General features: G+C 64.7%; 57 protein-coding genes and 1 tRNA gene (1 of these 58 only partly in view). 19 read left to right on the plus strand and 39 right to left on the minus strand.

Annotation, left to right across the window (positions count from 1 at the left end; genetic code table 11):
• The 4 genes from V473_RS24385 to rimP all read right to left on the minus strand — a co-directional run.
• The coding region (locus V473_RS24385) for a translation initiation factor IF-2 associated domain-containing protein (RefSeq protein WP_244884375.1) at positions 1–226 on the minus strand (226 nt) is incomplete at its 3' end.
• Positions 227–307: 81 nt separating this feature from the next.
• Entirely contained in the window at positions 308–970 is a 663-nt protein-coding gene (locus V473_RS10775; RefSeq protein WP_066603700.1) for a DUF448 domain-containing protein, read from the minus strand.
• Between the two features lie 216 nt (positions 971–1186).
• Positions 1187–2761 (minus strand): transcription termination factor NusA, encoded by a 1575-nt coding sequence (gene nusA, locus V473_RS10780; protein ID WP_066603703.1) that lies wholly within the window; start codon positions 2759–2761, stop codon positions 1187–1189.
• Positions 2762–2775: 14 nt separating this feature from the next.
• Positions 2776–3300: a ribosome maturation protein RimP gene (rimP, locus tag V473_RS10785; RefSeq protein WP_066603706.1), complete on the minus strand. Its 525-nt coding sequence runs from the start codon at positions 3298–3300 to the stop codon at positions 2776–2778.
• Positions 3301–3507: 207 nt separating this feature from the next.
• Here rimP and V473_RS10790 point away from each other — a divergent pair, with 207 nt between their 5' ends.
• Entirely contained in the window at positions 3508–4644 is a 1137-nt protein-coding gene (locus V473_RS10790; RefSeq protein ID WP_066603708.1) for a PQQ-dependent sugar dehydrogenase, read from the plus strand.
• Between the two features lie 91 nt (positions 4645–4735).
• Here V473_RS10790 and V473_RS10795 read toward each other — a convergent pair whose 3' ends face one another.
• From V473_RS10795 to tpiA, 3 genes are all read right to left on the minus strand, one after another.
• Positions 4736–6367, minus strand: coding sequence for a CTP synthase (locus tag V473_RS10795; protein ID WP_066603709.1), 1632 nt, complete (start codon positions 6365–6367; stop codon positions 4736–4738).
• 89 nt (positions 6368–6456) lie between these two features.
• On the minus strand, positions 6457–6837 hold the full coding sequence (secG, locus tag V473_RS10800; RefSeq protein ID WP_066603713.1) for a preprotein translocase subunit SecG: 381 nt from the start codon (positions 6835–6837) through the stop codon (positions 6457–6459).
• A 230-nt stretch (positions 6838–7067) separates the two neighbouring features.
• A complete protein-coding gene (gene tpiA / locus V473_RS10805) occupies positions 7068–7829 on the minus strand; it encodes a triose-phosphate isomerase (protein ID WP_066603715.1) in 762 nt (253 codons plus the stop codon).
• A gap of 218 nt (positions 7830–8047) precedes the next feature.
• Between tpiA and V473_RS10810 the strand changes: the two genes are divergently transcribed.
• Both V473_RS10810 and trpE read left to right on the plus strand, forming a co-directional pair.
• Entirely contained in the window at positions 8048–9997 is a 1950-nt protein-coding gene (locus V473_RS10810) for a peptidylprolyl isomerase (protein ID WP_066603718.1), read from the plus strand.
• 1 nt (position 9998) lies between these two features.
• Positions 9999–11522, plus strand: a complete 1524-nt coding sequence (gene trpE / locus V473_RS10815; RefSeq protein ID WP_066603720.1) for an anthranilate synthase component I — start codon at positions 9999–10001, stop codon at positions 11520–11522.
• A 3-nt stretch (positions 11523–11525) separates the two neighbouring features.
• On the opposite strand, the gene V473_RS10820 is transcribed toward trpE, so the two are convergent.
• From V473_RS10820 to V473_RS10830, 3 genes are all read right to left on the minus strand, one after another.
• The gene (locus V473_RS10820; RefSeq protein WP_066603723.1) at positions 11526–12251 is read right to left on the minus strand and encodes an extensin-like domain-containing protein; all 726 of its coding nucleotides are present in this window, start codon (positions 12249–12251) and stop codon (positions 11526–11528) included.
• Positions 12252–12254: 3 nt separating this feature from the next.
• Positions 12255–13040 (minus strand): NUDIX hydrolase, encoded by a 786-nt coding sequence (locus V473_RS10825; RefSeq protein WP_066603729.1) that lies wholly within the window; start codon positions 13038–13040, stop codon positions 12255–12257.
• A 66-nt stretch (positions 13041–13106) separates the two neighbouring features.
• Positions 13107–13182: transfer RNA gene (locus V473_RS10830), tRNA-Ala, on the minus strand.
• 237 nt (positions 13183–13419) lie between these two features.
• Here V473_RS10830 and V473_RS10835 point away from each other — a divergent pair.
• Positions 13420–14364 (plus strand): DUF2171 domain-containing protein, encoded by a 945-nt coding sequence (locus tag V473_RS10835; protein WP_066603732.1) that lies wholly within the window; start codon positions 13420–13422, stop codon positions 14362–14364.
• Positions 14365–14494: 130 nt separating this feature from the next.
• Complete coding sequence (locus tag V473_RS10840; protein ID WP_066603735.1) at positions 14495–14677, plus strand: hypothetical protein; 183 nt, start codon at positions 14495–14497, stop codon at positions 14675–14677.
• On the opposite strand, the gene queA is transcribed toward V473_RS10840, so the two are convergent.
• From queA to V473_RS10865, 5 genes are all read right to left on the minus strand, one after another.
• Positions 14674–15714 (minus strand): tRNA preQ1(34) S-adenosylmethionine ribosyltransferase-isomerase QueA, encoded by a 1041-nt coding sequence (gene queA, locus V473_RS10845; protein WP_066603738.1) that lies wholly within the window; start codon positions 15712–15714, stop codon positions 14674–14676. The genes V473_RS10840 and queA overlap by 4 nt on opposite strands.
• 25 nt (positions 15715–15739) lie before the next feature.
• Positions 15740–16468 carry a peptidylprolyl isomerase gene (locus V473_RS10850; protein WP_066603741.1) on the minus strand — a complete coding sequence of 243 codons (729 nt, stop codon included), beginning with the start codon at positions 16466–16468 and terminating at the stop codon, positions 15740–15742.
• A gap of 99 nt (positions 16469–16567) precedes the next feature.
• Positions 16568–17077 (minus strand): pantetheine-phosphate adenylyltransferase, encoded by a 510-nt coding sequence (gene coaD / locus V473_RS10855; RefSeq protein WP_066603743.1) that lies wholly within the window; start codon positions 17075–17077, stop codon positions 16568–16570.
• A 3-nt stretch (positions 17078–17080) separates the two neighbouring features.
• Complete coding sequence (locus V473_RS10860) at positions 17081–17995, minus strand: polyprenyl synthetase family protein (protein WP_129925930.1); 915 nt, start codon at positions 17993–17995, stop codon at positions 17081–17083.
• Positions 17996–18015: 20 nt separating this feature from the next.
• Entirely contained in the window at positions 18016–18270 is a 255-nt protein-coding gene (locus tag V473_RS10865; protein WP_066603749.1) for an exodeoxyribonuclease VII small subunit, read from the minus strand.
• A gap of 202 nt (positions 18271–18472) precedes the next feature.
• Here V473_RS10865 and V473_RS10870 point away from each other — a divergent pair, with 202 nt between their 5' ends.
• A complete protein-coding gene (locus V473_RS10870) occupies positions 18473–18853 on the plus strand; it encodes a hypothetical protein (protein ID WP_066603753.1) in 381 nt (126 codons plus the stop codon).
• 301 nt (positions 18854–19154) lie between these two features.
• Positions 19155–21332, plus strand: a complete 2178-nt coding sequence (gene purL, locus V473_RS10875) for a phosphoribosylformylglycinamidine synthase subunit PurL (RefSeq protein ID WP_066605514.1) — start codon at positions 19155–19157, stop codon at positions 21330–21332.
• 139 nt (positions 21333–21471) lie between these two features.
• On the opposite strand, the gene V473_RS10880 is transcribed toward purL, so the two are convergent.
• The gene (locus V473_RS10880) at positions 21472–22254 is read right to left on the minus strand and encodes a methyltransferase domain-containing protein (protein WP_066603754.1); all 783 of its coding nucleotides are present in this window, start codon (positions 22252–22254) and stop codon (positions 21472–21474) included.
• Positions 22255–22314: 60 nt separating this feature from the next.
• Between V473_RS10880 and V473_RS10885 the strand changes: the two genes are divergently transcribed.
• The 3 genes from V473_RS10885 (at position 22315) to bfr (ending at position 24415) form a co-directional block, all read left to right on the plus strand.
• Positions 22315–23556 (plus strand): DUF418 domain-containing protein, encoded by a 1242-nt coding sequence (locus V473_RS10885; protein WP_066603759.1) that lies wholly within the window; start codon positions 22315–22317, stop codon positions 23554–23556.
• A gap of 60 nt (positions 23557–23616) precedes the next feature.
• Positions 23617–23787 (plus strand): (2Fe-2S)-binding protein, encoded by a 171-nt coding sequence (locus V473_RS10890; protein WP_066603762.1) that lies wholly within the window; start codon positions 23617–23619, stop codon positions 23785–23787.
• Between the two features lie 148 nt (positions 23788–23935).
• A complete protein-coding gene (gene bfr, locus V473_RS10895) occupies positions 23936–24415 on the plus strand; it encodes a bacterioferritin (RefSeq protein WP_066603763.1) in 480 nt (159 codons plus the stop codon).
• Between the two features lie 58 nt (positions 24416–24473).
• Here the strand turns inward: bfr and V473_RS10900 are convergent, their stop codons facing one another.
• On the minus strand, positions 24474–24881 hold the full coding sequence (locus V473_RS10900) for a (deoxy)nucleoside triphosphate pyrophosphohydrolase (protein WP_066603768.1): 408 nt from the start codon (positions 24879–24881) through the stop codon (positions 24474–24476).
• An 82-nt stretch (positions 24882–24963) separates the two neighbouring features.
• Between V473_RS10900 and V473_RS10905 the strand changes: the two genes are divergently transcribed.
• Both V473_RS10905 and V473_RS10910 read left to right on the plus strand, forming a co-directional pair.
• Positions 24964–25149, plus strand: coding sequence for a Flp family type IVb pilin (locus V473_RS10905; RefSeq protein WP_066603770.1), 186 nt, complete (start codon positions 24964–24966; stop codon positions 25147–25149).
• A 139-nt stretch (positions 25150–25288) separates the two neighbouring features.
• Complete coding sequence (locus tag V473_RS10910; RefSeq protein ID WP_066603774.1) at positions 25289–25450, plus strand: Flp family type IVb pilin; 162 nt, start codon at positions 25289–25291, stop codon at positions 25448–25450.
• Positions 25451–25541: 91 nt separating this feature from the next.
• Here V473_RS10910 and V473_RS10915 read toward each other — a convergent pair whose 3' ends face one another.
• The 5 genes from V473_RS10915 to V473_RS10935 form a co-directional block, all read right to left on the minus strand.
• Positions 25542–27023, minus strand: coding sequence for a M48 family metalloprotease (locus tag V473_RS10915; RefSeq protein WP_066603777.1), 1482 nt, complete (start codon positions 27021–27023; stop codon positions 25542–25544).
• Positions 27024–27129: 106 nt separating this feature from the next.
• Positions 27130–28074, minus strand: a complete 945-nt coding sequence (locus tag V473_RS10920) for an acetyl-CoA carboxylase carboxyltransferase subunit alpha (protein ID WP_066603780.1) — start codon at positions 28072–28074, stop codon at positions 27130–27132.
• Between the two features lie 10 nt (positions 28075–28084).
• Positions 28085–29032 (minus strand): tyrosine recombinase, encoded by a 948-nt coding sequence (locus V473_RS10925; protein WP_408021495.1) that lies wholly within the window; start codon positions 29030–29032, stop codon positions 28085–28087.
• A gap of 2 nt (positions 29033–29034) precedes the next feature.
• Positions 29035–30870, minus strand: a complete 1836-nt coding sequence (locus V473_RS10930) for a hypothetical protein (protein ID WP_066603782.1) — start codon at positions 30868–30870, stop codon at positions 29035–29037.
• A 5-nt stretch (positions 30871–30875) separates the two neighbouring features.
• Entirely contained in the window at positions 30876–31064 is a 189-nt protein-coding gene (locus V473_RS10935) for a cbb3-type cytochrome oxidase assembly protein (RefSeq protein ID WP_066603784.1), read from the minus strand.
• 96 nt (positions 31065–31160) lie between these two features.
• On the opposite strand from V473_RS10935, the gene V473_RS10940 reads away from it, so the two are divergent.
• Together V473_RS10940 and aroB are read left to right on the plus strand one after the other, a co-directional pair.
• Complete coding sequence (locus tag V473_RS10940) at positions 31161–31709, plus strand: shikimate kinase (RefSeq protein WP_066603787.1); 549 nt, start codon at positions 31161–31163, stop codon at positions 31707–31709.
• Complete coding sequence (aroB, locus tag V473_RS10945) at positions 31700–32809, plus strand: 3-dehydroquinate synthase (RefSeq protein WP_066603789.1); 1110 nt, start codon at positions 31700–31702, stop codon at positions 32807–32809. The genes V473_RS10940 and aroB overlap by 10 nt, the downstream gene beginning before the upstream one ends.
• Before the next feature lie 245 nt (positions 32810–33054).
• Here aroB and rpmE read toward each other — a convergent pair whose 3' ends face one another.
• The 10 genes from rpmE to pyrH form a co-directional block, all read right to left on the minus strand.
• Entirely contained in the window at positions 33055–33279 is a 225-nt protein-coding gene (gene rpmE, locus V473_RS10950) for a 50S ribosomal protein L31 (RefSeq protein ID WP_007709952.1), read from the minus strand.
• A 132-nt stretch (positions 33280–33411) separates the two neighbouring features.
• Entirely contained in the window at positions 33412–33852 is a 441-nt protein-coding gene (gene fabZ / locus V473_RS10955; protein ID WP_452654652.1) for a 3-hydroxyacyl-ACP dehydratase FabZ, read from the minus strand.
• Between the two features lie 41 nt (positions 33853–33893).
• On the minus strand, positions 33894–34544 hold the full coding sequence (locus V473_RS10960; protein ID WP_066603795.1) for an OmpH family outer membrane protein: 651 nt from the start codon (positions 34542–34544) through the stop codon (positions 33894–33896).
• A complete protein-coding gene (gene bamA, locus V473_RS10965) occupies positions 34544–37210 on the minus strand; it encodes an outer membrane protein assembly factor BamA (protein ID WP_066603798.1) in 2667 nt (888 codons plus the stop codon). Before bamA ends, V473_RS10960 begins: the two co-directional genes overlap by 1 nt.
• 88 nt (positions 37211–37298) lie before the next feature.
• Entirely contained in the window at positions 37299–38432 is a 1134-nt protein-coding gene (gene rseP / locus V473_RS10970; RefSeq protein WP_066603800.1) for an RIP metalloprotease RseP, read from the minus strand.
• A complete protein-coding gene (locus V473_RS10975) occupies positions 38429–39586 on the minus strand; it encodes a 1-deoxy-D-xylulose-5-phosphate reductoisomerase (RefSeq protein ID WP_066603807.1) in 1158 nt (385 codons plus the stop codon). Before V473_RS10975 ends, rseP begins: the two co-directional genes overlap by 4 nt.
• Entirely contained in the window at positions 39583–40362 is a 780-nt protein-coding gene (locus V473_RS10980) for a phosphatidate cytidylyltransferase (RefSeq protein ID WP_066603810.1), read from the minus strand. The genes V473_RS10975 and V473_RS10980 overlap by 4 nt, the downstream gene beginning before the upstream one ends.
• 6 nt (positions 40363–40368) lie before the next feature.
• Positions 40369–41109 (minus strand): isoprenyl transferase, encoded by a 741-nt coding sequence (locus V473_RS10985; protein WP_066603812.1) that lies wholly within the window; start codon positions 41107–41109, stop codon positions 40369–40371.
• A 43-nt stretch (positions 41110–41152) separates the two neighbouring features.
• Positions 41153–41710, minus strand: a complete 558-nt coding sequence (gene frr / locus V473_RS10990; RefSeq protein ID WP_066603815.1) for a ribosome recycling factor — start codon at positions 41708–41710, stop codon at positions 41153–41155.
• A gap of 2 nt (positions 41711–41712) precedes the next feature.
• Complete coding sequence (gene pyrH / locus V473_RS10995; protein WP_066605519.1) at positions 41713–42438, minus strand: UMP kinase; 726 nt, start codon at positions 42436–42438, stop codon at positions 41713–41715.
• Positions 42439–42711: 273 nt separating this feature from the next.
• On the opposite strand from pyrH, the gene katG reads away from it, so the two are divergent.
• Positions 42712–44925 carry a catalase/peroxidase HPI gene (gene katG / locus V473_RS11000; RefSeq protein ID WP_066603818.1) on the plus strand — a complete coding sequence of 738 codons (2214 nt, stop codon included), beginning with the start codon at positions 42712–42714 and terminating at the stop codon, positions 44923–44925.
• 237 nt (positions 44926–45162) lie between these two features.
• Positions 45163–45525 (plus strand): c-type cytochrome, encoded by a 363-nt coding sequence (locus V473_RS11005; RefSeq protein ID WP_066603821.1) that lies wholly within the window; start codon positions 45163–45165, stop codon positions 45523–45525.
• A 70-nt stretch (positions 45526–45595) separates the two neighbouring features.
• Here the strand turns inward: V473_RS11005 and tsf are convergent, their stop codons facing one another.
• Both tsf and rpsB read right to left on the minus strand, forming a co-directional pair.
• Complete coding sequence (gene tsf, locus V473_RS11010; protein ID WP_066603826.1) at positions 45596–46528, minus strand: translation elongation factor Ts; 933 nt, start codon at positions 46526–46528, stop codon at positions 45596–45598.
• A 98-nt stretch (positions 46529–46626) separates the two neighbouring features.
• Complete coding sequence (gene rpsB / locus V473_RS11015) at positions 46627–47385, minus strand: 30S ribosomal protein S2 (RefSeq protein ID WP_066603831.1); 759 nt, start codon at positions 47383–47385, stop codon at positions 46627–46629.
• A 257-nt stretch (positions 47386–47642) separates the two neighbouring features.
• Here rpsB and V473_RS11020 point away from each other — a divergent pair, with 257 nt between their 5' ends.
• Positions 47643–47864, plus strand: a complete 222-nt coding sequence (locus tag V473_RS11020) for a hypothetical protein (protein WP_066605520.1) — start codon at positions 47643–47645, stop codon at positions 47862–47864.
• Between the two features lie 93 nt (positions 47865–47957).
• Here V473_RS11020 and V473_RS11025 read toward each other — a convergent pair whose 3' ends face one another.
• Positions 47958–48695, minus strand: coding sequence for a CDP-alcohol phosphatidyltransferase family protein (locus tag V473_RS11025; protein ID WP_066605522.1), 738 nt, complete (start codon positions 48693–48695; stop codon positions 47958–47960).
• A gap of 53 nt (positions 48696–48748) precedes the next feature.
• The gene (locus tag V473_RS11030; RefSeq protein ID WP_066603833.1) at positions 48749–49483 is read right to left on the minus strand and encodes a phosphatidylserine decarboxylase; all 735 of its coding nucleotides are present in this window, start codon (positions 49481–49483) and stop codon (positions 48749–48751) included.
• A 160-nt stretch (positions 49484–49643) separates the two neighbouring features.
• On the opposite strand from V473_RS11030, the gene V473_RS11035 reads away from it, so the two are divergent.
• Both V473_RS11035 and V473_RS11040 read left to right on the plus strand, forming a co-directional pair.
• A complete protein-coding gene (locus V473_RS11035; RefSeq protein ID WP_066603835.1) occupies positions 49644–50864 on the plus strand; it encodes an NADP-dependent isocitrate dehydrogenase in 1221 nt (406 codons plus the stop codon).
• A gap of 227 nt (positions 50865–51091) precedes the next feature.
• Positions 51092–52705 carry a bifunctional GNAT family N-acetyltransferase/carbon-nitrogen hydrolase family protein gene (locus V473_RS11040; RefSeq protein ID WP_066605523.1) on the plus strand — a complete coding sequence of 538 codons (1614 nt, stop codon included), beginning with the start codon at positions 51092–51094 and terminating at the stop codon, positions 52703–52705.
• A 12-nt stretch (positions 52706–52717) separates the two neighbouring features.
• Here V473_RS11040 and V473_RS11045 read toward each other — a convergent pair whose 3' ends face one another.
• The 3 genes in view from V473_RS11045 to glmS are tightly spaced (at most 45 nt apart) and all read right to left on the minus strand, a layout consistent with a single transcriptional unit that may run on beyond the window.
• Positions 52718–53068, minus strand: coding sequence for a toxin-antitoxin system HicB family antitoxin (locus tag V473_RS11045; RefSeq protein ID WP_066603839.1), 351 nt, complete (start codon positions 53066–53068; stop codon positions 52718–52720).
• Positions 53061–53309, minus strand: a complete 249-nt coding sequence (locus V473_RS11050; protein ID WP_066603843.1) for a hypothetical protein — start codon at positions 53307–53309, stop codon at positions 53061–53063. Before V473_RS11050 ends, V473_RS11045 begins: the two co-directional genes overlap by 8 nt.
• Before the next feature lie 45 nt (positions 53310–53354).
• On the minus strand, positions 53355–54974 hold the 3' portion of the coding sequence (gene glmS, locus V473_RS11055; protein ID WP_066603849.1) for a glutamine--fructose-6-phosphate transaminase (isomerizing). 204 nt of this gene lie beyond the right edge of the window; only the last 1620 of its 1824 coding nucleotides appear in the window; its start codon lies beyond the right edge, outside the window; its stop codon occupies positions 53355–53357.

The raw sequence follows: 54974 nt of genomic DNA on the forward strand, positions 1-54974 counted from the left end.
CGGGGCGCGGCGCGGCCGGCGCCGGGTCGGCCTGGGGCGCAGCCGCAGGGGCTGCACCGGTCGTCTCACCCGGCTTGCCCAGGACGCGGCGCCGCTTCACTTCAACCACGACCGTATTTTTGCGGCCATGGCTGAACTGCTGCTGCACCTGGCCGGATTCCACGGTCCGCTTGATGCCCAGTGGCTTGCGGCCCAGAATCGGCTTGTCTTCCTTGCTGTCACTCATACGACTGAACTTAACCCTTCACTTCCGCTCCGACCGGAAAGGCCCGTCGGCGCCCTTAACAAATTCACATCCGAATTTAACCTAAGCGACCACGCCTGGCACATCGGCGGAGTCAGGCTCCCCATGCACAGGCGCCCCGTTAGCGCAACCCAGATAGCTTTCCAAGCGGCCGATGGCGCCGCGCAGACGCGATGCCGCACGCGAGTCGGTCACCGCGATATGGACGACATTGTCGCGCCCCATTGCCATAGATAGGGCGTCCCGGTCCACAGGCAAGACGATGCCCGCCAAATCCGTGCCTTCGGCTTCCTGTCCGACGCGCAGCGCCTGGTCCAGTTTGCGATTGCCATCGGCCGCCGCATCGGCGGCGTGGAGAAGCAACCGCACCTGGCCCTTGCGGCAGGCGACGTCAATCTTTTCCGAACCCGTCAGCAGCATCGACGCGCGCGCTTCCAGCCCCAGCCGGTCGAGCAGCGTCTTGCGCAGCCCGGATTCGATCATGGCCGGCAGGTCGTCGGGAATCTGGAGATCGCTATCCTTGAACGCGCGGGCCAGCGCGCCTTTGAGCTTGCCCTTGGCCAGCGCGGTTTCCAGTTCGGCGCGCGATACGCCGATCCAGGCGCCCCGACCCGGCGCCTTGGCGCGGATGTCGGGCAGCACCTGACCCTCCGGCCCCACCGCCAGACGAACCAGCGTTTCGGGGTCGGCGCGGTCGCCGGTCAATATGCATTTGCGTTCGGTCATGCGCGCCCCTCCGCCAAAACGGATGAAAGGGCAAGTCCGACGCTGTCGAGAAGCGCTATTCTCTCATCGGGGAGTGTCCGCAACATGGGCGTCCTCCCTTGCTAGAGAAGCGGAACGGACAGCCGCCGGCCCTTCCGGCCGCTCAATGAGCGACCGGGTGGCGTCGGCGATGATCGCGTGGCCGGCCGGGCGGGTGTCGATAAAAGACATGAAGGCTCAGGCTTCCTCGTCTTCGAACCAATGGGCGCGGGCGGCCATGATGATCTCATTGCCCTGCTCGTCCGACAGGCCATAGGCCGCCAATATGCCGCCCTTGTCCTCGGCGCCGCTATCCGATTTGCGGCGACGCTGGTCGACGCGCTTCTTCTGCACCAGTTCGTCGGTGGCCAGGTCGGCCAGGTCGTCGAGCGTCTTGACGCCCGCCTTGCCCAGCGTGACCAGCATGGCTTCGGTCAGATGCGGCATCTCGGCCAGCGCGTCCTCGACGCCCAGATTGGTGCGTTCCTCGCGGGCAGCGGCCTCGCGGCGCTCCAGCGCTTCAAGCGCGCGGTTCTGCAACTCGGCGGCCAGCTCGTCGTCAAAGCCTTCGATCGCCGCCAGTTCGTCGATCTCGACATAGGCGACCTCTTCCAGCTCGCCAAAGCCTTCGGCGACCAGCAACTGCGACAGCGTCTCGTCCACGTCCAGTTCGTTCTGGAACAGTTCGGAGCGGCTGACGAATTCCTTCTGGCGCTTCTCGCTGGCGTCGGCTTCGGTCATGATGTCGATCGCCTTGCCGGTCAGCTGGCTGGCGAGGCGGACATTCTGGCCGCGACGGCCGATGGCGAGCGACAACTGATCGTCGGGGACGACGACTTCGATACGCTCTTCTTCTTCATCGATGACGACGCGGCTGACCTGGGCCGGCTGCAACGCATTGACGACGAAGGTCGCGGTATCTTCCGACCAGGGGATGATGTCGATCTTTTCGCCCTGCATTTCCTGCACGACGGCCTGCACGCGGCTGCCCTTCATGCCGACGCAGGCGCCGACCGGGTCGATGCTCGAATCGCGGCTGATGACGCCGATCTTGGCGCGGCTGCCCGGATCGCGGGCGGCGGCCATGATGGTGATGACGCCGTCGTAGATTTCCGGCACTTCCTGCGCGAACAGCTTCTTCATGAATTCAGGATGCGCGCGGCTCAGGAAAATCTGCGGCCCGCGATTTTCGCGGCGCACGTTCAGCACGACCGAACGGATGCGATCGCCGACGCGAACGACTTCGCGCGGAATCTGCTGGTCACGGCGGATCACGCCTTCGGCGCGGCCCAGATTGACGACGACATGGCCGAATTCGACCGACTTGACGACGCCGGTGATGATCTCACCCACGCGGTCCTTGAACTCTTCATGCTGGCGCTCACGCTCGGCGTCGCGGACCTTCTGGAAGATAACCTGCTTGGCCGACTGGGCGTCGATGCGGCCCAGGTCGATCGCGGGCAGCGGATCGACGATGAAGTCGCCGATCACGGCATCCTTTTTCAGCTTTTGCCCGGCCTTCAAATCGACCTGCTTGAAATAATCCTCGACCAGTTCGACCACCTCGACGACGCGCCACAGGCGCAGGTCGCCGGTTTCCGGGTCCAGCTTGGCACGGATGTCGTTTTCGGCGCCATAGCGCGCGCGGGCGGCGCGCTGGATCGCGTCTTCCATCGCTTCGATGACGATCGCCTTGTCGATCATCTTTTCGGATGCGACGCTGTTGGCGATCGCGATCAGTTCGGCCCGATTGGCGGAAATGGCGTTGGCCATGGCTTTATGAACCCTTATTCTTCGGTTTCAAAATCATCCGCCCCATCGGAGGAAAGCGGCATTGTAGCAGAAAGGAGCGCGTCGGTCAGCAGCAGCTTCGCGTCGCTAACCAGCGCGAAAGGAATGACGACGTCGCCACTCTTCGCGTCGGTAAACAGGATATTGTCGCCTTCGACCCCGTTCAGGACACCACGGAAACTCTTGCGCCCATCGACGATTTCCGTCGCGGTGATCTTGGCTTCATGGCCGGCCCATTCGATAAAGTCGTGCAACCGGGTCAACGGCCGGTCGATGCCCGGCGAGCTGACTTCCAGCCGATAAGCTTCCTCGATCGGATCGGCCTCGTCCATCACGTCGGAAATACGGCGCGAAATGGCAGCACAATCCTCGATGACCAATTGCTTGGTCTTGGGGTCTTCGGCCATGATCTGCAACGTATGCTCGTCGCCCGACCCGAACAGCTTGATCCGCACGAGATCGAAGCCCAGGGCCTTCACCTCCGGTTCGATCAGCGCAGTCAATAGGGCGATGTCCGCCATGCAATCTCCAGAAACTCTATGCGCGCTTCCCCATGTCGCAGACCTAGAAGCGCCGCAAGCGTTTCGCTTGCGACCCTGACATGTGTAACGATGTAAGGAAGCAAGAGCGATATAGGCGTAGCAGGGGAAATCTGCAACATTATTCGTTGTCGCTCATTCTAGCAGCCAAGATACACGCTTCGACCGCCCGAACCGCCGGAGACACTGATGCGCCACCCGATCGCCTTCGCCCTGCCCCTCATCCTGATCGCCTGTTCGGGCGAAGGAGCCAGCAGCCAGACGACCGCCACGGCGGACAAGCCCTTCAGGACCTCCGTCATCGCCGATTTCGATTCGCCCTGGGCCATGACCTTCCTGCCCGACGGCCGCGCCCTGGTGACGGAGAAGAAGGGCGAGATGATCCTGTTCGATCCCAAGAACGGCACCAAAATCCCGATCGCTGGCATCCCTAAAGTGGACAGCGCAGGCCAAGGCGCATTGATGGACGTAGCGCCCTCACCGACCTTCGCCAAAGACAAGGCTGTTTATTTCAGCTTCTCCGAAGAGCGCGACGGGGTGAAGGGCGTGGCGCTGGCGAAGGGCATTTTCGCGCAAGCCAGCGACGGCGCGACGAAGCTGGACGGCGTAACCGTCCTCTTCCGTGCCAGCCCCTATGTCGATGGCAACGGCCACTATTCCGGCCGCATCGCTTTCTCGCCGGACGGAAAATATCTTTTCTTCACCAATGGCGAGCGGCAGAAATTCGATCCCGCGCAAGACCCCAAGGCAACGCTGGGCAAAGTCCTGCGCCTGAACCTCGACGGCACGCCCGCGGCGAATAATCCCCTCGCGGCCCAGGGCTTCAACCCGGCCATCTGGTCCTACGGCCATCGCAACCTGCTGGGCCTCGCCTTCGACAAGGACGGCCGCTTGTGGGAACAGGAAATGGGGCCGAAGGGCGGCGACGAAGTGAACCTCATAAAGCCCGGCCTCAACTATGGCTATCCCAAGGCGTCGAACGGCAGCCATTATGACGGCCGCGACATTCCCGACCATGCGCCGGGCGACGGGTATGAAGCCCCGAAAGTCAGTTGGAACCCCGTTATCTCGCCCGGCGGCCTGCTCTATTATTCGGGCGACCTCTTCCCGCAATGGCAGGGATCGCTGTTCATCGGCGGCCTGTCGAGCCAGAGCCTGGTCCGGGTGAAGCTGGACGGCGACAAGGCGCAAAAGGCCGACCAGTGGGATATGGGCGCCCGCATCCGCGAGGTGGAGCAAGGGCCTGATGGCGCGCTCTGGCTGCTGGAGGATGGCGGCGACGGATCGCAGGGCCGGATGCTGAAACTGACGCCGGCGGCATTTTGATTTGGACCATTTGATAGTCCATCCCGTCACTTGATGGGGGTGAACAGGATGAAGATTTCCGTATCCGACGCCACTCCGGCCCCGCCTTTGTTTACACCAACCGGCTCTGCTTGACCGCCGCTTCGATGAAGCTGGCGAAGAGGGGATGCGGGTCGAACGGCTTGGACTTCAATTCCGGGTGGAACTGCACGCCCACGAACCAGGGATGGTCGGGCCGCTCGACGATTTCGGGCAGCGTGCCGTCGGGCGACATGCCGGAAAAGATCAGGCCGCCCTTTTCCAACGGTTCGCGATAGCCGGCATTGACCTCATAGCGATGGCGGTGCCGCTCGCTAATGTCGTTGGCGCCGTATATGCCCGCCACAACGCTATTGCCGGTCAGCTTAGCCGGATAGGCGCCCAGCCGCATCGTGCCGCCCAGGTCGGTGTCGGCGGTGCGCTTCTGCAGGCCTTCGGTGCTCATCCATTCGGTGATGAGGCCGACGACCGGCTCGGATGTATCGCCAAATTCGGTAGTGGAGGCCGCCGCAATGCCCGCGGTGTTCCGCGCGCCCTCTATGCAGGCCATCTGCATCCCCAGGCAAATGCCGAAGAAGGGCACATTGCGTTCGCGCGCGAATTTGACGCTGGCGATCTTGCCTTCCGACCCGCGCACGCCAAAGCCGCCCGGCACCAGGATGCCGTGCATCGGCTCCAGGCTCGCGACGATGTCGTCGCCCTTCTCGAACAGTTCAGCGTCGATCCACTTGACCTTCACCTTCACCCGGTTGGCCAGGCCGCCATGGTTGAGCGCTTCATAGAGCGACTTATAGGCGTCTAGCAGGCCGACATATTTGCCAACCACGCCGATCGTCACTTCGCCTTCGGGGTTCTGCTGGCGATCCATGATGTCGTCCCAGCGGGCCATCTGGGGCGTGGGCGCATCCTTGATGCCAAAGGCGCGCAGCACTTCCGCGTCCAGCCCTTCGGCATGATATTGATGCGGCACGGCGTAGATGCTGCTGGCGTCGAGCGCGGGAATGACCGCTTCGGGACGCACGTTGCAGAACAGCGCAATCTTCTGGCGCTCGCTGTCAGGCAGCGGATGCTCGCAACGGCACAGAAGGATGTCGGGCTGGATGCCCAGCGAGGTCAGGTCGCGCACGCTGCGCTGGGTCGGCTTGGTCTTCAACTCGCCCGCGGCCGCAATGTACGGCACCAGCGTCACATGAACGAAGATCGACTGGCCGCGATCCAAGTCGTTATGGAGCTGGCGAATCGCTTCCATGAAGGGCAGCGATTCGATGTCGCCCACCGTGCCGCCAATCTCGCACAGCACGAAATCGATATCGTCGGTGTCGGCCAGCGCGAACGCCTTGATCTCGTCGGTGACGTGCGGAATGACCTGCACCGTCGCGCCCAGATAATCGCCGCGCCGCTCGCGCTGGATGATCGTCTGGTACACGCGGCCCTGCGTCACATTGTCGCTCTGGCGCGCGGAAACGCCGGTAAAGCGCTCATAATGGCCAAGGTCCAGGTCGGTTTCCGCCCCGTCGTCGGTCACATAGACTTCGCCATGCTGATACGGGCTCATCGTGCCCGGATCGACGTTGAGATAGGGGTCGAATTTTCGGATTCGCACACGGAAACCTCGCGCCTGCAGCAGCGCTGCAAGCGAAGCGGCCATCAGGCCCTTGCCAAGCGAGGAGACCACGCCGCCGGTGATGAAAATATACCGCGTCATGGGAGGAGAGGCTTAGCCTTTCGGAACAACAAAGGGCAAGCGCGCGAATCCACGCACGCTAAAAAAAGATCGAAAGATCGGTGAAAGGTTTAGTTGGCGAGCGGAACCGCGCCATTGGCCGCCGGAGTCGAGGACGCCGCATTGCTGGCGACGCCCGCCAGCGGATCGGCGTTACCGGCGGGGGCCGGGGCGTTCTGCGTCGCCGGAGCCTGCTTGACCAGCGATGTGTCGATGTCGCTGGGCGCATGACGCACCGATGCGATCACCGCCATGACGATCGACAGGGTAACGAAGATCGTCGCCAGCACCGTGGTCGACCGGGTCAGGAAATCCGCCGCGCCGCGCGCCGACATCAGGCCCGCCGGGCTGCCGCCTACGCCAAGGCCCCCGCCTTCCGACTTCTGCATCAGGATGACGGCGACCAACAGGGCCGCGATGATGGCCTGCACGACGAGAAGGAAGGTGAACATGCGACGGGGTGTCCGGTACTATAGGATGCGTTGGCGCGCACATAGCGACGAAGCGTCGTGGGGGCAACCTATGAGGGGTGCGACCTTCGTCCTCTTCCACGAAACCCTTTCACCGATCGCCCTGAGCGAAGTCGAAGGGCACGACTGAGCGGAGCGAAGTCACTTCGCTCCGCTCAGTAAAAGGCTTCGACTTCACACAGACCGAATGGAAAAAATCGCTGGGCCTTCGCTCAAGCCGCCACGGCCAAATTGCCGTCCGCCGCCGCCACGATCGGGGCGAATTTCGCCGCGGTCAGGCTAGCGCCTCCCACCAGCCCGCCGTCTACATCGGCGATTCCCAGCAGTTCGGCGGCATTCTCGCCGTTCATCGACCCGCCGTAAAGTATGCGCATCGCACCCGCTTCGCCGCCGATGCGGCTGGCCAAAGCGGCGCGCAGCGCGGCGTGCATGGTGGCGACCGCCTCCATCGTCGGGATGCGCCCGGTGCCGATCGCCCAAATGGGTTCATAAGCGACCGCCAGCCAGTCGGCCGAGGCGCCGTCCGGCAAGGATGCCAGCAATTGCGCCGAAACCACCGCTTCCGCATCGCCCGCATCGCGCACGTCCAGGCTTTCGCCCACGCACAATATGACGTTCAATCCGGCTGCCCTGGCCGCCATCGCCTTGGCCGCGACATCCGCGTCGCTTTCACCCTGGTCCTGCCGCCGCTCGCTATGGCCCACGATGGTCCAGCTGGCGCCGGCTTCGGCCAGCATCGCCGCCGACAGGCAGCCGGTATGCGCGCCGTTGCCTTGCATGTGGCAATCCTGCGCGCCGATGAAGGCCCCGCCCTTCTGCCCGTCGGCCGCCGCGATCAACGTCGCGGGCAGGCACAGGCCCACTTCCACATCGCCATGATCGGCCGCCAGCGCGCCGATCGCCGCTACCTCGCCCAATTGCGCCATCAGGCCGTTCATCTTCCAGTTGCCGACAACCAGCTTGCGCCTGTCCATCAATCTTGGTCCCTTGTGATTATTGCCGCACGATGCGCCCGGCCGATCCCCGACGGTCTTTCAGGCCAAAGGCCTTTCAGACCGCGCCTCCTTGGATCGTCCCGGCACAGGTATAAGGCGATGAACGGCGCTCGCGCATTTGTCCAGTCCAAGCCTTGCCGCCGCGCGCATCCGCGCCTAAAGCGGGCCGCCATAACGCCCGTAGTTCTGGAACCCCCATGCTTTCTGTCTTTCGCAGCTTCATCCGATCCAAATTCGGCGCGCTTTTCGCCATCCTTTTCCTGGGGGTGATCGCTGCGGCCTTCATCCTGGGGGACGTCACCAGCGGCAATTACGGCAGCCCGCTGGGGGGCGGCGCGACTGCGGCCAAGGCGGACGGCTACAAGCTCACGGAAACGGAATTGCAGGATCGGGTGCAGCGCGTGTTCGAAAATGCGCGCCGCACCAATCCCGGCCTCCAGATCGGCGATTTCTTCGAGCAGGGCGGCGCGCGCCAAGTGTTCGACCAGTTGGTGGCGTCCCTGACGCTCAAGGCGTTCGCCGACGATCAGGGCGTGCATATCTCCAAGCGGCTGGTCGACGCGCAGATCGCGCAAATCCCCGCCTTTCAGGACGCCGCCGGCAATTTCAGCAACGACAATTTCCGCGCCCTTCTGGTGCGCGAACGGCTGACCGAACAGGCGCTGCGGGATGACATCAGCCGCGAAATCCTCCAACGCCACCTGCTCGCCCCGGTGGGCCTGGGCGTGAAGCTGACCGACAGCATGGTCCTGCCCTACGCCTCGCTGCTGCTCGAAGCGCGCCAGGGCACGGTCGCGGCGATCCCGGCGGTCGCCTTCCTCGACGACAAGAATCCGACCGACGCGCAACTGGCCGACTATTACAAGAAGAACGCCAGCCGCTTCACCATCCCCGAACAGCGTCGCATCCGCTACGCCGTGGTCGATGCCGAGCGTTTCGCCCAGGCGGCCCAGCCGACCGAGGCTGAGATCAGCGCCAGCTACAACCAGAACAAGGCCGCCTACGCCGCCAGGCAAAGCCGCAGCGTCGAGCAGCTCGTGCTGCCGACGCAGGCGGGCGCCAAGGCGATCGCCGATCAGGTGAAGGGCGGCAAGACGCTCGCCGCCGCAGCCCAGGGCGCTGGCCTCGCCGTATCGACCCTGGCCGACCAGAGCCGCGAAGCGCTGACCGCCACGGCGGGCAAGGGCGTCGCCGACGCCGTGTTCGCGGGCAAGCAGGGCGACCTGATCGGCCCGGTGCGCGGATCGCTCGGCTGGCTGCTGCTGCGCGTCACCGCGACGAAGGAAACTCCCGCCCGGCCGCTGGACGCGGTGCGCGGCGAGATCGTCACGGCGCTGCGCGCGCAGAAGGAAAAGCAGCTCTTGTCCGACTTCACCGGCAAGATTGAGGATGCGATCGCCAATGGCGACAGCTTCGAGGAAGTGGCGAAGGATAATGGCCTGAAGCTGGAAACCAGCCCGCCCCTGCTGGCTACCGGCAAGCAGGTGAAGGACCGGGCCTATGCCGCCCCGGCCGACATCCAGCCGCTGCTCGCCCCCGTCTTCGCGATGAGCGCGGACGACGATGCGCAGTTGATCCCGATCACCGCGGACAAGCGTTATGCGCTCGCCGCGCCGGGCGAGATCACCACCGCCGCGCCACCGCCGCTGGCCGAAGTCAAGCAACTGGTGCTGGCGCAATATAAGCTGAATGCCGGCAATCTGAAGGCAAAGGCGCTGGCCGAGCAGATCCAGGCGAAGGTCGCCAAGGGCGCGAAACTGGCCGACGCCATCGCCCAGGCCGGCGTCAAGCTGCCCGCGCCGCAGGTGCTGGGTGGCCGCCGCGCCGACATCATGCGCGGCGAGCAGCGTCCCCCGGCCGAAGTCGCCATCCTCTTTGCGATGGCGGCGAACACGGTCAAGACGCTGCCGATCGGCCAGGATCGCGGCTATTTCGTCGTCCAGCTAAACAAGATCGAGCGCGGCGACGCCAAGAACCAGCCTGCCTTGCTGAACCAGGTCCGCACCCAGCTCGCCGATGTGGTCGGCCAGGAATATGGGCAGCAATTCGAACGCGCGATCGAAAAGGAACTGGGCGTCACCCGCAACGCCAAGGCGGTGGAGCAGGTCCGCAGCGCACTCGCCGCCACCAATAGCGGCGAGCAGTAAGATGGCGGCGATCGGCGGGACGGCAGACGGCGTAGAGACTGCGCGCGCGGCGCTTTTGCGCGGCGAATCGGCGCTGGTGTGGCGGCGGCAGATCGCCGACACCGACACGCCCATCTCCGCCGCGCTCAAACTGTTCGAGCCCGATCGCGGCGATTATCTACTGGAATCGGTGGAGGGCGGCGCGGTGCGAGGCCGCCACAGCCTGATCGGCCTCGCCCCCGACCTCGTCTTCCGCGCCAACGGTCAGAATGCCGAAATCAACCGCCAATGGGCGACCGATCGCGACGCCTTCGTCCCCGAAAGCGCCGGCGCGCTCGATGCCTTGCGCGCGTTGGTGGCCGAATGTCGCGCCGCGATGGATCCCGCCCTGCCCGCCGCGCTCGCCTGCCTTGTCGGCTATTTCGGTTATGAGACGGTCGGGCTGGTCGAAAAACTGCCCCGCCCCGCCGCCAATCCCATCGGCGTGCCCGATATGCTGTTCGTGCGCCCGACCGTGATCCTCGTCTTCGACCGGCTCGCCGACGCCCTCTATCTGGTCGCCCCGGTGTGGAAGGGCAGCTTTACCGACGCGGATCGGGCTATCGAGGAAGCGCTGGAGCGGATCGACGCCACCGCCGCCCGCCTCGCCGCGCCCCTACCCGCGCTCCCCGCCCCGGCAAATATCGCCGATGTCACGGCCACCCCGGTATTGGAGCCGGGCCACTATGCGCAGATGGTCGACAAGGCGAAGGACTATATCGTCGCGGGCGACATCTTCCAGGTGGTGATCGCCCAGCGTTTCACCAGCCCCTTCACCTTGCCCCCGATCGCCCTTTATCGCGCGCTGCGGCGGATCAACCCATCGCCCTTCCTCTATTATCTCGACCTGCCCGGCTTCGCGCTGATCGGCTCTTCACCCGAAATCCTGGTCCGCGCCCGCGACGGCGAAGTCACGATCCGCCCGATCGCCGGCACCCGCCCCCGCGGCAAGAACGCCGTGGAGGACGCCGCCAATCGCGAAAGCCTGCTCGCCGATCCCAAGGAACGGGCCGAGCATCTGATGCTGCTGGACCTGGGCCGCAACGATGTCGGCCGTGTGGCGACCGCGGGCAGCGTCACCGTGACCGACAGCTATAGCGTCGAATTTTACAGCCACGTCATGCACATCGTCTCGAACGTCGTGGGCCGTCTGTCCCCTGAGAAAGACGCGATCGACGCCCTGTTCGCTGGCTTCCCGGCCGGCACCGTATCGGGCGCGCCCAAGGTCCGCGCCTGCGAAATCATCGCCGAACTGGAGCCGGAAACGCGCGGCGCTTACGCCGGCGGGGTCGGCTATTTCGGCCCGGACGGCAATATGGACAGTTGCATCGTGCTGCGCACCGCGGTCCTCAAGGACGGCGTCATGCATGTCCAGGCGGGCGCCGGCATTGTCGCCGATTCGACCGCCGAATACGAACAGCGCGAATGCGAAGCCAAGAGCGGTGCCTTGCTGGCCGCCGCGCGCGAGGCGGTGACGCTGGCGCGGGAAGCCGGCTTCGGCCAGTAAAGGTCAGCGGCACGCCCGTCCGCCCATCGCACCCCGTTCCGCCTGGTCCAGATGGAAATGGTCGCGATGCGCGGCGTTATAGTCGGGCGACAGCACGGTCGAGAACAGCCCGCACGCCCCGTCCCGCACCGCGCGCAGAAATTCCGCGTCCTTCTCCGTTCCCTTCCAATCGTTCAGTACGCTGACCTGCCTCCCGTCCTTCAGCACGAAGGCGGCGACGTCGATCGCGTCGGCGGTGGCATGTTCGCTATAATCGCCTCGGCTGCGGCCATAGATGCGCCGACAGCTATAGCTGCCGAAATGGCGGATGCTGCGCACCGGCGCGCCATAGATGCGCTGCGCGGCTGGTTGCACCACCTGCCATTCCCACAGTTTGAGCGCGGCCGCCACCGGGCAGGAGGGCGCTACCGCGGCCGGCGCCAGGGCGATCGCATCACCGTCAGGTCGAAACCGCACCGCATCGGCATAGCGACACTGGTCCGCCCCGCCCGGCTCCATTGCGACATAATCCACCCCGGCCCGGTCGAGCAGCGCCCGGCATTGCGCACGGTCGCCGGTCAGCGCCGCCAGCTTGCGGCCGGTGAACAAGCCGATCGGCTGCCCCAGGTCCAGACCGGTCCAGGGCAGATCCTGCGGCCTTTGCCGCAACCAGGCGTAGCCGAGGAAGATCAGGGTCAAAAAGCCGCCCAGCAGGACAAGACGGCGCAGGGTCAGGTGAAGTCGGCGCATGTCCTAAACACGCCGGACTTGCCGCATCGGCTCCGATGTGATCGGATAACCCAGATGGGTCGGGATGCAGAGATGGGTTTCGCCGTCGCGCTGCTCCCGCCATGGCCGCACCTTCTCCACAGGATAGGCCAGCGCATGGGCGACCAGGGCGTCAAGATTCGCGTGCAGCGCCAGCCGCTCCAGATTGCGGCGAGTGGGAAAGATCACCTGTGCCTCACCCGCATCCGCCTTCGCCAGCGTATCCGCCGCGCTGCTCCAGAACAGGCGCACATTCTCGGTCGTATCGACGCTCGCCACCTGCCCTTCGGGCGCGCGCGCCAGATAGAATCGCGTGTCGAACACCCGCCGCGCCCGCTCGAACGGCGCGGGGTGCCAGCGCGCAAAGGGCGTCAGCGCGTCGAGCGCTATGCCCAGCCCCAACCGCGCCAGCATCGCGCCCATCGTCCGCCCGTCATGCAACCCGTCGCGCAGCCGCAGGACGACAGCCGCGTCCACCGCGCCCGTCAAGCCGATCCCCAGCCCGCTTTCCTCAATCGTCTCGCGAATGGCGGCGATCCGCCCGGCCGCCTCGTCCGGGTCCAGCCCATGGTCGATTACGTGCGCCAGCGCATGATCGCCCTCGTCCACCGCGCCGCCAGGAAAGACCAACGCGCCTGCGGCAAAGGCCATGGTCGACGCGCGCTCCACCATCAGCAATTCCGGGGGGCCATCATGCCGGTCGCGCACGATGACAACCGTGGCGGCGGGGCGGCCCATATCCGTTTCACGGGCATCTGTTTCAATTGTCATGGAAACCGCTCTACGCATGTCATGCGCCAGCGGTAAAGTCCTTGCGGTTCAACCCTGGAAAGGGGTTGGTGGAGCCTAGCGGGATCGAACCGCTGACCTCGTCATTGCGAACGACGCGCTCTCCCAGCTGAGCTAAGGCCCCCGAAGGAGCGCTGCCTATAAGCGAGCGATTTAGCCCATGCAACCGTCTTTTGCACAAAAATGCTTATGTGCGGCTGCTCTGGATCAAGCCGTTCGGAAAGGGAGCGATTTGCGCGCGACAGAGCGCCCGACAGGCAGGACATTACCCCTGCGTAACGCCCGGAACGATGCCCCTTTCCACTCATTGACCTCCCGTGGACGCCGCGCAGGTGTCGCTCACAACAGAAGGAGAAGGACAATGGGTTACCAAGGCGGACGCCGCTATGGTGGCGATGATCGATATGGCAGCAACTGGGATCGCGGCGGCGACCGCTATCGCCGGTCAGGCGATTATGGACCCGACGATCGCGGCTATCGCTACGGGACGCGCGGCCAGTTCGGCGGTCCCGACCATCGCCGCCCGCCCAGCGATTATCATTTCGAAGATCGCGGTTTCTTCGACCGCGCCGGGGATGAGGTCCGCAGCTGGTTCGGCGATGAGGAAGCCGAGCGTCGGCGCGAATATGACGAATATTATAACCGCCCCTATGGCGACCCGCGCGACCAGTCGAGCCGCATGGGCTATGCATCGGCCTCCCGCAGTGATTATCTGCCGAACCGCGGCTTCACCCCCTATAGCGGCGAACGCAGCGGCTATGGCAGTGAAGACCATGGCGATCGCGTCTATGGCTATGGCCCGCAGCAGGATTATGGCGCGCATCATGACAGCAATTACCAGGCCTGGCGCCAGCAGCGCGTGGATGAACTGGACCGCGACTATGCCGAATATCAGCGCGAACATCGCGACCGCTTCAACAGCGAATTCGGCACTTGGCGCAACCGCCGCGGCGAACAGCGCCAGGCGATACAGCAGGTGCGCGAACATCATGAGGTGGTCGGCAGCGACGGCGAGCATGTCGGCACCGTCGACAAGCTGCGCGGCGACCGCATCATCCTGACCAAGAGCGACAGCGATGCCGGCGGCGTTCACCATTCTATCCCGTCAAGCTGGATCAAGTCGGTCGACGCGACCAAGGTGACGTTGGAAAAGACCGCCGAGCAAGCGCAGGACGCTTGGCGCACCGAACGCGAGCAGAACGCCTTGTTCGGCGGTCGCGACCGCGATCAGGGGGGCTGGACCGGCGAAGGCGCCGCAAGCAACACCTCCGGCAGCAGCAGCTATAGCGGCATCCGCTATCGCTAATCCCGCTGGTTGAAAACGTAAAAGGCCCGGTTACCGCGCCGGGCCTTTTTCATGGGCGCAATTGACCCGGCGCCACGGAACTTCGGTCGCCCCTGCGCGCTGAGGAAAGACAATAGTGTAAGGAGTCCCCATGAAGAATCTCATCGGCACCACCATCGGCGCCGCGATCGACCGCAAGGATGGCGACAGCGGCGTCAAGGGCGCGATATTGGGCTATGCCGCATCGGGCGCTGCGAAAACTCTCGGCAAGCTCGGCCTGTTGGCCGCGATCGGTTATGGCGCCGTCAATCTCGTCCGCAGGCGCAACGCCTAAACGCTGCGCTGCGGCAACAGCAGCGAGCTATCCCCATAGGAATAGAAGCGGTAGCCCGTCTCGATCGCATGACCGTAGACGGCCCGCATCCGATCCGTCCCCATCAATGCACTGACCAGCATGAACAGTGTCGATTTGGGCAGATGGAAGTTGGTCATCAGTCCGTCAATCGCCTTGAAGCGGTAGCCGGGCGTGATGAAAATGCGCGTTTCGTCGGCGAAGGGTCGGATCAGCCCATCTTTGTCGACGGCGCTTTCCAGCAACCGCAGCGATGTTGTGCCGACCGCGATCAGCCGCCCGCCCGCCGCTCGCGCCGCATTCAGCCGGTCAACCGTCGCCGCGTCGATCCGCCCCCATTCGGCGTGCATCCGATGGTCGTCGGTATCGTCCGCCTTTACCGGCAGGAACGTGCCGGCCCCGACATGCAGCGTCAGCGTCTCGGTCGTGATGCCCGCCTGGTCCAGCGCCGCCATCAAGTCGGGCGTAAAGTGCAGCGCCGCGGTGGGCGCGGCGACCGCCCCATCCTTCCGCGCGAACATGGTCTGGTAATCGCTCCGGTCGCGTTCGTCGGTCGGACGCTTGCTGGCGATATAGGGTGGCAGCGGCATCCGCCCCGCCCGCTCCAGCAAAATCTCGACCGGCTCGTCGCCCTCGAAGTCGAGCGTCACGCCGCCATCCTCGTCGCGCGGCCCGGCGATCGCCGTCACGCCCGCCCCGAAATCGATCCGGTCGCCCGCCCGCACCCGCTTTGCGTTGCGCAGAAAGGCCTGCCATTGCCGCAATCCCTGCCTTTTGTGCAGCGTCGCGCCGATCCGCGCCTCGCCGCGCATCCCTTCCAGCTGGGCGGGAATAACTTTGGTGTCGTTGAACACCAGCACGTCGCCCGCGCGCAGCAGGCCGGGCAGGTCGCGCACGACATGGTCTTCCATCGCGCCATTGCCCGGCGCCAGCAACAGGCGCGCGCTATCGCGCGGCGACGCGGGCCGCAGCGCGATATTTTCGGGCGGCAGGTCGAAATCGAACAGCTCTACGCGCATGGCTTCATTCGGCGCGAACGCCGCCTTACTGGCCAGGCGTAGCGGGCAGGATCGATGGCGCGGCGGGCGCTGGCGCCACCGGGGCGGTCACCGGCGGCTTGCCGTCGCTCTCGATCGACGCTTGCAGGATCACGGTGGGGTTGGCCGGCGGCTCGCCCTGCGCGATCGCATCGACATATTGGATGCCCTCGATCACGCGGCCGAAGACGGTATATTTCTTGTCCAGTTGCATCCGCGGCAGCAGTACGATGAAGAATTGGCTGTTGGCGCTATCCTCGCTCTGGGCGCGCGCCATCGACACGGTGCCGCGCAGATGCGGCATCGGGTTGAACTCGGCCTTCAGGTCCGGCAGCGTCGATCCGCCCGTGCCGTCGCCCTTGGGATCGCCCCCCTGCGCCATGAAGCCGGGGATGACGCGATGGAATTTCAGACCGTTATAAAAGCCCTGGCGCGTCAATTCCTTGATCCGTTCGACATGGGTCGGCGCGATGTCGGGGCGCAATTGAATGCGCACGCGGCCGCCGCTCGACAAGTCCAGATCCCAGATATTCTGGGGATCGGCCGGCACGGTGGCGGGCGGCAGCTGGGGCTTTAGGTTCGTATCCAGCGACTTGGCGTTTTCCTGCGCGCGCGCGGCTGCTTCCGCCTTCTTCACATCCTCGCCGCCACCACCGCCGCCCTGGGCATAGGCCAGGCCGGACGCGGTAAGGGCGACGCCGATCGCAACGGTCTTGAGCGCGCAGGTGAAACGCATGGGGTAGGACTTCCTTGATCTCTTAGGCCGACGGGGCAAGCCGCCCTGATAGCGCGCTGATCGCGATTGGCAACTGAACGCAGGCTGAAAGAGGATAACTCAGCTGCCCTTGCGCCCGATCTTCTCGACCCGCGCGGCCACCTCGTCGCGCACGGTCGGGCTGACGAATTTATGGATCGGCCCGCCATAAAGCGCGATTTCCTTGACCAGTCGCGACGCGATCGGCTGCAACGACACGTCCGCCATCAGGAAGACGGTTTCGATCCGGCCGTTAATCTGCTGGTTCATGCCCGCCATCTGATATTCATATTCGAAGTCGGCAACGGCCCGCAGGCCGCGAATGATGACGCTGGCGTTCTGCGATTCGGCAAAATCCATCAGCAGCGAATTGAACCCGGTCACGACGATCTCCGTGTCGATGCCCGCGCATTCGCGCCGCACCATCTCCAGCCGTTCCGCATCTGAGAACATGGGCGATTTGGCGATGTTGGTGGTGACGCCGATCACCAGCTTGTCGACCAGCTTCGCGCCGCGCCGGATGATGTCCATATGGCCGAGCGTGATCGGGTCGAACGTGCCCGGATAGACGCCGATACGCTGCTTGCTCATGATTTAGCGGTCCCTCTCCACGATATAGTCGGCAATGGCGCGCAGCAGGTCGGCCTCCGCGCCAGACCCGCGCAGATGCGCCTTGGCCTGTTCGACCAGCATATGCGCCTGTTCGCGCGCGCGCTCCACGCCCAGCAGCGACACGAACGTCTCCTTGCCCGCCGCCGCATCCTTGCCCAGCGCCTTGCCCGCCAGCGCCGCGTCGCCCTCGACGTCCAGCAGGTCGTCGGCGATCTGGAAGGCCAGGCCGATGTCGCGGGCGTAGCCGTGCAGCCCGGTGCGCGCCTCATGTGGCAACCGCGCCATGATCGCGGCGGCCTCCACGCAGAAAGCGATCAGCGCCCCGGTCTTGAGATTTTGGAGCCGCGTGACGGTCGCCAGGTCGAAGCGGGTTTTTTCCGCCTCCAGGTCCATCATCTGTCCGCCCGCCATGCCGGCCGGGCCGCTCGATAAGGCCAAGGCCCGCACCAGGTCGATCCGCACGAACGGATCGGGATGCGTCTGCTCGTCGGCCAATATCTCGAACGCCAGGTCGTGCAGGCAATCGCCCGCCAGTATCGCGGTTGCTTCGTCATACGCCTTGTGCACCGTCGGCTTGCCGCGGCGCATATCGTCATTGTCCATCGCCGGCAGGTCGTCGTGGATCAGCGAATAGACATGGATGCACTCGATCGCGAGGCCGACGCGCAGGGCCGAATCGCGCGAGATGTTGAACAGATCGCACGCCGCCTGCACCAGCAGCGGGCGCAATCGCTTGCCACCGCCGATCGCCGCATGGCGCATCGCGTCATAGAGGCGCGCGCGGGCGTCGTCGGGCACCGCGAGCAGCCGGTCGAAAGCGGCATCGATGTCCTGCGCGACGCTGGCCGCGCGGCTGGCGACCAGCGATGCTGCGGAGGCGCTCCGTCCCTCGTTCATGCCGCCCCCATTCATGAAGGTCAGTCCGCGCCGAAGGGTTGCGCGCCGGTCACCGCGCCATTGGTGTCGACCGTCAGCTTGGCGATCCGCGCTTCGGCCGCTTGCAATCGCTCGGCGCAGCGCTTGCGCAGTTCCTCGCCCTGGGCATAAAGCGAGATCGACTCGTCCAGCGGCACGTCGCCGCTTTCCAGCCGACGGACGATCGTTTCGAGCGCGCGCAGCGCATCCTCGAAAGACAAGGTTGCGGTATCGGGGGTGGAATTATCCTCAGCCATGCCCCTGCATTGGCGGCCGCCACCGCCCCGGTCAAGCCCGCGTCGGCCATTTAAAGGCGGTCAGGGGCGCGACCCGCCCGCAATTCGCCATTCATCCTCATATCGTCATCCTATCGTCATGACGTCATTTCACGGCGCATGGCGGGAACATCGCAGTTTTGCGTTGACGCACCATGTTGCACATGCACATAAAAGGATCGCTATGAAATATTATCTCCCCCTTATCGCCGTCGCCAGCGTGGCTTTGCTGTCGGCCTGTAACAAGAATGACGAACCCGAAGTCGTGGGCGGCCCTGCCGATCCCATGGCGGCCGAACTCGCTAACGCCGCGCCGGTCGAGCTGCCGCCCTCGGTCAAGGCCAACAAGCAGTTCCGCTGCAAGGACAACAGCCTGATCTTCGTCGATTTCATGACCGACGACAAAACGGCGAACCTGCGCACCGAAAAGGGTGGATCGCCGACCAAGCTGGTCGCAGCGGAAGCAGGCCGGCCCTACACGGCCGATGGCTTCGAAGTCAGCGGCCAGGGCGACGCCGTGACCATCACCGTGCCTGGCAAGGGCGCCCAGGCCTGCCACGTCTAAAACCGGGCACGCCTTTTTCCGTCTTCACCAAGGCCGGACCTCCCCTAAGGTCCGGCCTTTTTCTTTTGGAGTGAGTGGCGGGTTTGCGACCATTGCGTTCGCAATCCGACCTTCCCTCCCCCTTTCGCGCCCCAATCATTGCAAGCCGTCACCCTCTCGCTTCTCTGCGCCTCGGCGCGAAAAATCACATCAGCCGAAACGCGCCACCTCCCATCCCCCGCTCCCGCCCGATCGACGCATCGCCACCAATCCACGCACGCCGCCATTGTGATTCCTCCACGCCCCCGCTATGGGCGCGCACATGTCCAGCACCGCCCCCCAGATCACCCCGGAAGTCGTCGCCGAGCATGGCCTCAGCCCGGAAGAATATGACCGCGTCCTGAGCGCCCTCGGCCGCGAGCCTAACCTGACGGAACTGGGCATATTCTCGGTCATGTGGTCGGAACATTGCTCGTATAAATCCTCCAAGATCCATCTGATGAAGCTGCCGACCACCGGCCCGCAGGTGATTTGCGGCCCCGGCGAAAATGCCGGCGTGGTCGACATCGGTGACGGACAGGCGGCGATCTTCAAGATGGAGAGCCACAACCATCCCAGCTATATCGAACCCTATCAGGGCGCGGCGACGGGCGTCGGCGGCATCCTGCGCGACGTCTTCACCATGGGCGCGCGTCCGGTCGCGAACATGAACGCGCTGCGCTTCGGCCGGCCCGACCATCCCAAGATGCGCCACCTTATCAGCGGCGTAGTGCGCGGCATCGGCGGCTATGGCAATTGCGTCGGCGTGCCGACCGTGGGCGGAGAGGTGAATTTCCACCCCGCCTATGACGGCAATATCCTGGTCAATGCGATGACCGTAGGCGTCGCGGATACCGACAAGATTTTCTACAGCGCCGCGTCCGGCATCGGCAACCCGATCGTCTATGTCGGCTCGAAGACCGGCCGGGACGGTATCCATGGCGCGACGATGGCGAGCGCCGATTTCGGCGACGACGCCGACGCCAAGCGCCCCACCGTGCAGGTCGGCGACCCTTTCACCGAAAAGCTGCTGATCGAAGCCTGTCTGGAACTTATGGCGTCCGACGCGATCGTCGCCATTCAGGATATGGGCGCAGCCGGCCTCACCTCCTCCAGCGTCGAAATGGCGTCGAAGGGCGGCGTGGGCATCCAGCTCAACATGGACGATGTGCCGCAGCGCGAAACCGGCATGACCACCTATGAAATGATGCTCTCCGAAAGCCAAGAGCGCATGTTGATGGTCTTGAAGCCCGGCCGCGAGGCTTTCGCCGAAGCGATCTTCCGGAAGTGGGAACTGGACTTCGCCGTCATCGGTCATGTCACCGACACCGGCCGCATGGTGCTGATCCACAAGGGCGAGACAGTGTGCGACATCCCGCTCGCCCCGCTGGCCGACGATGCGCCGCTCTACGACCGTCCCTCCATGCCGAAGGACGACTATAAGATCTGGTCGAAGGTCGAACCGCTGGGCGAGATCGCCGAAAGCGCCGACATCGGCGCGGACCTTGTGAAGCTGATGGGCAGCCCCGACATCGCCAGCCGCCGCTGGATCTGGGAACAATATGATCACATGGTCGGCGCCGACACCGTCCAGCGCCCCGGTGGCGACGCCGCGGTCGTGCGCGTCCACGGATCGAACAAGGGCATCGCGATCAGCACCGACTGCACGCCGCGCTATTGCTATGCCGACCCCTATGAAGGCGGCAAGCAGGCGATCGCCGAATGTTATCGCAACCTGTCCGCCGTCGGCGCGATGCCGCTCGCGGTCACCAACTGCCTCAACTTCGCCAACCCGCAACGCCCCGAAATCATGGCGCAGCTGACCGGCTGCCTGGAGGGCATGGGCGACGCCTGCCGCGCGCTCGACTTCCCGATCGTGAGCGGCAACGTCTCGCTCTATAATGAGAGCAAGGCGACCGGCGGCGGGAGCGCGATCCTGCCGACCCCGGCGATCGGCGGCATCGGCCTGCTGGCCGACGTCGATATGATGGCGACCGTGGCTTTCAAAAATGCAGGCGACGCGATCTGGCTGATCGGCGAAGAAGGCGCGCATCTGGGCCAGACCATCTGGCTGCGCGAGATCGCCGGTCGCGAAGCAGGCGACGCGCCCAAGGTCGATCTGGCCGCCGAACGCGCCCGCGCCGACACCGTGCGCGCGCTGGTCGCCAGCGGCACGGTCAATGCCGTGCATGACATCAGCGACGGCGGCCTGCTGGTCACCATCGCGGAAATGGCGCTGGCCGGCAAAATGGGCGCGACGCTCGACATCGCCCTCACCACCGCATCCGCTTTTGGCGAAGATCAGGGCCGCTATGTCGTCACGGCCCCCGCAAGCGTCGAGATTGCAGGCGCGTCAAAGATCGGCACGACCGGCGGCGCCAGCATCGCCGGCGTGTCACTCGACGCGCTACGCACCGCCCATGAAGGCTTCTTCCCAGCCCTGATGGACAGCGAACTCTAATCGCCCAAACTCGCAAAGCCCCGTCGTCCTCGCGCAGGCGGGGCTTCACTTCTCCTCCTGCGACTGGATCGCATGAAGGCGCCATGGATTGCCGCCGTCGCGGGAATGACGAGTGAGGGTAAGCCCTGTCCCCGCAGCGCTATGCCCCAGCCCGCGTCACCCGCGCGAACAGCACCTGATAGCCATCACCACCGCCCCTCTCTTCAAACGCTGCCATGACCCGGCGCAGGTCGCGCGGGGTCAGCGGCTTGCGCCCTTCGCTCGGCACCACCGCGCCGATCCCCTTGAGGTGCGCGATCAGCCCGCGCGCGCCGCCGCACGCCAGCGTATAATGTTCGTCAAAGGCGAAGGCGTCGTCATGCCCCACGAGCAGCCCGCGCAGATCATCGAGCGACGGATAGCCCGGCACCCCCGCCACCAGCCCGCACGCATCATGCGCCGCGCGCCAGCGGGCGAAGCTCCCCCGCCCCATGGTCGAAAAGATCAGGCTCCCGCCCGGCCGCAACAACCGCGCCAGCCGCGCGATCGCGCCGCCCAGATCGTCAAACCACTGAAAGGCCAGGCTGGACAGGATCAGGTCGAACCATGGCCCCTCGAACGGCGGCGCTTCCCCGTCCATCGTCATGAACCGCCCCGCGACCAACCCGTGCGACGCCGCCTGCTCCAACATGCCCGGCGATATGTCGGTCGCCACCAGTTCCGCGCCGGGCCAGCGCGCCTGAATGGCGCGCGTCAGGAATCCGGTGCCGCACCCGATCTCCAGGATGCGCCCCACCCCATCGGGCTTCTGCCGCTGAGCGAGGTCGGCGACCAGGCTCGCGGCCAGCCGCTGCGGCCCGGCATAGGCGTCATAATGCGCCGCCGCCGCGCCGAAGGCGTCGCTTATTCGTTGTTTGCGCCATTGCCTGGAGCGGTCGTTCATGGCTAGGCGCATGGCAGAGCTTCGACTGGCTGACCAGTCCTTTCAAGGAACCGCCGCTTCATGACCCCCTTCGCCCGCAACCCCGCCATGGACGTGCTGCGCGGTTGCGCCGTGCTGGGTATCTTGTGGATGAACATCACCGCCTTCGCCCTGCCGCAAAACGCTTATTTCAATCCGGCGGTGGCGGGACCGCCCTCCGCTGCGGACATCGCCGCCTGGGCGATCAGCCTGATCCTGGTGGACGGCAAGATGCGCGGTCTGTTCGCCCTGCTGTTCGGCGCGTCGATGCTGCTGCTGATCGACCGGGAGGAGATGGCGGGGCGCGACGGCCGCCGGGCGCAGATCATCCGCGCGGGCTGGCTGTTCGTCCTGGGCTGCGCGCATTTCTTTCTGCTGTGGTGGGGCGACATCCTGCGCGTCTACGCGCTGGTCAGCCTGCTCGCGCTGCTGTTCGTGGGCCTCGAACCCTTCGCCCTTGTCAAGCGCGCCCTGCTCTTCTTCCTGCTCCAGTTCCTGCTGGTCGCCAGCTTCATCGCCAGCCTCTACGCCTGGAGCCATGCCGCCGCAGCCCCCGACGCAGGCGCATCCCTGCGCGATGGCTATGCCGCCTTCATGGCCGCCCTGGCCAATCCCGCCAGCCCCGGCACATTGGCGGAAATCGCCACCTATCGCGGCGGCTTTGCCGGCATCCTCCAGCATAAACTGGCCGGACTGCCGGGCGACTGGCTCTGGGGTTTCCTCTTCACCGCCTTCGAAACCATGGGCTTCATGCTGCTAGGGATGGCGATGCTCAAGGGTGGCTTCCTCACCGGTCGCTGGGACGCGGAGCAATATCGCCGCACCGCACGCCATTGTTTCCTGATCGGCCTGCCGCCCATGGCCGCGCTGACGCTCTGGGTGGCCTGGAGCGGCTTTGCCCCCCTGCCTGCCTATGGCGTCGCGCTCGCCTGGTCGCTGCCCTTCCGTATTCCGCTGACGGTTGGCTGGGCCGCGCTCATCCTCTGGCTGCTCGCCCGCCATCGCAGCCATTGGCTGGTCGATCGCCTGGCCGCCGCCGGACGGCTGACGCTCAGCAACTATCTCGCCACCAGCCTCGTCATGACCGCGCTCTTCTACGGTTGGGGCCTTGGCCTCTTCGCACGGGTGCCGCCGGCGGCGCTCCCCCTGTTCGTGCTGGGCGGCTGGACACTGATGCTCGCCTGGTCGAAACCCTATGCGGCGCGATTCGCCCTGGGTCCGGCCGAATGGCTCTGGCGCAGCCTGATCCGCGGCCAACCGCAAAAGATTCGCAAAAGCGACTGATTACTATTGCGACCCATTATCAGACACGCTATCCCTGTTTCCAACAGGAGAGTGTCTTCGATGGTCGTCTGCGTGTGTAATGCTATTCGTGAAAAGGACTTGCGGGAAGCCGCGCGCAACGGGGCGGACACGCCCTGCAGCGCCTATGCCCAATATGGTCGCCGCCCCAAATGCGGCCAGTGCGTCTCCTTCGCCCGCACCATCATCGCCGCGGAACGCGCCTCGGCCTGACAGGATTGCGAATCAGCCTCAGTCGGCAATCGCGATCTCCACGCAATAGCGCACGAAAAAAGCCGGGATTCCCAAGGGTTTTCAGCTTAACAGCGCGTCTCCGAAACGATATATGGGCCGGCGTCCCCCATTGCCGGAGTAAAGCGCCATGAAAGGCGACGCCAAGGTCATCGAATATCTGAACGAGGTGCTCAAGAATGAGCTGACCGCGATCAACCAATATTTTCTCCACTATCGTATGCTCAACCATTGGGGCATCGAGAAGCTGGCCAAGTTTGAATATGAGGAATCCATCGATGAGATGAAGCACGCCGATAAGGTGGCGGAGCGCATCCTCTTCCTTGACGGCCTGCCCAATTTTCAGCTGCTCGGCCGCCTCAAGATCGGCGAAACGGTCGAGGAAATCCTCAAGGCCGACCTTGAACTGGAATATGAGGCGCTGCCGGTGCTGCGCGACGCCATCGCCTATTGCGAATCGATCCGCGACTTCGTCAGCCGCGACCTGTTCCAATATATTCTCGAAAGCGAGGAAGAGCATGTCGACACGCTGGAAACCCAGTTCGAAATGATCGAACGCATGGGTATCCAGAATTATGTCCAGCTCCAGAGCAAGGCGAAAGAGGACTGATCGTCCCGATCCCTATCGGATTTGAAAGGGGCGTCCTGCACGGTGCGCCCCTTTTGCGTCATAGCAGCGCTTCGAGCAGCCCGATCAACGGCAAGTCCGCAGGCGGCATGTCCAGCGCATACATCTGCGCCGGCTTCAACCATTGCAGCGCCGTCGCATGGCGCGCCTCCGGCATCCCCTTCCACTTGCGGCAGACATAGAGCAGCAGCAGCAGATGCTTCTCGCCCAGCGCCTCGCTGGCGAAAGTCGCAGGGGCCAGACAGCTGCTATGCGTCTCTATCCCCAACTCTTCTTCCAACTCGCGCACCAGCGCCGCTTCGGGCGTTTCGCCCGGCTCCACCTTGCCGCCCGGAAATTCCCACAGGTCCGCCATCGCCTTGCCGGGCGGGCGCTGCTGCAACAGCACCCGGCCATCGGCATCGACCAACGCTACGGCCACCACCAGCAAGGGAGAAAAAGAAGGCATATCGGTCCTGTCGGGAGGGCTTTGTTAACCGTGGTTCCTTTACACGTGGATTGGGGACTGTCTGTAGCGAAACGGGGATATTATGCGCGCGCTTGTCGAAATCATTGCCCGATTGAGGCTGATCCGATGCGAACGCGCCGCCACGGCCGTCGAATATGGCCTTATCATCGCCATGGTCGTTCTGGCCATGATTGCGGCCCTCAACAACGTCGCGACCAAGACCACGGGCATGTGGAACAATGTCGCGACGGAAGTAACGAAGCATTAACCATCAATATTTGACAGCCGCGACATCGCATTAAGAGTTTTTCAACCGGCTTTGTCTAATTCAATCCTTGCTGACCACAAATATCCATACGGGGCGGCCGGGTAGTTAAACGCTGAAATCTATTTCAAGGAGACGTCACATGCAGTTCATGCGTAAGATGCTGAAGAACGAAAAGGGTGCCACCGCGATTGAATACGGCCTGATCGCCGCTCTGATCGCCGTCGCCGCCATCGGCGCGATGACCAGCCTGGGCACCAAGCTGGGTTCGACCTTCAACAACGTGTCGGGCAATCTGAAGTAAGCCCAGACGCTTGTCGAAACAGGGGGCGGCGGAAGCAATTCCGCCGCCCCTTTTCGTATGTGCGTAAGAATGCGTCTTTCGACAAAGACTCTTACCAAGTGACGATCTTCACCCGCTGCCCAGCCCGCAATGTGGCATTCGCGGCCAGTGCGTTCATGGTCAGGAACCGATCGAGCTGATAATCCGAATAGGCCATGCGCTTGGCCATGGATTGCACGGTGTCGCCCGCCTTGACGGTGATGACATCGACGCGGCGCGGCTTGATCCCCGCTGCTTCCTGCGCGCTCAGCCGCTGGACCGACTGCACCATCGCGGTGAAAGGCCCAAGCCCCTGCCCCGCGGGCGTCAGCAGCAGGAAATGATAGGCCTTCCCGCCGCCAAAATCATAAGCAAACACGGTCGCATCGACCTGACTCTGCTGGCTGGTCGCGCGCACGGTGCGCCAGGCGGCCGGGATGCCGTTGATGGTGGTGCGCCGAACCTCGCCCGCGGGCACGCCACCGCCCTCGCCGCCGCCCAGCTTGGCGAACACGCCGTCGATATAGGCGGCCAGATTGCCGGAATAGGCCGCCGCGCCAAATTGCGCCTGTCCGCCCGATCCGGTGATCGACACCGCATCCGCGCCATTTTCCATGCCGAACCCGCTCGGCGCGGCGAAACTCAGCCGCAGGTCGGGATGGCGGAAGCGATTGCCATCGATCACCCCCTGTTTGGGATCGTCGCCATACAGTACGCCGTCCACCGCATTGAGGAAGGCGTCGCGGTTGCGCACCTTGCTGGTCGCGCGAGTCGCGGCGGCGGCATTGGCCGCCCGTTGCACGCGCGACGCGGGATCGGGGTGGGTGCTCGCCCATTCCGGCATCGACCGCGCGCTGCCCGCCACCCGCGCGTCCAGGCTGCTCTGCGCCGCCAGCGACGCCAGCATCCCCGACAGCGCGCGCGGATCATAGCCGCCGCTCGCCAGGTAACGGATGCCCAGATCGTCGGCCTCATATTCCTGGCTGCGTGAAAATTTGAGCGTCAGTAACTGGCTGCCAGTGCCGATCCCCTTCTGGATCAGCCCAGCAAAGCCCGAATCGCCCAAAAACGCTCCCGCCAATGCGCCCAGCAACGCGCCGCCGATCGCATTACGCGTCGCCGCCTTCTGCCTGCGCTGCCCATGCTGGGCCGCGACATGGCCGACTTCATGGCCCAGCACGCCGGCCAGTTCGGCCTCGTCGTTCATCAGCGCCATCAACTGCCGGGTCACATAGACATAGCCGCCGGGGATCGCGAAGGCGTTGTTCACCGGCGAATTGAGCAAAGTGACGGTGAAGTCGCCCTGCGCGTTGGACAGGCCGGACTGCACCGCGATGCGACGCCCGACGCCCTCCACATATCTGGCCTGTGGCCCCACATAGGCGCCGCCAAATTCCTTCAGCAATTCGGGGTGCTGCTTCGCGCCGCTCGCCTTTTCCTGCGCGCTGATCGACGACACGGTGCGAATCGCGCGCTGCTGCCCGATCACAGCCGGTGCGCTTGCCGCGATCGCCAGCACGGCCGCCGCGCCGCCCAGCTTCATCTTCCAGTTCATAAACCCTCACCCATTGCCGTTACCCCCACGTAACGAACAATCATGGCGAGGCGTTCCCGGAAAAGCGAGCGACACAACCGTCCAATCGCCCGTCATGGCGAAAGCCTTACGCCCCGATGGCGAGGAACTTGTCCGCCCGGTCGGTGCGCAGCGCGTCCGCGCCCAGCCCGTCGAGCGACGCCAGTTCCGCGTCGATCGCCGCGCCCAGATTGGCGATCGCCGTCACCGGATCGCGATGCGCGCCGCCCACCGGCTCCGGCACGATCCGGTCGATCACGCCCAGGCCTTTCAAATGCTGCGCCGTCACCTGCATCGCCGTCGCCGCGTCGCTCGCCTTGTCGGCGGTGCGCCACAGGATCGACGCGCAGCCTTCGGGCGAAATCACCGAATAGATGGCATGTTCGAACATCAGCACGCGGTTCGCCGCCGCCAGCGCGATCGCGCCGCCGGAGCCACCCTCGCCCACCACGGCGGCGATCATCGGCACGCCCAGTTTCAGGCAGGCTTCGGTCGACCGGGCGATGGCCTCGGCCTGCCCGCGCTCTTCCGCCTGCACGCCAGGAAATGCCCCCGACGTATCGACCAGCGACACGACCGGCAGGCCGAACCGGTCGGCCAGTTCCATCAGGCGGATCGCCTTGCGATAGCCCTCCGGCTTGGCCATGCCGAAATTGTGGCGCACACGGCTGGCGGTATCGTCGCCCTTTTCATGGCCGATCACCATGACCTTGCGCTCGCCCAGCATCGCGAAGCCGCCTATGATCGCCTGATCGTCGGCAAAGGCGCGGTCGCCCGCCAGCGGCATGAAATTGTCGAACATGCCCGCGACATAGTCCTTGAAGTGCGGGCGTTCGGCGTGTCGCGCCACCTGCGTCTTCTGCCACGGCGTCAACTTGGCATAAGTGTCCGACAACAGTTTGGCGGCGCGGCTTTCCAGCGTCGCGATCTCGCCGTCGATGTTGATGTCCCCCACGCTGGCGGTGGCGCGCAGCTCGACGATGCGCGCTTCCAGCTCCGCGATCGGCTTTTCGAATTCCAGAAAGCTTACCATGGCCGGAGCGTTAAGGCGCTGGCGCGTCGCCGTCAACGCGGGGATGCGGGAAGTTCGCGCTCATGCCCGCCAGCGGGTGGCGGCTGTTGACCAGTTCGACCAGCCGCCGGCTGTCGACATGGGTATAGATTTGCGTGGTGCCGATATCGGCATGGCCCAGCATCATCTGCAACGCGCGCAAATCGGCCCCGCCTTCCAGCAAATGGGTGGCGAACGCATGGCGCAGCACATGCGGGCTGACCCGTTCCGGCGCGATGCCGCTGGCCGCCGCCAGCGCCTTGACCAACTGATAGAGGCGAATACGGCTCAAATGGCTCTTCCCCGACGGGAACAGCCACGCGCTATCTGCCGGCACATGCGGGAGCCAGGCGGTGACGGCGGCCCGCGCCCGGTCGGAAATCGGCACCAGCCGCTCGCGCGCGCCCTTGCCCTTCAGGATCAGGAAGGGCCGATCCGCCGCCAGCGCCCGGCGCGGCAGCGACATCAGTTCCGTCGCGCGCAGCCCCGACCCGTAAAGCAGTTCGATCAAGGCCGCGAGCCGCAGGTCCGCCGCCGCAGGATGCGCGACGTCCAGCCGCTCGGCGATATGGGCGAAGAAACGATCGACCTCCGCCACCGACAATATCTTGGGCAGCGCCCGGCGCGTCGTCGGCCGCGGCAGCGCGGCGGACGGATTGTCGCCACGCAGCCCCTCCTCCTCCAGAAAGGCGTAGAAAGCCCGCAGCGCCGACGCCTTGCGCGCCACCGATGAAGCGGCGAGGTCGGCCCAGGCCGCCGCCAGCGTCCCCAGCCCATCCTTGTCCGCCCCGGCCAGCCCGCCCAGCAGATCGCCCGCGCCCGTCAAATCGGCGCGATAGGCGAGCAAAGTATTGCGCGACGCGCCCCGCTCCGCCGCCATCATCTCCAGGAAGCGATCGATCAGGATGGCGTCATCCTGTCCCACGTCATCCTGTCCCATATTCAGGTGCGACTGATCGCCTCGGCCGCGATCATCCGCGCTTCGGGGTCCAGCCCGACGCGATGCAACGCCGCCACGACATGATAGAGATGCCCGGCCGGCAGGCGGCTCCAGTCATTACCCTGCATACCGACCGCCGCCAGCAACGCCACGGTGCCCTTCTCGCCCCGCTGCGCCGCCGCGCCGATCGCGCGCGCCCAACGGCTGTTCGCGCCCAGCGCAAAGCCGTTATCCTGCGCCAGCGACGCGGCATCCTCACCCGACAGACGCGACAGGCCGGCCAGCGCCGCGATCAGCATCCGGCCCTTCTCCACGCCGACGTCGCCGACATAGCCCGACACCCGGCTGCTGTTGATATCCACCACCGGGCTCGGCGCGCCGACCGCCAGCAAGGCCCAGAATTGCGACGCGCCCGCGCCGTCCAACTGCCCGATCGCCCGCGCCCAGCGCGCGGCGTTGCGGTCGTATCCGGCCGCGAGCATCGCCGCGACCAGATTGGCCGCATCCTGCGCATCGGCCTGCGCCACCGGCAGCGCCGCTGCGGCCCGCGCCGTCGCGATCAGGCCCAGATAATCGGGCTTCGCGCCGTCCTGCCACCATGTCCGCATCGCGCCGATCCGGTCGCCCACGGTCGATCCGGCATAAGCGGTGCGCAGCGATTCGATCCGGTCGGCGGCATCCGCGGGCGGATCGCCGTCAGTGCCCATCTGGCCATAGAAGCCGACCAGCGCCGCGCTGGACAGCACGCCCAGCCGCGCGGCGATGTCCACGCCCGGCCGCCGCTTGACCGCGCTCAACGCCGGCGCGCGCGCTTCCCACGCGCGGACATGCGATCCGACCGTGCCATATAATGCGTCAGGTATCTCGACGTTCAGCGCCGTCGCCAGCCCGAATCGCCACGCCGTCAGCCGATCAACCCCGTCCCATTCGATCTTCACCGACCGGCGCGCATTGAATCCGGTGCCGACCACCTTCTCGGCCAGTCGATAATCGATGCCGCGCACGACCCCGCGCCGCTGCGCCTGGTTCAGCGCGCCGCTCGACGTCCCCTGGTCGCCCGACAGCGCCGGGCAGATCGCCCGCGTCATGTCCCAACCCGGTTCCTTGCTGAACCGCAGGGCGCCTGCCGACAGCGGGCACAGGCCCGCCGGATCGGCCGTCGCCAGATAGGTCTGCATCGCGATCGCATAGAGGCGCGGCGAATAACGGTCAGGATCGACGCTCTGCACCATCAGCCGGGCATTGTCCGCCTCGCCCATGCGCAGCAGCAGCCAGGCACGCTCCGCCGTCCAGTCCGCCCCGTCAATGTCGCGCGGCGTATCGACCGCGCTGAGCAACGCCCGGCGCAGCAGGATGGAGGCCCAGCGCGACACGATCGGCGCATGCGTCTGCTTCATCAGCGTGGCCAGATATTTGCCCGATTCGCCGCCGAATGCGTCCGGCTCGAACCCGCGCGTCTGCGGCGTCAGTGGCCCGATCCGGTCCAGCGACCGGCGCGCCGTGTCGGGCAGGTCATATTTCGCCTTCTGCGCCGCCAGTTCTTCGGGCGTCATTTCGGCCTCGGCGGCGTTCTGCGCCGCGTCCACCAACGACAGGTCGGGCGGGGTCGCCGGGTTGAGCGGCTGCACCATGGGGGCCGCGGGGGGGGCCGCGGGCGCGCCCGACACCGCCGGCGCACCGGGCGTGGGCCGCACCGGCGGCGGCGCGGGGGCTTCGGGCGCATCGCCGAAACCGGGCGGCAGCAGCGATTCGGGCGCCTGCTGCGCGACGACAGGCAGCGTCAGGGCCAGCGCGAAGCTGCCCAACGCCCATTTCGCATTACCGCGCGGCCAGCGCATCCGCCTTACTGGCCCAGCTTCTCGGCGGGGATGACCTTCTCGACGCGCTGCTGCGGCTGTTCGCCCCCGCGCGACCAGAAAAAAGCCAGCAGGGCGATGACCAGCACGACCAGCGCGATGGGGATGATCGGCAGGCTGGAGCCACGACGACGATTGCCGCCCTCAAAACTGCTGAAGTTGCGATTATTCTTCATAGGTCCTTGGCTATAGCTGGCCGGGCGTTGAAGGCCGGGCGACAAAGAAAGATGCGATTTGCCTCTGTGACGGCTGGCTGTATAGCCCCGCAAGCCATGCAGCGAAACAGCAAAATCCCGCAGAGCCAGGCCCGGCGCGGTCCCATCGTCCTGGTGGGCATGATGGGCGTGGGCAAATCCACGGTCGGCCGCCGCCTTGCCGCGCGTCTGGGCCTCCACTTCGTCGATGCGGACGAGGAGATTGAGAAGGCCGCCGGCATGACCGTGGCGGAGATTTTCGAACGCTATGGCGAATCCTATTTCCGCGACGGCGAACGCCGCGTCATCGCCCGGCTAATGGACGGCGCGCCCAAGGTGATCGCGACGGGCGGCGGCGCCTTCATGCAGGATGAGACGCGCCGCCTGATCCTGGAAGCCGCCACCGCCATCTGGCTGGACGCCGACATCGACATATTGGTCGATCGCGTCGCCCGCCGCGAAAGCCGCCCGCTGCTCAAGAATCGCGACCCGCGGGTCGTGCTGACGGAGCTGGCCGCGGTCCGCAACCCCGTCTACGCGCTCGCGCCCATTCATGTGAAAAGCATCGCCGCCCCGCATGAAGTCGCCGTCGAACGCATAATGGAGCAATTGACCGCATGGCATTAGTCCGCGTCGCGCTGGGTGCGCGCAGCTATGATATCCTGATCGAACAGGGCGCGCTCGACCGCGCCGGCGATACGCTCGCCCCCTATGCGCGCAAGGGCCGGCTGGTTGTCGTCACCGACGCCAATGTCGCGGCCGCGCAACTGCCGCGCCTCGACGCCAGCCTGCACGCCGCAAACATCGCGGTCGAACCGATCATTTTGCCGCCGGGCGAACAGACCAAGAGCTGGCGCCATCTGGAGCAACTGCTCGACGCGCTGCTGGCCCTGGAGATCGAACGCGGCGACCATATCGTGGCGCTGGGCGGCGGCGTGATCGGCGACCTGGTCGGCTTCGCCGCCTCGATCCTCAAGCGCGGCTGCCACTTCATCCAGGTGCCCACTACCCTGCTGGCCCAGGTCGATTCGTCGGTCGGCGGCAAAACGGCGATCAATGCGAAGGCCGGCAAGAATCTGATCGGCAGCTTCTACCAGCCAGCCCTGGTCCTCATCGATCCCTCGACGCTCGACAGCCTGCCCCCCCGTGAAACCCGCGCGGGCTATGCCGAAGTCGTCAAATATGGCCTGATCGACGATCCTGAGTTCTTCGACTGGTGCGCCGCCAACGCCCAGGCGCTGCTGGCCGGCGACCCCGACGCCCGCACCATCGCGATTCAGCGCAGCGTGCAGGCCAAGGCCGCGATCGTCGCCGATGACGAGCGCGAAACATCGGGCCGCCGCGCCCTGCTCAATCTCGGCCACACCTTCGGCCATGCGCTGGAGGCCGACACCGGCTTTTCTGACACGCTGCTCCATGGCGAGGGCGTCGCCGCCGGCATGGCGCTCGCCTTCCGCTACTCCGCGCGCCTTGGCCTTTGTGCGCAGGCGGATGCCGACCGCGTCACCGCGCATCTCAAAGCCGTCGGCCTCCCCCATGACCTCGCTACCGCCCATGTGCGCGCGGGCGGCGCGGCACTGGTCGGCCATATGCTGCATGACAAGAAAATGGCCGCCGGCACCCTCCCCTTCCTCCTCGCCCGCGGCATCGGCCAGACCTTCCTGTCGAAGGATGTGGCGCTGGACGATGTGGCCGCGTTCCTGGACGCGGATCGCACGGCGGCCTGAGACAAGATTTCAGCCACGGCCCCGCCAGCAACATCGCTGACATTTCCCTGCATCATTCTACGCCCAGAAGCCTCCTCGTCAGCGGCGCCCTACACAGATCCCCCTTCTGTCGCCGCTGATCCTCCCCTGAACCTCGGCCTCCAGCTTTTTGCTGGAGGCCCTTTTTTCCCGCCCCCCCCCCGGAAAATACAGGCACAAAAAAGGGCGCCTCGCGGGCGCCCTTTCGTTCAACCATCGAAGGCCGATTATTTCTTCAGCGTCAGACCGCCGAAACGCTTGTTGAAGCGCGCCACCTGGCCGCCGGTGTCGAGCTGGCGGTTGCCGCCGGTCCAGGCCGGATGCGACTTGGGATCGATGTCGAGCGCCATCGTGTCGCCTTCCTTGCCCCAGGTGGAGCGCGTCTGGAAGGTGGTGCCGTCGGTCATCTGGACGGTGATCAGATGGTAGTCGGGGTGGGTATCGGCCTTCATGGCATATGCTCCGTAATGTGCCGGTTCCGACCGGCTGTGGATGCGTGTAAAATAGCGAAGGCGCGCCGTTAGCGGGTTCGGCGCGCCTTGGCAAGAACAAAGCCCCGGCGCGAACCGGGGCGCTGGGCATAATCAATCCTTGGGCGGATCGCTGATCATCGCAACGAAATTGGCTTCCGCCGCCAGCTTGCCCTCGATCATCGCCTTGCCGCTGAACTTGCAGATCGCGCCGCGATTCTGCGTCACTTCCACATGCAGGTCGAGCAGGCAGCCCGGCTCCACCGGCGTGCGGAACTTCGCGCCGTCGATGCTCATGAAATAGACGAGCTTGCCCGAATCGGCCAGGTTCATCGATTCCACCGCCAGCACGCCCGCCGCCTGCGCCATCGCTTCCACGATCAGCACGCCGGGCATGATCGGCCGGGTGGGGAAATGCCCCTGGAAAAACGGCTCGTTCACCGACACCGCCTTGATCGCGTGGATCGACTGGCTGGGCACCAGCGTCACCACCCGATCGATCAGCAGCATCGGATACCGATGCGGCAGCGCGGCCATGACCCGACGGACATCCATCGGGCCACGCGCGGTCGTTTCAACCTCTCCCGTCATTTTTATCAGCGCGACTTGGGCGCCTGCGCCGGGGTCGCCGGAGCGGGAGCCGCCTGGCCCTGACGGCCACCGGGCTGCCAGCCGGCGGGCGGGGTGATCGACGCGCTGGGGACCAGGGCGTTCAGTTCGGTGGTGACGGCAGGAGTGATGTCCGCGCCCGCGCCGAAGCTTTCGGTCGCGGCCTTCTTGAACACGATTTCCGACTTGGTCTTGGCGGTCGCGGCCTTCAGCGCGTCGTCCAGCTTGGCGACGATCTGTTCCTCGACATAGGCGCGGGCCAGGCTGATCGGCTGGCTCATGCGCTGCAATTCGGCCTGACCGGCCTGCTGGGCCTGCTGATATTGCTGATACTGGGTTTCGATCGCCGGGGTCGGCTTGTTCGCGGCGGCCTTCAGCGCGGCCTGCAGGGCATCACCCTTGGTCTTCAGGTCCGTTTCGATCGCGGTGCGGCGCGTGTTCAGCGCGTCGATCTGCGGCTTGTAGGTGGTCTGCATCTGGCTGATCGCGGTGGTGAAGGCCGTGCTCTTGGCGACGGCTTCCTCCAGGTCGACCACGGCCAGGCCCTGCTTGGTCTGGGCGACGGCCGGAACGGCGGTCATGGCGATGGCGGTCATGGGCGCGAAAACGAGCGCTGCGGCCTTGAAAATCGTCTGCATCAGAATTGAGTCCCTACGTTGAAGGTGATGAGCTTGTTGTCGTCCCCTGGTTCTTTCAACAGGGCCTTGGCGATGTCGATGCGGAACGGGCCGAAGGGCGAGTTCCAGTTGACGCCAAAGCCCACCGACAGACGCGGCTTGAGCGTGTCGCCGAGATATTCTTCCACGAAATTGCCGCCGGAGAAGCTGTAGTTGGTCGGGCAAGTCGGCGCATAGGGCGTGCCCCCGGCCTTGACCGTGGTCGTTCCCGCTGCGCCGGTTCCGGGTGCGCAATAGCCGGCAAAGTCGATCGTGCCGGGATTCTTCAATCCGGCGACGGCGCCTGCATCCATGAAGATCGAAGGCCGCAGACCCATTTCGCGCGCGCCCGACCCCAACGGAATTTCGATTTCGGCGCGGGCGAGATAATAGATCTTGCCGCCCAATGCGTCGTCGGAAACATTGTTGTTGCCGTTGCTCTTGACGTAGCCGGTGGTAGTCCCGGCTTCGTTGGTTTCGGCCGTCAGATAATAGCGCTTCACGCGTGGGCCAACGCCGCGAATGTCGAAGCCGCGGAACTGCGGTTCGCCCAGGAAGAAGCGGTCGGTCAGGCGGATCTTGTCGACCAACTGCCCCGTCGAATCGCGTCGTTCCCCTTCCAGGCTGTGGATGTAACCACCCTCGCCCGACAGCGAGAAGATGAAGCCGCTACCCAAGGGCACATATTTGGACGCGGACAAACGGGTGCGGACATATTTCACGCTGCCGCCCAGACCCGCGAAATCCTGGCTCAGCGTGACATTCTGGCCGCGCGTCGGACGGATGCGGTTATCGCGCGTGTCGTAGATCAGCGAATAGCCGAGCGAAGATGTCGTGCGCTTGCCGATCGCGTCGCACAGATAGCGGCCCGCCAGCAGCGGATCGCACTCGGTCGTGCCATCGCCGTCCGTATCGGAATAATAAGTATCCTTGTCGAGCGTCACATCGTCGAAATTGAGGCTGTAGCGCAGCGCCAGCGACATATATTCGGTAATCGGCACGCCCGCGCGCAACTGGAAGCCGGTGGTGGTCTGTTCGTAGGTCGTGTCGCGATCGTTATTGGTCAGATAGCGGAAGCTGTTCAGGTCGCGACGATAGATGTCGCCGCCCAGCGCGATATTCTTGTCCATGAAATAGGGTTCGGTGAACCCGACCTCCACCGACTTGCTATAGGCCGAATAATTGACCGAGGTACGCAGTTCCTGGCCCTTGCCGCGGAAGTTGCGCTGCGTGATCGATGCCGACACGATGAAGCGTTCCAGCGAAGAAAAACCGGCCGACAGCGACAATTCGCCGGTCGATTTTTCCTGCACATTGGTTTCCAGGATGATGCGGTCGGGCGCGGAACCGGGCTTCTGCTCGACGTCCAGCTTCTCCTGGAAGAAGCCAAGCGAATTGATCCGGTCCTTCGACCGCTTCACCAGGAAGCTGTTGAAGGCGTCGCCTTCGGCCAGGCGGAACTCGCGGCGCACGACCTTGTCCTGGGTCAGCGTATTGCCGTTGATGTCGACCCGCTCGACATAGACACGCGGCGCGTTGGCGATGCGGAAGTTGATCCCCATCGTCAGCGATTCCTTCTCGCGATTGAAGTCGGGCGACACGTCGGCGAAGGCATAGCCGAACAGGCCAGCCGTCTCGCTGAGCGTATCGACCGTGTCCTCGACCTGCTTGGCGTTGTACCAGTCGCCCTTCTTCATCGGCAGGCGCTTGGTCAGCAAATCGCCCGACAGGTCGCGAATGTCGGATTCGACCTTCACGTCGCCGAATTTGTAGCGGTCGCCTTCTTCCACGACATAGGTGATGATGAAGTCCTGCTTGTCCGGCGTCAGTTCCGCCACGGCGGAAATCACGCGGAAATCGGCATAGCCTTCGGTCAGGTAGAATTGACGCAGCTTCTGTTGATCATAGGCCAGGCGATCAGGATCATAGCTGGTGCCCGACGAAAACAGGCGGAACCAGCGCGACTGCTTGGTCACCATCTGGCTGCGCAGTTCGCCGTCCTTGAACTTGTCGTTGCCGATGATATTGATCTGGCGGACCTTGGACTTGGGCCCTTCCGAAATCTCGAACACGATGTCGACGCGATTCTGGTCCAGCTGCACCATCTTCGGCTCGATCGTCGCGGCGAAGCGGCCCTGGCGGCGATACAGCTCTACGATGCGGGCCACGTCGGCGCGCACCTTGGACCGGGTGTAAATCTGGCGCGGGGCCAGTTTGATTTCAGGCCGGATCTTGTCTTCCTTCAGGCGCTTATTACCTTCCAGGACGATACGGTTGATGACCGGGTTCTCCTTCACCTCGACGGTGAGCGACCCATTGTCGTTGCGAATCTGGACATCGGAGAACAATTCCGTCTCGTACAGGTCGCGCAGGCCCTGATCCAGGCTCTCCTGGCTATAGGGCTGGCCGATGCGCAGCTTCGTGTAGGACAGGACCGTGTCCGGCTCCAGCCGCTGCGTGCCGGTGACTGTGATCGCGCGGATCGTGCCCTGGGGCGCGGCCACGACCGGGGCCGGGGTGGATGCCGGGGCCGCCAGCGGGGCTGCGGGCGCCTGCTGCGCCATCGCCGGGACCGCGGGCAGGCCCGCGATCATGGTCGTCGCCAAAAGGGCGGCCACGACCGGGCGCTGCCTCAAGCTGCTCTTCATCGCTGTCACCCGCTTCACCTCAAAATTCCGATACAATGTTTCCGCCGACACAGACGACGCCAAACCGGGCTTCCCTGCCCGATGCGCGTCAACCGATCAAGCCGGACAGGCTCTTCCACAGCCCGAAAGACGACAAATCGTTGAAAGTCACCAGCAGCATCATCGCCATCAGCACCGCCAGGCCGGACCGATAGGCCCATTCCTGCGCCTGCGCGCTGACCGGCCGCCGCTGCACCGCCTCGATCCCGTAAAAGAGCAGATGCCCGCCATCCAGCATGGGAATTGGCAAGAGGTTGATGAACCCCAAGTTAATCGAGATGAGCGCGGCGAAGAAGATGAAGCTTTCGATGCCCAGCGTCGCCGCCTGTCCCGAAACCTGCGCGATCTTGAGCGGCCCGCCCAACTCCTTGACCGAACGGCCGCCAGTGAATATCTGGCCCATCGTCTCGACCATCGTGCGCACGATTTGCCCGGTGCGCTCGACCGCGACGACCGGCGCGCGCAGCAGGCTTACCGGCTCGACCACCGGATCGCCGGGGGCCAGGCCCAGCCGACCGATCTGGAACGTGTTGCCGAACCCGTCATCCTCGGTGACGCTGCCGATCTTGCCGTCGCGGGCGAAGGTCTTGCCGTCGCGCTCGATCACCATCGCCACCGCTTCGCCGGGGCGGATCTGCGCATAGAGGCGGATATCGTCGAAGGTCGCCATGTCACGGCCGCCCAGCGACACGATGCGGTCGCCCGCCTTGATGCCCGCCGCCGCCGCCGCGCTACCCGGCTGCACCATGCCCGCCACCGCCGGCGTCCGGCTTTCGCCATGGACGAAGGCGAAGGTCGCCAGAATTAGGATTGCGAACAGGAAATTGATCGCCGGCCCGGCCGCGACGATCGCCGCCCGCTGCCACAGCGGCTTGGCGGGAAAGCTTTCCGCCCGGTCCTTGGCCGACATTTCCAGCCAGGCCGGATCGGTCATGCTCGCCGCGTTCATGTCGCCCTTGAAGCGGACATAGCCGCCCAGCGGCAACGCCGCGACGCGCCAGCGCGTGCCGCGCTTGTCGACCCAGGCGAACAGCTCCGGCCCAAAGCCGATCGAGAACGCCTCCGCCTTCACCCCGCACCAGCGCCCGACCAGATAATGGCCCAGCTCATGGACGAAGACGAGCGGTCCGATGACCGCCACAAAGGCGAGTGCGGTCAGCAGGAAACCGGGATTGTGGATCAAGCCGTCAATCTTTCCATCACTTGGCCCGCCTCCATGCGCGCCCGGCCGTCAGCCGCCAGCACATCATCGATAACGGAGGGCGTCGCCGCGCTATAACGGTTCAGCACATCCTCTACAATCATGGCGATATCAAGGAAGCCGATCTGCCCGGCCAGGAAAGCGGCGACCGCCACTTCATTGGCCGCGTTCAAAATCGCGGGTATCGCCCCGCCCGCTTCGGCCGCCTGCCGCGCCAGGCGTAGCGCCGGAAAGCGTTCCATATCAGGCGCTTCGAAATCGAGCCTACCGATATGTGCGAGGTCCAGCGGCTGGCATGGCGTCGCGATCCGCTGCGGCCAGGCCAGCGCATGGGCGATTGGAATCCGCATGTCGGGCGACCCCAACTGCGCCAGCGTCGACCGGTCGCGATATTCGACCATCGAGTGAATCACCGATTGCGGGTGAACCAATATCTCGATCCGGTCGAGGCCGACAGGAAACAGATGCGCCGCCTCGATCAGTTCCAGCCCCTTGTTCATCATCGTCGCGCTATCGACGCTGATCTTCGCGCCCATCGACCAATTGGGATGCGCCACCGCCTGCGCCGGGGTGATGTCGGCCATCTCCGCCCGGCTGCGGGTACGGAACGGCCCGCCGCTCGCGGTCAGGGTGATCCTTGCGACATCGTCCAAGCTACTGCCGGCAAGGCACTGGAAAATCGCATTATGCTCGCTGTCCACCGGCAGCAATGTGGCGCCGGATGCGGCCGCGGCCTCCATCATCAGCGCGCCCGCCGACACCAGCGACTCCTTGTTGGCCAGCGCCACCGTGCGCCCGGCCTTCAGCGCCGCCATGGTCGGCCGCAAGCCCGCACAGCCCACGATCGCCGCCATGGTCCAGTCCGCGTCCATCGCCGCCGCCTCGACCAGCGCCTCCTCGCCCGCCGCTGCCGCAATGCCCGACCCGGCCAGCGCCGCCTTGAGCGCCCCATGCAGCCGCGCCTGCCCGATCACGGCGACCTGCGCGCCCGTCTCGCGCGCCAGGGCCGCCAAACTGTCCACATCGCTGTTCGCGGTCAGCGCGACGACCTTATAATCGTCGGGCGCGCGCCGGATCAGGTCCAGCGTCGACAAGCCGACCGACCCGGTCGCGCCGAATATCGAAACCCGCTTCATCCGCCCTGCACCAGCAGGATATAGAGCAAGGCCGCCAGCGGCGCGGCGGTCGCCACCCCGTCCAGCCGGTCCATCACCCCGCCATGGCCGGGCAACAACGTGCCGCTATCCTTCACCCCCGCTTTGCGCTTCATCCCGCTTTCCAGCAGGTCGCCCAGTTGCGCCGCCACCGCCAGCACGCCGCTCGCCGCCGCCAACTGGATCGGCAGGTCGGCGAAGCGATGCAGCAGGAACCCCAGCACCAGCGCCGCCAGCACGCCGCCCGCCAGCCCCGCCCAGGTCTTGGACGGGCTGACCCGTGGCGCGAGCTTCGGCCCGCCGATCGACCGGCCGGCGAAATAGGCGCCGATGTCCGTCGCCCACACCAGCCCCAGCGTCCAGAAGGCCAGCAACAGCCCATAGGCATAGGGCGCCTGCCCGCGCAGGAACAGCAAAGCCACGATCGGCAGGCAGACATAGGGGATGCCCAGCGCCAGCTTCAGGCTGCGGCTGGTGAACAGGATGAAGAAGAATGCCGCCGCGCCTGCGACCAGCACCGGCCAATCGATCCCGGCGGCATAGGGGCATAGCAAGGCCAGCGGGATCGACACGGCGAACATCGCCGCCTTGCGCTGCTCCGGGGTCGCCCCGGTCAGGTCGCCCCATTCGCCCTGCATCAGCACGCCCGCCACCACCAGCAGCGTCCAGAAGATCAGGCCGCCCGACAGCAACGCGCCCAGCGCCACCGCGATCAGCGCGACGCCCACGATGCTGCGGGTCCGCAATTCGCTACTCATGTCAGATCACAATCCGCCGAACCGGCGGTCCCTCAATCGGAAAGCGTCCAGCGCCTGGGCCAATGCCCGGCCGTCGAAATCGGGCCACAGCATGTCGGTGAAATACAGCTCGGCGTAGGCCGCCTGCCACAGCATGAAATTGCTCAGCCGCTGCTCGCCCGATGTGCGGATCATCAGGTCCAGCGGCGGCAGGTCGGCGGTATAGAGCGCGCGATCGATATCCGCCGCGCCAATCGCATCGGCCGCAATCTCGCCCGCCGCCGCCCGCGCCGCCAGCGCCTGCACCGCCTGCACCATCTCGTCCTGCGCGCCATAGTTGAGCGCGATCGCGACGATCGGCCCGCTATTGCCCGCCGTCCGCGCCATCGCGCTTTCGATCAGCGTCACCAGCGAAGGCTCCAGCGCGCGATAATTGCCGATCACCCGCAACCGCACGCCATGCCCATGCATTTCGTCGATATCGGACTGGATGAAATGGCGCAGCAGGCCCATCAGGTCCGCTACCTCGCTCGCCGGCCGTTTCCAGTTTTCGGAGGAAAAGGCATAGAGCGTCAGGCATTCCAGCCCCAGTTCCTGCGCCGCCCGCGCTACCTTGCGCACCGCTTCCACGCCCGCGCGATGCCCGGCCACGCGCGGCAGCAGCCGTTTCTTGGCCCAGCGGCCATTGCCGTCCATGATAATCGCGACATGGCGCACGCCATGGACAGGCGCGACGCTGGTCAGATCGGGCTTGGCTTGTGTGGCCATCAGGAAGACATGCGTGCTTTGGCCGCGAAAGGAAAGCCCCGGCTTACTGGCCGAGGATTTCCTTTTCCTTCGACGTCGCCAGAGCATCGATATCCGCGATCGTGGAATCGGTCATCTTCTGGACTTCGGTTTCCAGGCGCTTGCGCTCGTCCTCGCTGATTTCGCCCTTCTTCTCGTCGGTCTTCAGGCTGTCCATGCCGTCGCGGCGGACGTTGCGCACCGCAATGCGCGCGCCTTCGGCATATTTGCTGGCCAGCTTGGCCAGTTCCTTGCGACGCTCTTCCGTCAGGTCTGGAATCGGCAGGCGCAGCGTCTGGCCATCCACGATGGGGTTCAGGCCCAGGCCAGCCGACCGGATCGCCTTATCGCACGGCCCGACATTGGTCTTGTCCCATACCTGCACCGACAACATCCGCGGTTCGGGCGCGGAGACGGTCGCGACCTGATTGAGCGGCATGTTCGCGCCATAGACGGTGACCATCACCGGATCGAGCAACTGGACGTTGGCGCGGCCGGTGCGCAGACCGGTCAGGTCGCCGCGCAGCGCTTCGATCGCGCCGGCCATGCGGCGCTCAAGGTCGGATTTGTCATATTGGGCCATGATTAGCTCTCCTGATTCTGGACGATCGTCGCGACACCCTGCCCGGCCAGCACCGTGGCCAGATTACCGGTTTCGCGGATGTTGAACACGACGATGGGAATGTCATTTTCGCGGCACAGGGCGATGGCGCTCGCGTCCATCACCTTGAGATTGTCGTTCAATACCTGATCGAAGCTGATGCTGTCGTAACGGATCGCATCGGCGACCTTCTTGGGATCGGCATTATACACGCCATCGACGCTGGTGCCCTTGAACAGCGCGTCGCAATTCATTTCGGCCGCGCGCAGCGCTGCGGTCGTGTCGGTGGTGAAATAGGGGCTGCCGGTGCCGGCCGCGAAGATCACGATCCGGCCTTTCTCCATATGCCGCTCCGCCTTGCGCCTTATATAGGGTTCGCATACCGACGCCATCGGAATCGCCGACTGGACTCGCGTGTCGTAACCCAGCTTCTCCAGACCATTCTGCACGGCCAGCGCGTTCATGACGGTGGCCAACATGCCCATATAATCGGCGCTCGCCCGGTCGAATCCCGCCGCAGCCCCCGCCAGGCCACGGAAGATATTGCCGCCGCCCACGACGACGCAAATCTCGAAACCGGCATCCTTGGCCGCCGCGATCTCGCCCGCGACACGGGCCACGGTTTCCGGCTCGATGCCGAACTGCCCCTGCCCCATCAGCACTTCGCCGGACAATTTCAACAGGATACGCTTGTAGGCGGGCCGGGTCATGAGCGGTCTGATATCCTTTTGCGATTGGCGGAAAGCGGCGCGGACCTTAGTCGCGCGCAACCGCAATGCCAAGCGGCGTTTGCGCCGATCCGCCGCCCTGCGCGCAAAAGGCGCAATCGCCAGGACATGATGGGGACATGCTCATTGCGTGGCCGTTCCGATTGATCGCAGCACTCAATCATTGTGACCTGATCAATCAATTGTCCGTCTTTCCCACCAGCCCCTATCCGCCTGCAACGGCACTCACGCCTGCATGAACAGGGAAACGATGACATGCGTCGAACATCCACATCCATATTGGCGCTGCTGTGCGCCGCCACTTTGACGCCCGCGCTGGCGCAGGAACCCGCGCTTCCCACCGAACCAGCCGCGACCACGTCACCGCGCTGGTGGCCCAATGTGCTAGACCTGACCGCCCTGCGCCAGCATGAGGCGCAATCCAACCCTTATGGCGCGGACTATGACTATGCCAAGGAATTCGCCTCGCTCGATCTCGACGCTGTAAAGGCCGACATCCGCAGGGTGCTGACCACGTCGCAACCCTGGTGGCCGGCCGACTATGGCCATTATGGCCCCTTCTTCATCCGCATGGCCTGGCACAGCGCGGGCACCTATCGCGTGGGCGACGGGCGTGGCGGGTCCGATGGCGGCGAACAGCGGTTCGAACCGCTCAACAGCTGGCCCGACAATGTCAGCCTGGACAAGGCGCGCCGCCTCGTCTGGCCGATAAAGCAGAAATATGGACGCAAACTCAGCTGGGGCGACCTCATGGTCTTGTCCGGCAATGTCGCGCTGGAGGATATGGGCTTCAAGACCGTTGGCTTTGCGGGCGGTCGCGTCGATGCCTGGCAACCGGACGTCGTGTTCTGGGGACCGGAAAAGAAGATGATGGGCACCGACCGCTCCAACCCGGACGGCTCGCTCAAACGGTCGCTGGCCGCCACCACCATGGGCCTCATCTATGTCAATCCCGAAGGACCGGGCGGCAATCATGATCCCATCGGCGCCGCGGCCGACATCCGCCGCGCCTTCGGCCAGATGGCGATGGATGACGAAGAAACCCTCGCCCTGATCGCGGGTGGCCACACCTTTGGCAAGGCCCATGGCGCGCGCAAGCCCGAAGACTGTCTCGGCAAGGAACCCGCGGCGCTCGGCGTCGAAAATCAGGGGCTGGGCTGGCACAATAAATGCGGCAAGGGCCATGCGGAAGACACGCTGACATCCGGCCTGGAAGGCGCCTGGTCGGCCACGCCGACACTGTTCACCACCCAATATATCGATAATCTGCTGAACTTCGACTGGGTCAAGACCAAAAGCCCGGCCGGCGCGACCCAGTGGATTCCAACCGATCCCAACGCCGCCGCCCTGGTGCCCGACGCGCATCTCAAGGACAAGCGCCACGCGCCGATCATGTTCACCACGGACATCGCGCTCAAGGAAGACCCCGGCTTCCGCAAGGTGCTGGAAAGCTGGCAGAAGAATCCCGACCTGTTCGGCAAGGCTTTCGCCCGCGCCTGGTTCAAGCTGACCCATCGCGATCTGGGGCCGCAGGCGCGCTATCTGGGTAAGGACGTCCCCACCGAAACCTATAGCTGGCAGGACCCGCTGCCCAAATCCACAATCGCGCCGATCGGCGATGCGGACCAGGCAAAGCTCAAGGCGATGGTGCTGGCGTCGGGCCTGACGACGCCTGAATTGGTGCGGACCGCCTGGGCCTCGGCCGCGACCTTCCGCAGCACCGACATGCGCGGTGGCGCGAACGGCGCCCGTCTCCGCCTCGATCCGCAACGCAATTGGGCGGTCAACAACCCGGCGGAACTGGCCAAGGTGCTCACCAAACTAACGGCGGTGCAAAAGGACTTCGCCAAGTCGGGCCGGCAGGTGTCGATGGCCGACCTCATCATCCTGTCGGGCAATGCCGCGATCGAACAAGCGGCAGCCCGCGCGGGCCATCAGGTGCGCGTGCCCTTCACCCCCGGCCGGGTCGATGCGGCGCAGGCCCAGACCGATGTCGCCTCCTTCGCCTATCTCGAACCCAAGGCGGACGGCTTCCGCAACTTCTACACGCCAAAGGCGGAAGTGGGACCGGCCGAAGCGCTGGTGGACAAGGCGGATGCCCTCAATCTGACCGTGCCGGAAATGACCGTGCTGGTGGGCGGGATGCGCGCGCTGGGCGCCAATGCGGGCGCCTCGAACGCGGGTATCTTCACCAGCCGCCCCGGCACGCTCAGCAACGACTTCTTCGTCAACTTGCTGTCGATGGACACGGTGTGGGAGAAGTCGGCGGCGAACCTGGCCCTGTATGAGGGCAAGGATCGCGCAACGGGCGCGGCCCGCTGGACGGCGACCCCTGTCGACCTGGTCTTCGGGTCGAACTCCGAACTGCGCGCCGTGGCCGAAGTCTACGCCTCCAGCGACGCCCAGCAGAAGTTCGTCGACGATTTTGTCGCCGCCTGGGTCAAGGTGATGAACGCAGACCACTTCTAGAGTATGACGCCTTTAGTCCGTTCGTTCTGAGTAGCCATTGAGCGAAGTCGACATGGCGTATCGAAGGATCGCGCGCTGCGCATAATGCCTCGATACGGGTCTTCGGCAAGCTCAACCCCTAATCAGCACGAACCGGATGGATCACCTCATTATCATCACGCTCTAAGCCTCTGGCGGGGCGGCGGCCGGGCCTGTGGTCCGACCGCCGCCCGCACCTTCTATCACGGATTCCCGACCATGATGCTTCGCTATCCCGGCGCCCTCGCCCTTTGCATCGTCCTGCTTGGCGTCACGCAGCCGACTTTCGCCCAGCCGCCTGCCGATTTCGCTATCTGCGCCGCCTGCCATGCGACGCAGCCGGACAAATCCAGCTTCGGTCCCAATCTGCGCGGCGTCATGGGACGCAAGGCGGCCTCGCTGCCCGGCTACGCCTATAGCGACGCGCTGAAAGCGTCGGGCGTCACCTGGAACGCCCGGACGCTCGACACATGGCTCACCGGCCCGCAGGCGATGGTCAAGGGCACTCGAATGCCCTTCGCCGGGCTGCCCGATCCCGCCCGGCGGCAACGGCTGATCGCCTATCTCGCCACCCTGCGATAATCCGGCCCATCAACAAAAAAAGGGCGCCCCGCAGGACGCCCCTTCCTTTGACCTATGGTCTGTCTCGCGATCAGACGCCGGCGGCCGCCGCGACTTCCGCTGCGAAATCGCTGACTTCCTTCTCGATGCCTTCGCCGAGCTGGAAGCGCACGTAGCTCTTGAGCGCGATCGACTTGCCGGCTTCCTTGGCGGCTGCGGCGATCACGTCCTGCACCGGGGTCTTGCCGTCCATCACGAACGCCTGCGTCAGCAGCGCGCTGTCCTTGCGGAACTTCTCGACCGGGCCGTTGATGATCTTGGCGGCGATCTCTTCGGACTTGCCGGCGATCTTGTCGGCATTTTTTTCACGCGCGATCGCGGCTTCGCGTTCGATGATCGCCGGATCGATGTCGTCGGCCGACAGGGCCAGCGGGAACGCGGCGGCGATGTGCATGGCCAACTGCTTGCCCAGCGGCTCCAGCACATCGGCAGGCGCATCGCCTTCCAGCGCGACCAGCACGCCGATCTTGCCCAGGCCCGGCGCCGCGGCGTTGTGGACATAGGAGACGACGACGCCCTGGCTCACTTCGACCTGCGCGACGCGGCGGACATTCTGGTTCTCGCCGATGGTGGCGATGTTGGCGACCAGCTTTTCAGCGACGGTGCCGCCCGACGGATAGGCCGCGGCGGCCAGCGCTTCGGCATCGGTCGCGCCGTTTTTCAGCGCGATCGCCGACACGGTGCGCACGAAATCCTGGAACTGGTCGTTCTTGGCGACGAAGTCGGTTTCGCTGTTCACTTCGACGGCGACGCCCTTGGTGCCCGAAACGGCGACGCCGACCAGGCCTTCGGCGGCAGTGCGGCTCGACTTCTTCTGCGCGGCGGCCAGGCCCTTGGCGCGCAGCCAGTCGGTCGCCGCTTCGATGTCGCCACCGGCTTCGGTCAGCGCCTTCTTGCAATCCATCATGCCCGCGCCCGAACGGTCGCGCAGTTCCTTGACGGCGGCAGCGGTAATCTCGGCCATGTATCGGCTCCTAAAGTTCGATGTTTCAAATATGCGGGAGGGCGCGTCTCCACAAAGAGCGCGCCCTACCCTGTCATTCTTGCAGTCGTGCGACGCGCTTAGGCTTCAGCGACGACTTCTTCGGCCATCGGCTCGTCCATGGCGCCCATGTCCACGCCCGAAGCCTGCTGCGCGCCACGGTTGCCCTTGGTGGCGGCGGCGGCGATGGCGTCGCAATAGAGGCGGATGGCGCGGCTGGCGTCATCGTTGGCGGGCACCGGGAAGGCGATGCCGTCGGGCGAGACGTTCGAATCGAGGATCGCAACGACCGGGATACCCAGCGTGTTGGCTTCCTTGATCGCCAGTTCTTCCTTGTTCGCGTCGATCACGAACATGACATCGGGAATGCCGTTCATGTCGCGGATGCCGCCCAGCGACATTTCCAGCTTCTCGCGCTCGCGAGTCATCTGGAGCACTTCCTTCTTGGTGAAGCCGTGGGTATCGCCCGACAGCTTTTCCTCAAGGGTCTTGAGACGCTTGATCGAACCCGAAATCGTCTTCCAGTTGGTGAGCATCCCGCCCAGCCAGCGATGGTTGACGAAATGCTGGCCCGACTTGCGCGCGGCGTCTGCGATCGGATCCTGCGCCTGGCGCTTGGTGCCCACGAACAGCACCTTGCCGCCGGCGGCGACGGTGCCCGATACGAAGTCGAGCGCGCGACCGAACAGCGGAACGGTCTGCGACAGGTCAAGGATGTGGATGCCGTTGCGCTCGCCGAAGATATACGGCTTCATGCGCGGGTTCCAGCGATGGGTCTGGTGGCCGAAATGGGCGCCAGCCTCGATCAATTGGTGCATGGTGACGACAGGGGCCGCCATAATAGTTTCTCCTTCCGGTTTGACCTCTGGGAATCAGGAACACGGGGAACAGCCTGAAAGGCGTCTCCGGCACCGGATATGTCGATTCCCATGTGGAATGGTCGCGCCTTTAGACGCGGAAAAAAGCAATTGCAAGGGTTGACGACGCCCCGCAAATGGAACATAAGGAGAACATACGGAACAAATAGGGTTAACGCCCGTTAGAACCGTCATAATGGGACATGCCGTGCAAATGGCAAGATGGAAAGTGATGGATGATGTTCACTCTAATTGCAGCGACCCTGTTCTCCGCCGCCTTCCTTCTGGCCATGGGCACCATCATGTGGATGTTCGCCCATTATCATGACAAGATGGTGGCCGCGCTCCAGTTCGAGCCAATCCCTCATAATCCGCCGGTCTATCATCTGCGCATCCGCCGCCCCCGCGCCGCGCAGCCGACACGCCGAACCGCGCTGCCGCTTGGCGCCATGGCCGCCTGAATAGCCGGACGCATTTCCAGGCACATCCCAAATGCGTTCGGATGAGCCTGTCGAAACCTCTTTCTGCTGCAAGACGCGGTGCTTCGCCACATTTCATGCTGTCGGCGGGACGGCCTTGGCGCTCTCCCGCTGCCGCTTCACCTTGGCATAGGATATGATCCCGAACGGGATCAGCGCGACATAGACGCCGCAGACCAGCAGCAAGGTTAGCCAGGGATCGGTCACCAGCAGCGCCGCCAGCAATCCGGCAAAGGCGATGACCTCCAGCCGGATGCGTTTGCGCAGCCGCAGCGCCGACCAGCTATAGGTCGCGATGTTGGAGATCATCAGGAAGGCGATGAACGCCGCCCAGGGTGCGACCAGATACCAGGCGCGGAAAATTTCCTGCCCCGTCACCAGCCACAGATAAAGCGGCACGAAGGCCAGCCCCGCTCCCGCCGGCGCCGGCACCCCGGTCAGGAAGCCCGCCGACTTGTGCGGCTGCTCGTCCGCATCGATCGCGGCATTGAACCGCGCCAGCCGCAACGCGCAGGACAGCGCATGGGCCAAAGCGAAGATCCAGCCGAATTTCGGCATGGCATAGAGCGACCAGAGATAGAGGATCAGCGCCGGCGCAACGCCGAACGCGATCGAATCGGACAGCGAATCCAGTTCCGCGCCAAACCGGCTCTCGCCGCGCAACATGCGCGCGATCCGCCCATCCAACCCGTCGAGCACGCCTGCAAACAGGATGGACAGCACCGCCCGCTCCCACTCGCCCGAAATCCCGTAGCGCACCCCTGTCAGGCCGAAGCACAGCGCCATCGCCGTGACCGCATTGGGCGCCAGCATCCGCAAGGTGATGCCCCGGCGCAACCCGCGCGGCACGGCGCGCCGCTGGCGGCTCATTGCTGGATGCCTGCAATAACGCGCGCGTCGCCCATCTGACCCAGGATCGTCTCGCCCGCGACCGTGCGCTGGCCCAGGATCACGCGCGGCGCCGCGCCGGCGGGCAGATACACATCGACCCGGCTGCCAAAGCGGATAAGGCCGATGCGCTGCCCCGCCGCGACCATGTCGCCGGGCTTCACGAACGGCACGATCCGCCGCGCGACCAGTCCCGCAATCTGGGTGAAGCCGATGCGCACGCCGTCATGCCGTTCGACCAATATATGCTGGCGCTCATTATCTTCGCTCGCCTTGTCGAGGTCCGCGTTCAGGAACTTGCCCGAAATATAGACGACAGACTTGATCGTCCCGCCAATGGGCGTGCGATTGATATGGACGTCGAACACGCTCATGAAGATCGACACGCGGATCATCGGCTGGTCGCCCAGCCCGTTAGGCCCCGCCATTTCGCGCGGCGGCGGCACCCGCTGGATCAACGTCACAAGGCCATCGGCAGGCGCGATGATCGCTCCTTCGTCCTGCGGCACGGCGCGGACGGGATCGCGGAAGAAGGCGAAGACCCAGATCGTCACGATCAGCATCAGCCAGCCGACAATCTCCCATCCCAGCAGGAACAGGACGCCGGTGATCGCGACCGCGATCAGGCCGAATTTCATGCCCTCCGGGTGGACCGAAGGAAAGCGCCATTTGACATTGCCGCCCGCGGCAATCGTAATCTCATCATTGTCCATGGCCACCGTCTTTAGGGAGAGAGCGTCCCCCTGACAACGACCGATCCCGGCCAAGGCTCCCCATGGGGCAGATTCATGGCCGCCAATGGTTGAACATTGCCGCCGCTTTGCCTAGGGCGTCCCCATATTCCACCCAGCAGCAAGAAGGCGAACAGGCGCTATGGCCAAGATCAAGGTGAAAAACCCCGTCGTTGAAATTGACGGCGACGAAATGACCCGGATCATCTGGGAATGGATTCGCGAGCGCCTGATCCTCCCCTATCTCGACATCGACCTGAAATATTACGACCTGTCCGTCCAGAAGCGTGACGAAACCAACGACCAGATCACGATCGATTCCGCCAACGCGATCAAGCAATATGGCGTCGGCGTGAAGTGCGCCACCATCACCCCCGACGAGCAGCGGGTCGAGGAATTCAACCTCAAATCGATGTGGAAGTCGCCCAACGGCACCATCCGCAACATCCTGGGCGGCGTCGTATTCCGCGAACCCATTGTCATCCGCAACGTCCCCCGCTTGGTCCCCGGCTGGACCGACCCGATCGTCGTTGGCCGCCATGCGTTCGGCGACCAGTATAAGGCGACCGACTTCCTGGTCCCCGGCCCCGGCAAGCTGCGCCTGGTGTGGGACGGCGAAGATGGTCAGAAGATCGACAAGGAAGTCTTCGATTTCCCGTCCGCCGGCGTCGCCATGGGCATGTATAATCTCGACCAGTCGATCATCGATTTCGCCAAGGCGAGCATGAACTATGCGCTCGACCGCAAATGGCCGCTCTATCTGTCGACCAAGAACACGATCCTCAAGGCCTATGACGGCCGCTTCAAGGATCTGTTCCAGCAGGTGTTCGACGAAGAATTCGCCGACCAGTTCAAGGCGGCGGGCATCGTCTACGAACATCGCCTGATCGACGACATGGTCGCCTCCGCGCTCAAGTGGAGCGGCAAGTTCGTCTGGGCCTGCAAGAATTATGACGGCGACGTCCAGTCGGACACCGTCGCGCAGGGCTTCGGCTCGCTCGGCCTGATGACCTCGGTCCTGCTCTCGCCCGACGGCAAGACCGTCGAAGCGGAAGCCGCCCACGGCACCGTCACCCGCCACTATCGTCAGCACCAGCAGGGCAAGGCGACCTCGACCAACCCGATCGCCTCGATCTTCGCCTGGACGCAGGGCCTCGCCTTCCGCGGCAAGTTCGACGGAACCCCCGAAGTCACCAAATTCGCCGAAACCCTGGAACGCGTCTGCATCAAGACCGTCGAAGACGGCGCGATGACCAAGGATCTGGCGCTGCTGATCGGCCCGGACCAGGCCTGGATGACCACGGAACAGTTCTTCGAACAGATCCGCGTCAATCTGGAAAAGGAAATGGGCAGCTGGGCCTAAAAGTCTGGAACTGAACCGCCTCTGCGCAGTTCAATACGGAAACGGAACGAGGCGGCGCCGGACACCCGGCGCCGCCTTTTTCTTTGGCGACTCATTCACCAAAGCCGTTCGTCCTGAGGCGCCACTGAGCGAAGTCGAAATGGCGTATCGAAGGACATTCATGCACGACCCTTCGATACGGGTCTTCGACAAGCTCAGCCCCCACGCAGGGTGAACGGAGATAGATGATGACGACAGCAACCCGCAAACGCCTGGAGGTCCGCACGGCCGTCCCGACCGACGTGCGCGCGATCATTCGGCTGATCGCCCGCGTCTATCCGGGAATGCCCAATTATTCCCCCGCCACCGTCCGGGGCCAGATCAACAATTTCCCCGACGGCTGTTTCGTCGCGCTCTACGACAATAAGGTCGTGGGCTATTGCGCAACCATGCGCGTCAGCAAGGGCATGGCCTTTGCCCATCATGACTGGGAAGAGATCACCGCCAACGGCTTCGGCACCCGCCACAGCGCGGCGGGCGAATGGCTCTACGGCTATGAAATGGCGGTCGATCCCAAACTGCGCGGCCTGCGCATCGGCCAGCGCCTCTATGACGAGCGCAAGGAACTGGCCGAACATCTCGACCTGCACGGCATCGTCATCGCCGGCCGCATGCCCGGCTATCTGCGCACCAAGCGCAAGGTGGAGGGGCCGAAGGATTATCTGGACAAGGTCGTCCAGGGCAAGATCCGCGACCAGGTCGTCAGCTTCCAGCTCAAGAACCAGTTCGAACCGCTCGGCGTCCTCGAAAACTATCTGCCCGAAGACAAGCAGTCGGACGGCCATGCCGCCCATCTGGTCTGGCGCAATCCCTATGTCGACCCCGACGAAGCGCCCGAAATGCGCGTGCCGCGCGGGGTCGAAAGCGTCCGCCTCGCCACCTGCCAGCTTCAGGCGCGCGCGGTGCAGGATTTCGACGAATTTATCCGCAACATCGAATATTTCGTCGACGTCGCGGCCGATTATCGCTCCGACTTCATCGTCTTCCCCGAACTGTTCACCCTGCCGCTACTCTCGTTCGAAACGAAGAAGCTCAACCCCATGGAAGCGATCGACAAGCTCACCGGCTACACCCCGCGCCTGACCAAGGAACTGACGCGGATGGCGCTGGAATATAATATCAACATCATCGGCGGCTCCCACCCGACCCGCGCCGACGATGGCGACATCCAGAATATTGCCTATGTCGCGCTGCGCGACGGCTCCGTCCATACCCAGGAAAAAATCCACCCGACCCCCAACGAAGCCTTTTGGTGGAACATCAAGGGCGGCGATTCGCTGGACGTGATCCAGACCGACTGCGGCCCGATCGGCGTCCTCATCTGCTACGACAGCGAATTTCCCGAACTCGCCCGCCGCCTGGTCGATCAGGGCGCGCGCATCATCTTCGTCCCCTTCTGCACCGACTCGCGCCTGGGCTACATGCGCGTGCGCTATTGCGCGCAGGCGCGTGCGATCGAGAACCAATGCTATGTCGTCATGTCCGGCAATGTCGGCAATCTGCCGAACGTCGATAATATGGACATCCAATATGCCCAAAGCGCCATCCTGACCCCCTGCGACCTGCCCTTCGCCCGCGACGGCATCGCGGCGGAATCAACGGAAAATGTGGAAACGCTCACCATGGCGGACGTCAACCTGGCTGACCTCAGCTGGGCGCGCGCCGAAGGCACCGTGCGCAACCTGCGCGACCGTCGTTTCGACCTTTATCATATCGAATGGGACAGCAACCCCGACCACAGCCACGCCCCCAGCGGCGGCCCCGTGCCAGCCGGCGGGCATAATTCGCCGGGCGGCGGGTGAGGGCCTGGCGGCTTACCCCGCCCGGCCGATACTCTCGGCCAGCACATTGGCGACATAGGCGTTCAACGAAACGCCCTCACGCGCCGCCACGAATTTCAGCTTTTCATGCAGCGATCGTGGCACGCGCTGCCGCCATTGGCCCAGCGCGGCCGGGCCGGGAACCTGACGCCCCAGCGCCTCTGCCGCGGCGTGCCATTCGGCAATCGCCGCCGCCGCATCCGCCAGCGCAGCCTCCGGCGTCTCGCCATCACCCATGCAACCGGGCAGCGCTGGAACGGTCGCCAGCCAGCCACCGCCATCCGCATCCGACAATGGCTCGACCATGATCGCATAGTCGGCCTGCCGCGCCTTTGCTTTAGCCATGCTTGCCATCCTTCACAAATGCCATCAGCTTACGAATATAGACCGGCTTGATCGGGCGTTTGGCCGGAATGGTCAGGATCGTGTCGCTCCCCGGCACCGCCACTTTCCAATGCGATCCGCCACCCGTCGGCGGCAGGCAAGCCCAACCCAGATGGTCGCACAGCGTCTGAATATCCGATATCGTCCAATCCCCTGCGGGATTGCGCGCCACCCGATCCAGCAGCTTATCCGCCTTGGTCATTTATGATGATACCGCATATGGTGTCATATTACAAGAATAGTCGGTTTACTCCACCGTCACCGACTTCGCCAGATTGCGCGGCTGATCCACATCCGTCCCCTTCGCCACCGCCACATGATAGGCCAGCAACTGCACCGGCACCGCATAGACCAGCGGCGCGATCAGCGGATGCACCTTGGGCATCTCGATCGTCGCCATGCAGCCATCGCCCGCCGCCGCGATCCCTTCCGCGTCGGAAATCAGCACCACCTTGCCACCGCGCGCCTGCACTTCCTGCATATTGCTGACGGTCTTTTCGAACAAAGGCCCGCTCGGCGCGATCACGATCACCGGCACCAGTTCGTCGATCAGCGCGATCGGCCCATGCTTCATCTCGCCCGCGGCATAGCCCTCGGCATGGATATAGCTGATTTCCTTGAGCTTCAGCGCCCCTTCCAGCGCCATCGGATAATCCGGCCCGCGCCCCAGATACAGCACGTCGCGCGCTGGCGCGATCAGGTGCGCCATCGCCTCGATCTGCCCGTCGCGGCTCAGCGCCTCATTGAGCGCGGCCGGCGCTTCCGACAAATGCCAGACGATTTCGGCCTCTTCTTCCGTCGTCAGTTTCCCCTTGGCCCGCGCCAGATTGGCCGCCAGCGCCGCCAGCACCGCCAACTGGCAGGTGAACGCCTTGGTCGACGCCACGCCGATTTCCGGCCCGGCATGGGTCGGCAGCAGCAGGTCCGCCTCGCGCGCCATCGAACTGGTCGGCACATTCACCACCACCGCGATGATCTGCCCCTCCGCCTTGGCGTGGCGCAACGCCGCCAGCGTATCGGCCGTCTCGCCCGACTGGCTGATGAACAGCGCCAGCCCGCCCGCCTCCAGCACCGGGTCGCGATAGCGGAACTCGCTCGCCACATCGATGTCGACCGGCACGCGGGCGAATTTCTCGAACCAATATTTCGCCACCAGCCCGGCATAATAGCTCGTGCCGCATGCGACGATGGTGATCCGCTTCACCGCGCCCAGGTCGAACTCCATGTCCGGCATGGCGATCTCATTCTCCATCCGGCGCAGATAGGAGCGCAGCGTCTGGGCGACGACCACCGGCTGCTCGTAAATCTCCTTCTGCATGAAGTGGCGATGATTGCCCTTGTCGATCATCGCGCCGGACACGCCGGAAATCGTCACCGGCCGCTCGACCGGCTGGTTGTCCTTGTCGAAGATTTCGGCCCCGTCGGCGGTAATGACGACCCAGTCGCCCTCTTCCAGATAGGCGATGCGCTGCGTCAGCGGCGCCAGCGCCAGCGCGTCCGACCCCAGATAGGTTTCCCCATCGCCATAGCCCACGACCAAAGGCGACCCCAGCCGCGCCCCGATCAGCATGTCGGGATGGCTGCGGAACGCGATCGCCAGCGCGAACGCGCCATGCAGCCGTGGCAATATCTGCGCTACCGCCTCTCGCGGCGACGCGCCCTGCTCCACCAGTTCGCTCACCAGATGGGCGACGACCTCGGTATCGGTCTGGCTGTCGAAATGCCGCCCCCGCGCCATCAATTCCGCGCGCAGCGGCTTGAAATTCTCGATGATGCCATTGTGGACCAGCGCCACTTCGCTGGTCGCATGGGGATGCGCGTTGCTGGTGGTCGGCGCGCCATGCGTCGCCCAGCGCGTATGCGCGAT

The organism is Sphingobium cupriresistens LL01 (assembly GCF_001046645.1).
GTDB classification, from domain to species: domain Bacteria; phylum Pseudomonadota; class Alphaproteobacteria; order Sphingomonadales; family Sphingomonadaceae; genus Sphingobium; species Sphingobium cupriresistens.

Coding starts and splice junctions, on each gene's coding strand:
- V473_RS10775 (WP_066603700.1), bottom strand. CDS start 970: ATGACCGAACGCAAATGCATATTGACCGGCGACCGCGCCGACCCCGAA.
- nusA (WP_066603703.1), bottom strand. CDS start 2,761: ATGGCCAACGCCATTTCCGCCAATCGGGCCGAACTGATCGCGATCGCC.
- rimP (WP_066603706.1), bottom strand. CDS start 3,300: ATGGCGGACATCGCCCTATTGACTGCGCTGATCGAACCGGAGGTGAAG.
- V473_RS10790 (WP_066603708.1), top strand. CDS start 3,508: ATGCGCCACCCGATCGCCTTCGCCCTGCCCCTCATCCTGATCGCCTGT.
- V473_RS10795 (WP_066603709.1), bottom strand. CDS start 6,367: ATGACGCGGTATATTTTCATCACCGGCGGCGTGGTCTCCTCGCTTGGC.
- secG (WP_066603713.1), bottom strand. CDS start 6,837: ATGTTCACCTTCCTTCTCGTCGTGCAGGCCATCATCGCGGCCCTGTTG.
- tpiA (WP_066603715.1), bottom strand. CDS start 7,829: ATGGACAGGCGCAAGCTGGTTGTCGGCAACTGGAAGATGAACGGCCTG.
- V473_RS10810 (WP_066603718.1), top strand. CDS start 8,048: ATGCTTTCTGTCTTTCGCAGCTTCATCCGATCCAAATTCGGCGCGCTT.
- trpE (WP_066603720.1), top strand. CDS start 9,999: ATGGCGGCGATCGGCGGGACGGCAGACGGCGTAGAGACTGCGCGCGCG.
- V473_RS10820 (WP_066603723.1), bottom strand. CDS start 12,251: ATGCGCCGACTTCACCTGACCCTGCGCCGTCTTGTCCTGCTGGGCGGC.
- V473_RS10825 (WP_066603729.1), bottom strand. CDS start 13,040: ATGACAATTGAAACAGATGCCCGTGAAACGGATATGGGCCGCCCCGCC.
- V473_RS10835 (WP_066603732.1), top strand. CDS start 13,420: ATGGGTTACCAAGGCGGACGCCGCTATGGTGGCGATGATCGATATGGC.
- V473_RS10840 (WP_066603735.1), top strand. CDS start 14,495: ATGAAGAATCTCATCGGCACCACCATCGGCGCCGCGATCGACCGCAAG.
- queA (WP_066603738.1), bottom strand. CDS start 15,714: ATGCGCGTAGAGCTGTTCGATTTCGACCTGCCGCCCGAAAATATCGCG.
- V473_RS10850 (WP_066603741.1), bottom strand. CDS start 16,468: ATGCGTTTCACCTGCGCGCTCAAGACCGTTGCGATCGGCGTCGCCCTT.
- coaD (WP_066603743.1), bottom strand. CDS start 17,077: ATGAGCAAGCAGCGTATCGGCGTCTATCCGGGCACGTTCGACCCGATC.
- V473_RS10860 (WP_129925930.1), bottom strand. CDS start 17,995: ATGAACGAGGGACGGAGCGCCTCCGCAGCATCGCTGGTCGCCAGCCGC.
- V473_RS10865 (WP_066603749.1), bottom strand. CDS start 18,270: ATGGCTGAGGATAATTCCACCCCCGATACCGCAACCTTGTCTTTCGAG.
- V473_RS10870 (WP_066603753.1), top strand. CDS start 18,473: ATGAAATATTATCTCCCCCTTATCGCCGTCGCCAGCGTGGCTTTGCTG.
- purL (WP_066605514.1), top strand. CDS start 19,155: ATGTCCAGCACCGCCCCCCAGATCACCCCGGAAGTCGTCGCCGAGCAT.
- V473_RS10880 (WP_066603754.1), bottom strand. CDS start 22,254: ATGAACGACCGCTCCAGGCAATGGCGCAAACAACGAATAAGCGACGCC.
- V473_RS10885 (WP_066603759.1), top strand. CDS start 22,315: ATGACCCCCTTCGCCCGCAACCCCGCCATGGACGTGCTGCGCGGTTGC.
- V473_RS10890 (WP_066603762.1), top strand. CDS start 23,617: ATGGTCGTCTGCGTGTGTAATGCTATTCGTGAAAAGGACTTGCGGGAA.
- bfr (WP_066603763.1), top strand. CDS start 23,936: ATGAAAGGCGACGCCAAGGTCATCGAATATCTGAACGAGGTGCTCAAG.
- V473_RS10900 (WP_066603768.1), bottom strand. CDS start 24,881: ATGCCTTCTTTTTCTCCCTTGCTGGTGGTGGCCGTAGCGTTGGTCGAT.
- V473_RS10905 (WP_066603770.1), top strand. CDS start 24,964: ATGCGCGCGCTTGTCGAAATCATTGCCCGATTGAGGCTGATCCGATGC.
- V473_RS10910 (WP_066603774.1), top strand. CDS start 25,289: ATGCAGTTCATGCGTAAGATGCTGAAGAACGAAAAGGGTGCCACCGCG.
- V473_RS10915 (WP_066603777.1), bottom strand. CDS start 27,023: ATGAACTGGAAGATGAAGCTGGGCGGCGCGGCGGCCGTGCTGGCGATC.
- V473_RS10920 (WP_066603780.1), bottom strand. CDS start 28,074: ATGGTAAGCTTTCTGGAATTCGAAAAGCCGATCGCGGAGCTGGAAGCG.
- V473_RS10925 (WP_408021495.1), bottom strand. CDS start 29,032: ATGGGACAGGATGACGTGGGACAGGATGACGCCATCCTGATCGATCGC.
- V473_RS10930 (WP_066603782.1), bottom strand. CDS start 30,870: ATGCGCTGGCCGCGCGGTAATGCGAAATGGGCGTTGGGCAGCTTCGCG.
- V473_RS10935 (WP_066603784.1), bottom strand. CDS start 31,064: ATGAAGAATAATCGCAACTTCAGCAGTTTTGAGGGCGGCAATCGTCGT.
- V473_RS10940 (WP_066603787.1), top strand. CDS start 31,161: ATGCAGCGAAACAGCAAAATCCCGCAGAGCCAGGCCCGGCGCGGTCCC.
- aroB (WP_066603789.1), top strand. CDS start 31,700: ATGGCATTAGTCCGCGTCGCGCTGGGTGCGCGCAGCTATGATATCCTG.
- rpmE (WP_007709952.1), bottom strand. CDS start 33,279: ATGAAGGCCGATACCCACCCCGACTACCATCTGATCACCGTCCAGATG.
- fabZ (WP_452654652.1), bottom strand. CDS start 33,852: ATGGATGTCCGTCGGGTCATGGCCGCGCTGCCGCATCGGTATCCGATG.
- V473_RS10960 (WP_066603795.1), bottom strand. CDS start 34,544: ATGCAGACGATTTTCAAGGCCGCAGCGCTCGTTTTCGCGCCCATGACC.
- bamA (WP_066603798.1), bottom strand. CDS start 37,210: ATGAAGAGCAGCTTGAGGCAGCGCCCGGTCGTGGCCGCCCTTTTGGCG.
- V473_RS10975 (WP_066603807.1), bottom strand. CDS start 39,586: ATGAAGCGGGTTTCGATATTCGGCGCGACCGGGTCGGTCGGCTTGTCG.
- V473_RS10980 (WP_066603810.1), bottom strand. CDS start 40,362: ATGAGTAGCGAATTGCGGACCCGCAGCATCGTGGGCGTCGCGCTGATC.
- V473_RS10985 (WP_066603812.1), bottom strand. CDS start 41,109: ATGGCCACACAAGCCAAGCCCGATCTGACCAGCGTCGCGCCTGTCCAT.
- frr (WP_066603815.1), bottom strand. CDS start 41,710: ATGGCCCAATATGACAAATCCGACCTTGAGCGCCGCATGGCCGGCGCG.
- pyrH (WP_066605519.1), bottom strand. CDS start 42,438: ATGACCCGGCCCGCCTACAAGCGTATCCTGTTGAAATTGTCCGGCGAA.
- katG (WP_066603818.1), top strand. CDS start 42,712: ATGCGTCGAACATCCACATCCATATTGGCGCTGCTGTGCGCCGCCACT.
- V473_RS11005 (WP_066603821.1), top strand. CDS start 45,163: ATGATGCTTCGCTATCCCGGCGCCCTCGCCCTTTGCATCGTCCTGCTT.
- tsf (WP_066603826.1), bottom strand. CDS start 46,528: ATGGCCGAGATTACCGCTGCCGCCGTCAAGGAACTGCGCGACCGTTCG.
- rpsB (WP_066603831.1), bottom strand. CDS start 47,385: ATGGCGGCCCCTGTCGTCACCATGCACCAATTGATCGAGGCTGGCGCC.
- V473_RS11020 (WP_066605520.1), top strand. CDS start 47,643: ATGTTCACTCTAATTGCAGCGACCCTGTTCTCCGCCGCCTTCCTTCTG.
- V473_RS11025 (WP_066605522.1), bottom strand. CDS start 48,695: ATGCTGGCGCCCAATGCGGTCACGGCGATGGCGCTGTGCTTCGGCCTG.
- V473_RS11030 (WP_066603833.1), bottom strand. CDS start 49,483: ATGGACAATGATGAGATTACGATTGCCGCGGGCGGCAATGTCAAATGG.
- V473_RS11035 (WP_066603835.1), top strand. CDS start 49,644: ATGGCCAAGATCAAGGTGAAAAACCCCGTCGTTGAAATTGACGGCGAC.
- V473_RS11040 (WP_066605523.1), top strand. CDS start 51,092: ATGACGACAGCAACCCGCAAACGCCTGGAGGTCCGCACGGCCGTCCCG.
- V473_RS11045 (WP_066603839.1), bottom strand. CDS start 53,068: ATGGCTAAAGCAAAGGCGCGGCAGGCCGACTATGCGATCATGGTCGAG.
- V473_RS11050 (WP_066603843.1), bottom strand. CDS start 53,309: ATGACCAAGGCGGATAAGCTGCTGGATCGGGTGGCGCGCAATCCCGCA.